Genomic DNA, 52,688 nt, shown 5'->3' with positions numbered 1-52,688 from the left:
GAGTAGGCTGCCCGCAAGGGTGAAACTTTCACAGGTGCTGCATGGCTGTCGTCAGCTCGTGTCGTGAGATGTCGGGTTAAGTCCCATAACGAGCGAAACCCCTGCTGTTAGTTACCATCGCCGCAAGGCGGGGACTCTAACAGGACCGCCGGTGTTAAACCGGAGGAAGGTGGGGATGACGTCAAGTCCTCATGGCCTTTATGCCCAGGGCATCACACGTGCTACAATGGTAACTACAAAGCGACGCAAGACCGTAAGGTGGAGCAAATCGCATAAAAGTTATCTCAGTCCGGATTGAGGGCTGCAATTCGCCCTCATGAAGTTGGAATCGCTAGTAATCGTGAATCAGCTATGTCACGGTGAATGTGTTCCTGAGCCTTGTACACACCGCCCGTCAAGTGATGGGAGCCGGAAATACCCAAAATCGGTTTGTTGACCCGCAAGGGAGACGACTGCCTACGGTAAGTTCGGTGACTGGCACTAAGTCGTAACAAGGTAGCCGTAGGGGAACCTGCGGCTGGATCACCTCCTTTCTAAAGGAAACTTAACCTCCCTCACAAGAGGTTAACAGTCAGGCATTTTCGCTGCCGTGGAACAACTGTTTTCGATATTAAGGCCCTGTCAGTAATGGCAGGGCTTTTTTATTGCGCTATTTTTAGCCACCAAGGCATCCGCCGTCGTCCCTAAGGGACTATGGCGGACAGGCTCCGATACGAAATATTTAATCGGTCAACTGAAGGGGGGGTACAATTTGTACCCCCCACCCTTGTTATGAGCCGGAAGGCAGGGTTTAAAGCTGTTGTTATAAATACTAATTAAGGTGATGTTTACGATTTTTTAAAAGGGTTTGATTTATAAGGATTTAAGCGATAAATAGTTTGTTAGTATTTTGGTATGAGGCAGAAAGTAACTTTTGACAAAAAGATAAAAATGGTAGAAAATGTAAAAGAGAAGATGCCCCGATGAGATCGCTACATAGGAAAACTCACTAGTAAGGAAGGCTTGAGGGAAAATAGAAGAGAGAAAAAAATTAAAGCTTTATATAAAAATATTGTTTAAAAGGAGATTTATATATGCCATTATTTGAAATTACAGGGCAAAAATTAAAAGTTATCGAGAAAACCAATTTTAATCTCGAAAAAGATTTGCAAAATCTTATCGAACGCAATCTTGAGGCAGTTTTCAACTGTCGATTTGTGGCTTCTGAATTTTCTACCGGTCATAGTCATGCTGGCCGAATAGATACTATGGCTCTTTCAGAGGAAAATAATCCCGTAATCATAGAATATAAAAAAATAGAATCATCCGAATTAATTAACCAAAGCTTATTTTATTTGCAATGGATTTATGATCATAAAGGTGATTTTGAAATAGCCGTTCAAAAGCAGTTAGGAAATAATGCCAAGGTAGATTGGTCTGATGTCAGGGTTATTTGTATTGCTCCAAATTTCAGGAAATATGACCTTCATGCTGTGCAGGTTATGGGGGCTAATATTGAACTATGGAGCTATCGATTTTTTGAAAATTCGACACTTTATCTGGAGGAAATTTTCAGGAAATCCTATGAATCCATAGGCATGGGGGAGACCCCTGTGAGCAACAAGGATCCCAAAATGGTAGCAGCGGGCAAAAAAGCCGCTGAAACTCGTGCCACTGGCTCGTATACATTTGAGGAACATTTTAAAGGTGTACCAGAGAAGATAAAAGAGCTTGCTGTGCAAGTTCAGGAATTTGTTTTAGGCTTAGACCCTGCCATTACAGAAAATCCCAAGAAGCTTTATATAGGCTATAAGATTTCTCAAAATATTTTATGTATGGAAATCCAGAATAAAAAAATCATTTTATATATAAAACTTACTCCGAAAAGTTTAACAGATTTGCCGGAAATCTCAAGAGATGTAACTAACATCGGTCATTATGGAACAGGGGATTTAGAAATAAACATTAAGAGTACATTTGATTTTGAGATTGCCAAAAAATATATAGTAATGGCTTATCAGAAGATAGGGGGTTGATTTAAAGTATGGCAAATAAAATATGAGAATCAAAAACACAGACGACCGAGGGCTTGAAAGTTTGAGGTGTTCGAAAAAACCGTACAGTTGAAAGGGTGTGGACAAATTGTACATACCCTTTTCGAGACAAAATTATTTAGAAAGCCCACAGAATAAAAAGCTGCTGAAAGGCAACAAATAGTAAACCTCATTTATGGCCAGAGACTATGTTGGCCCCGAAGCAATTTGCTCCATAATCATTTTCACGACGTTTTGCGATGCGTTTGTGCCTGTAATCGGTTTTATAAGCTCGCTAAGTTCGCCGCTGAGGCTCGACAGTTTATCAGTATTATTCAAATGTTTTTCACAGGCGACCACGATAGGGGCAACCGATGAAAAATACGGCATAAATTCCGGAACAAGCTCCTTCTGCGAAAGAATATTAACAAGCGAAAGATATTTGGTCTTCACAAGTCTTTTGCCGATGAGGTGCCAGAGATATTTATTCGACTGATACATTATCACCATCGGACATGCGGCGGCGGCAACCTGAAGAGTCGCGCTTCCGCTGGCGACGAGAGTAAAATCGACTTTTTTCGCAGTGTCGTAAACCGCGTCAAGGGCGTAATCGCAGCAAAGACTTTTAAACTCACTCTGCCTTAAAGTCTGTTCGACCTGCTTATTGGCCGCGACAACGGTAAACCGAATATGCGGATGACGAGCCTTTAATCTTCTGGCTATGTGCTGCATCGCGGGCCAGAGCGATTTTATCTCGGCTTCTCTCGAGCCGGGCATAAGCGCGATATGGGCGCGCGAAATGGAATAACGGTCGTATTTTTTCGGCGCGATATTTTTGGCGTCGATACTCTCCAATAAAGGATTACCGACAAACTGACAGGCAAGGCCCCGCTGTGCAAACCAATCCGGTTCAAAAGGCAGTATCGCGGCCAGTCCGGCGGTGCAGAGTATTTTAAGTTTTTTAATCCGCCATTCGGCCCAGGCCCATAGCTGCGGAGCGACATAAAAAAGGGTCTTTGTGCCGGCGTTTTTGGCGGCCTTGGCGATATGAAAATTAAAGCTCGGCGAATCACAAACCACCACGAGGTCGGGCTTTGCGGCGACAAAGTGCCTTTGAGCCGTTTTTATGGCTTTGCGGAAGAAAAGGATATGACTGAAAGCGTTGTAAGTCATTGCGGCTCTTTGAGTTGTATTAACAAGGAGCGAACAGCCGGCATCGGCCATATTTTGACCGCCAAAGCCTGTAAATTCGAAGCTATGGCCTGTCTGCTTCAAAGCGGTTATAAGGCCTGCGCAGAGCTTGTCGCCGCTTGGCTCGGCGGCACTTATGAAAATCCGGTATGTTCGGTCTGAATCCTTCATAAGTCCTTAATTAAGATAAAAGTTGTCAAATTTCAAGGAGAAATGAGAGAAAAAGCATACAGATATTTCGCCGGGAATAGTTTTATATTTACTGCGGCGGGTTGCATCTGCTGCAGGGGGTGTAGCCGCGAGCCTTGGCGTCGCTGAGCTTTATGGGAATAGAACTTTTGCTCAGAGAACCGCAAGTCGCAAGATGATATTTTTTGCCCGTCTTTGTTACGTATACAATTATATCATTATTTTCCGCTGAAGTTTTCGGCGATGGTGATAGTGTCGGCGCCACCGGTACTGACGGTGCAGCTGCTGCGATTGATGCTTTCGGCGGCGGAGACGGGGCCGGCTGCGAAATTTTTTCCGGCCGGCTGGCATCCCAAAAACCCTTGCTTCGCTCTTTTGCGAATTTTTCGAGCTGCTGAAATTCGGCTGAATATTTAAATGGCGTTTCTGTGTCCGCCCGGCCGTAACCCTGCCGAATGATTTCAGCGTTTACGAACAAGCCGTCGGGAGCGCGATATACATATTGGGGAAGATAGCCGAATTTGTCCGGCGTTTTCTGGTTCGGGTCATCAATAATATAAACGTTTTCTCCTCTTAAAAGATTTTTAGTAAACGAAGTCATTTCCACGCTGTACTTGTCCGCGGATTTGACACCTGCCAATCTGATTTTCACATCCTGATTGTTCATATCGACAACTATAGTATCGCCATCGATAATCCGAACGACCTGACATAAAGGCGCATTTGAAAATTCGGCCTGTTCAAAGACGGGAATCTCAAAATCGAATTTATACGGCGCGGCAACGCAAAGTAACGATACAGCGCATAAAAGAAAAATATTTTTGTTTTTCATAGTTCTCTCCTGACTTTTAAAAAACAACAATATTACGTCATACCGCGGCTCTGTCCGGTTTGTTATTTCACAAACAGATAATAGAGTCGGCCTTCCTGATAGGTCCTGCCCGCGAGGGTGCCTGCCTTGTCGCCCTGGCCCATATAGATGTCGCATCTGCCGGCAGCCCTGATTGCTCCGCCAGTGTCCTGGTCGAGGGCGAAACCGGTATAAGGCCTTTCCGAAATTACGCCGTCTTTTTCAAAAGGCAGCCTGGTTGAGAAAAATGCCATACAGGCCGGCGGGTAAATGGTCTTGTCCGTCGCGATACTTCTATACGGTATAACCTCTTCGTTTAAACTGCCGCGAGGCTCGCCCTTTTCTATCTGGAAAAATACAAAGCGCGGATTCATCTGGGTGTAGCCGGTGACTTCATTTGGATTTTTCTTGAAGTAATCTATCATCGCCGACAGGCTCATCTGCTGGCCGGTAAGTTTGCCCTGCTCGAGCATCGCCTTTGATACGCTTTTGTACTCATGTCCGTTGCTGGCGGTATAGCCGACACCTGTAAGTTTGCCGTTCGGCAGTTTTATTTTGGCCGAGCCCTGAACATGGGCGATATAAACCTCAAACGGGTCGCCGAGCCAAATCAATTCCGTGCCGGCAAGCATATTGGAACTTTCGATTTCCTGTCTTGACGGATACGGCGCGGTGCCTTGTTTTGTGCGCCTGCCGAGGATTTCGCCCTTGGGGCCTTTTAGAAGGTCGGCCGGCTGTTTATAAAGAGGATAGCAAAAACGCTCGGTGCGGGTCAGGGAGCCGTCAAAAATCGGAGTGTAATAACCCGTAAATAAAACGGTACCAATATCATCGCAGCCGACAGAGATGTAAACGTCGAATTTCTCACGTATCGCTTCGTTCAGCTTTTCGCCGATAAGTTTGGAGTTTAATAATTCATCAAACGCCTTGAGGCTGTCAATTGCCTTGTCATGGGTGATTTCGCCATAAGGATAAAACTGTTTACTGGAAGGTTTCTTTAAATAGTTCAGGCTGTTGGCGACCGCGGCTCTAAGGTTTGCCAGGTCGTAGCAGGCGAATGTAAAATCAGGAATGTCGGAGGGGTTTGTTATTTTCCGCAATGCAAGCTGGCCCGGCGGCAAAGGTTTGTCGTACTGAAGCGGTTTCTTGACCGGCTCAATCTTTTTCGGTTTTTGGCAGCTGGCCGCGAAGAAAGCGATAAGTATAAGTTCTAAAATAAGTACGGTTTTTTTCATAATTTGCCTCAAAGTCCAATAAACGATTAAATATATTTTTTAGAATTGAAAAAATTATACCGACAGGGGCGGAAAAGGCAAATTATCTTTGAAAAACGGTTGTCCGATTGATATAATAGTAGCGGACAAATCACTGCTATTGTTTTTATTATGAGAGAAAAGAGGATGAAACACAGTAGAGTCAGCAGAATCGTCAATATTTTGACCACGCTTCAGTCTGGTCAGAAATATTCGCCCGTGGACCTCGAAAACCTTCTTGGTATAAGCAGACGCACGGTTTTCAGGGATTTAAAAGAGCTGCAGAGCATTGGCGTACCTTACAAATACGACAACAAAACCGGCGGCTACAGTATCGACCCCAAATTTTTCCTGCCTCCCATCGATTTTAATCTTCAGGAGGCCCTTAGCCTTCTAATGCTCGTACACAAGATGAGAAATCATCTGCCGATGCCGTATAAAAATTCAGCGCTGCTGGCGGGGCTGAAAATAGAAAATAATCTTCCGGCTGATATCCGCCAGTATTGCCAGAGTACGCTTGCGAAAATAACCGTTGCTCCGGACCAGCACGCCGCGATAAAGCTGCTCGACGATGTTTACAGTACCGTACAGAAAGCTATCAGGAAAAAGACAATGCTTCGTATCGCTTACTCGTCCCTGTATGAAAACGGCGATATAGACACAACCATTCATCCATATCATCTTCTTTATAAAAAACGCGCATGGTATGTAATAGGCCATTCCAGCCTTCATAAGGCCGTCAGAACCTTTAACCTCGGCAGAATTATACGCGCGGAGGTTCTTGATAAAAAATTTACCGGCGGAGACAACTTCGATGTTCAGGAATATCTCGGCAGGGCGTGGTGCCTGATACCGGAAGGAAAACTTTACGATATCAAACTAAAATTTTCTCCGCTCGTAGCTCATAATGTTACGGAAGTTTTGTGGCATAGTACACAACAAGCTCAATGGAACAAAGACGGCTCGGTAATCCTAAGTTTTCGCGTCGATGGGCTTGGCGAAATCAGTTGGTGGGTGCTCGGATATGGCGACCAGGTACAGGTACTTTCGCCGGTCACACTGCGCACAAAAGTGCTGGAAAAAGCACAAAATTTTGTCGAACTTCATAAAAAATTATAGGTGGCGCCTGTTATATGGCGTGTGTAAAACCTGTGAATTCTCTGCTCTGCCCTGTTAGGTGTTCCGGCAACTATCCCCCAACTCCCCAAGGCCCTATTTCATTAAAGCCCCAGCCCCTTGTACCCAACAAGCAATATAACAAGTTATCCACAATCGCCCTGGGTTTATTTATCACACAAAACCTTTATTTATAAGCAGTTATATAGAAACCTCTGTGTTCTTCTAACATTATAGCAGGCTATATTACTACTACTAATATTTTTAATTAATTAATATAAGTAATAGTAACATCAGGCTGTAACTTTTAACCTAAAACAAAGAGAAGAGTATTATAAAACTCTTTTGCCAAAACCATTTTTTTGGTGTACACTAACAGGCTGGAAATTAGTAAAATCCTTTAGACGATTTAGACAGAGGGACGAAAAATGAAAGTTAAGTTTAACAGAGCAGCACTTGCTGAAGCACTGGGCCTTGTAACAATAGTTGTTCCTTCGCGAACTACCAAGCCTATTCTGCAGGGGCTTAAGATTCAGGCGGGAAAAGACAAAGTTTATATCAGCGCAACTGATTTTGAAATTGGCATAACCTGCCTTATCCCGCAGGCGCAGGTCGAAGAGGAAGGACAAGCGGTCGTTCCGGCCGAGCGGCTGGCGGCAATTGTGCGTGAAAGCGTTGACGAAGTTCTCGCGATGGAAGTGGCGGAAGCGACCTGCCGAGTGCGCGGAGCCGACAGCAACTTTACGATTTTCGGTCATCAGCCGGAGCAGTATCCGGAAGTGCCCGGTTTCGACGGACACGCACAGCTCGAGGCCGACCTTGTTAAATTGCAGGAAGCGGTCGAGCACTGCCTTTTCGCGACGGCCAAAGAAAACACACGATACGCGCTGAGCGGCATTCTATGGGAGCCGGCCGGTAAAAAACTTATACTTGTCGGAACAGACGGCCGAAGACTGGCGAAATATAAACTAAGCCTGAACGCAGAGGCGGACAAGAAAATCGAAGCTGAGAAATTTATCGTACCGGCCAAGACGATGGCGCTTCTCGATAAAGTCGGAGCCGGCGAAAAAGATAAGGTCTCCGTTAAGTTCGTTGACGGCAAGATAATTATCGCCTGCGGCAAAGTTGTAATCAGTTCCAACCTCGTTGAAGGAACTTTTCCGAAATACGAAGATATTATTCCGGCCGATTACAAGAACAAGGTACAGCTTAATACCGCCGCAACGCTGAGCGCCGTGAAGCGGGCTGCGCTTATTACCAATGAAGATTCGAAGGGCGTTAAACTTGCGCTCGGCAAAAAATCTCTCGTGTTTACCAGCAGGGCGCCGGAAATGGGCGACGCTGAAATAGCGATGGAAGTGGACTATAAGGGCGAGCCGATGGAAATAGGGTTTAACCCGCAATTCCTCGTGGATGTGCTGAGAGTAGTCCGTGAAGATTCGTTCGAACTGCAACTGGGCCAGCCTGACCGGCCGGGCCTGATAAAGAGCGGCGCGAATTTTGTTTATATAGTTATGCCGGTAAGTCTTTCTTAGAAAAGAGTATTTCCATGGACGGCGATTTTATACTCGAACAGGCAAACAAAAAAATTGTCGGACACAGACAGCCGGCGAGTTTACCACTGGGAAACGATGTATACGACTATCTCGGCAGGTTCGCAAAGAATACAGATAAAAACATCGAGATATTAAACCTGTTCGAACAAATTGCAGGCCAGGAAATAACCGCACATTGTCAACTGGATTCCATCCGGGCAGGTGTGCTGAAAGTAAAAGTCAAGCCGGGACCATATATGTTTCACCTGCGAAACAGAACTGATGAGATACTTAGACAGCTGCAGGAAACCTGTCCATCGGCGAACATAAGGGAAATCAGGCTTTTGTGCTTGAAATAAATTAGCCAGAGGCGAGTAAAATTTAACAAAAGGACTCAAACGCAAATATGAAAGACCATAGTTACAATGCCAGTAGTATAAAGATTCTCGCCGGCCTTGAAGCGGTTAGAAAAAGGCCGGAGATGTATATAGGCAACCGTCAGCAGGGCGGACTCCATCATCTCGTTTATGAAGTGCTGGACAATTCCATCGATGAAGCGATGGCGGGAAGATGCGATACGATAATCGTGCGAGTTCACGTTGATGGAAGCTGCTCGGTCGAGGATAACGGCGGCGGCATACCTGTGGATATGCACAAGGAAGCCGGTAAAAGCGCTCTCGAAGTTGTGCTTACGACGCTTCACGCCGGCGGAAAGTTCGACCATGACGCTTATAAAGTTTCCGGCGGACTGCATGGCGTGGGCGTCAGCGTTGTTAATGCCCTGAGCGAATGGCTCGAAACAGAGGTTTTTCGCGACGGCAAACAATATCACTTTGTATGCGAAAGAGGCAACGCAAAAGGACCTGTAAAAGAAGTCGGGCCGACAAACAAGCAGGGTACGCTGGTGAAATTCCTGCCCGATGAACAGATATTCGGTGATATAGTCTTCGATTATGAAACGCTTGAGAAAAGGATTCGTGAAGTTGCGTATCTGAATGCGGGCGTGAAAATCACTTTTCAGGACGACAGGAATAATAAAAAGGAAACTTACCATTTTGCAGACGGCCTGAAAGAATTTGTTAAGCACCTCAATGAAGGCAAGGAATCGCTGCATTCAGACGTTATATATTTCTCGAAGGAAGACCCGCAGGCTAAAATGACATGCGAGGTTGCGATGCAGTACAACACCAGTTATATGGAAAATACGCTGGCGTTTGCGAATAACATCAGGAATATCGACGGCGGCACGCATTTGAGCGGCTTTAGAACCGCCCTTACCCGTACGATGAACGCTTACGCCCGCAAGGCGAACCTGCTTAAAAACGGTCAGGCTCCGGGCGGCGAAGACATCCGCGAAGGTCTTACCGCGGTTATATCCGTAAAAGTGCCCGACCCGCATTTTGAAGCGCAGACCAAGGTTAGACTGAGCAATCCTGAAGTAGGAACTTTTGTCGAGACAACCGTCAACGAACAACTCGGTAATTACCTCGAGGAAAATCCTGCGCAGGCCAAAAGAGTTCTTACCAAGGCCATCCAGGCCGCCGCGGCCAGAGAGGCCGCACGAAAGGCACGTGAACTGACACGAAGAAAAGGAGCCTTGAGCAGCGGAGGTCTGCCGGGCAAACTGTGGGACTGCTCGAGCAAGGAAATAGGGTCAACGGAACTTTTCCTTGTCGAGGGCGATTCCGCAGGCGGAAGCGCCAAGGGCGGGCGGGATAGAAATATTCAGGCAATTCTGCCGCTGCGGGGCAAAATTCTTAACGTGGAAAAGGCAAGACTCGACAAAATGCTTGCTCATGAGGAAATACGCACCATAATAAGCGCACTGGGCACGGGTATCGGTTCCGACGATTTCGACTTCAGCAAGTGCCGATACGGGAAAATCGTTCTGATGACCGATGCCGATGTTGACGGTGCGCATATACGAACACTGCTGCTGACGTTTCTTTTCAGGCAGATGCCGGAGCTGTTCGAAAAAGACGCTGTTTATATCGCCCAGCCTCCACTTTACGAGCTTTCCATAAAAGGGCAGAAAAAATCGGAATATATCCTGACCGAACAGGCGATGCGGAAACGTATGGTATCCCGCGGAACTGACGGTACGGAATTGATAATAAATGAGTCTGCCGGAAAAAAGAAGATAAATGGTGCGGAATTAAAGGACCTTATCAAGCTGCTCGGCGACCTCGAACGCAACGTGGCCGTACTTGAAAAACGAGGGGTGCAGCTCAAGCACTTCATAGAAACACACTATAACGGCAAAAAACTGCCGGAATATCATATTCGCTTCGAAGGACAGTCGGAGTTTTATCACGACAGGGACGAATATGAAAAAAGACATGCCGAAATCCAGGCTCTAATCGGTTCCGAAGAGACGGAAGGCGCCGAAAGACTGTTTGCCGAGGAATTGCACGAAGTAACGCGGGCAAATGAGATTAACGCAAAACTGAAAAGCAAATTCGGGCTCGATTTTAAGGATTATCTGCTGAAAGCCGAGCGTAAAGTATCCGGCGAGGCCATCCCGACAAAATTCAGGCTGACAAACGGGCCTGATGAGCATGAAATAGCCTCGATGGACCAGATATGCACTGGAATACGACAAATCGGCGGCAAGGGAGTGGAAATAAAACGGTTTAAAGGCCTGGGCGAAATGAACGCCGAACAGCTATGGCAAACGACTATGGATCCTGACAGGAGAACGCTGCTGAAAGTCACTCTTGACGATGCCGGCGAGGCCGACAGGCTGTTTAGTATCCTGATGGGAGACGACGTTGAAAAACGCCGGACTTATATACAGGAACATGCTCTTGAAGTTCAGAATCTGGATATATAAAATTTAATACTTGAAAATTTTACGGAAGCATTCATACTGTTATTATCTATTGTCTCAGGAAAACTAAATTGGAAAGGATTGAGAGATGAAAATGATTTTCAAAGTCCTGATCATAGCATTGGCTTGTGCGATTATCGGCGGCTGCGGAGAACAGCAGAAAACCGCGACAGGGGAAAAAATCAACGATAAAGAGCTTACCAGCAAGAGCGACATTCAGAAGGAAGCACTACTGAAGCAACTCGACAAAAAATACAGCGATGCCAAGACGCATTACGACCTCGGCAGGATTTATCACAGCGAAGGTCTGTGGGACAAAGCTGAATGGGAATATAACAAGGCTTTGGCGTTCGACCCGGTGCATCACGATGCGCAGGCGTCCATCGTAAAGCTGCTTGTCGATAAGGGCGATAAACAAAGAAGCGAAGTGCTTGCTGAAATGTATATAAGTCAGGCCAGCGTCAGCGCCAAACATTCGCTGCTTTTAGGACGTGCTTTCCAGGAGAGAGGACTCGACGAGTATGCTCTTTCGAGTTATATGAAGGCTCATAACCTGGCTCCGAATTCGGTTGTGATTAATAAACAACTCGGCTTTTTCTATCTGCTCAAAAGAGATAACGCCAATGCGGAAGTTTACCTGAGACGAGCATTCGAGCTTGACCCGTATCAGCCGGAAGTTGCCAGCGAACTCGGCAAGCTCGGCGTACAGGTACAAATTCCCAAAAAACAGCCAAGGGAAGCCAAGAAGATTGATAAAATGAAGGAACAGCCGGGACAGGGTCAGGAAGAGGAGTTAAAGTAAAGAAATTCCTGTTATTTTAATTCTTCAGAGTTGTATCAGGCAGATGCATTTTTGCCGCGATATACAATTACGCCTGTCGGGCATTTTTTCATCGCAGTTTCGAAAGATTCGCCCGGCTGATATTTTGCGTAGTTCAGTTTGGCGAAATTGGTGACCATTTCAAACGCCTCATTTTGTTTTGTGCAAAGTTTACATCCTATACATCCGACTTTACAGAACGCCTTTGTGTCTTTGCCGCTTTCCTGACTTCTGCAGGCAACGGTCATCATCGTCGAATGGGTGAATGGCACCATTTCGATAAGTCCTCTCGGACAAGCTTTCGAACAGGCGGTGCAGCCAGTACATTTTTCATAGTCGATTGTCGCAAGACCATTGACGATAGTAATTGCGCCGAATTTACAGCTTGCCATGCAGTCTCCAAAACCGAGGCAGCCGAATTTACAGGCTTGTACGTTTGAAAGAGCGTTCGCGGCGGTACAGGTCGGTATACCATCATATTGACCTGAAAAAGTTTTATCGTCCTTGTGAGCTCTGCAATGGACTATTGGTCTTACAGTCGCACTGGAACCGCTTACCGAAAGGCTGAGAATTTCAGCTATTTTTTCCGAGCAGTTGCTTCCGCCGGGGGCGCATTTGCCGATGAGAACCGGGTTTGCAACGACAGCTTTGGCATAAGATGAACAGCCGGCAAAGCCGCAGGTGCCGCAGTCGATTCTGGGCAGAGCCAGGTACACCTGTTCAATCTTGGGGTCCAGTTCGACCTTGAATTTCTTGTCGGCGATTAAAAGAACAATCGAAAAACCCAGACCCAAAACGAGCATCGTCAGTCCTGCCGGCCAGGAAGAATTCCAATATGAAAATATGTCAGCTAAAATCATCTGTGATTCCTATTTAATCATTCCGGCAAAGCCCATAAATGCGAGCGTCAGCAGGCCGGCGGTTATCAATGTAATCGGAGCGCCTCGCAGACATTCGGGCACATCGGAAAAGTTAAGCTGTTCACGGATACCGGCCATTATACATATCGCCAGCGTAAAGCCGATACCTGCCCCGAAACTCAGGACGGCGGCTTCAGCAAAATTGTCGATTCCCCATACATTAAGGAAAAGACAAAGGCCCAAAATCGCACAGTTGGTAGTAATGAGCGGCAGAAATATTCCGAAGCTTTCATACAGCGGCGGGAAAAATTTCCGCAGATACATCTCGACAAGCTGCACCGCGCCGGCGATTACGAGTATGTAACAAACGTAACGGGTAATTTCCAGATGCAGAGGCACTAAAACCATATGGTCGATGAGCCAGGTCAAAGAACCGGCCAGAGTTATAACAAATGTTACAGCCATGCCCATACCGAAAGCCATATCTATTCTTCCCGATACGCCCAGGTACGGACAGATGCCGAGAAACTTTGTGAAGACGAGGTTATTGACAACCACTATCGAGATAAAAGCCATTAATAAGATGTAAAATTTATCCATTGCTAAATCTTTCAGGATTTTTTAGCTGTTAAAAGGTTTACAAAGCCGAGCATTAGTCCGAGCGTAATAAAAGCACCGACGGGCAGTCTCATCGCGGCCCATGGCACGAAACTTTTCCACATAATCGGAATATCGAAGATGGTTCCGGTCGCCAGAAGCTCACGAATGGAAGCAAGGATGCAAAGTACAATCGTAAAACCAATACCCATACTAATCGCATCGACGGCACTTACGAAAATGCCGTTTTTGCTGGCGCAAGATTCGGCACGGGCGATGATTATACAGTTTACGATAATCAGCGGAACATACGGGCCGAGCACTTCACTCATTTGAGGAGTAAACGCCCGCAGGAACAAATCGGCGATTGTTACGAATGTGGCGATTGTCAGCGTAAACATCAGGATTCGCAGATGCGGCTTGAGCAGGTCTCTCATAAGACTAACGACAATATTGCTGCATATAAGAACAAACAAAACGCTCAGGCCCATAGTCAAAGCCGGTTTTACCGCCGCGGTTACTGCCAGCGTCGGGCACATGCCGAGGATAAGACGCAGCACCGGCACTTCTGTCCACAGTCCGCCAACGAGGGCGCCTTTAGCTGTCATTGTATTTGCTGCCATTATTTAATAAGTCCTTTTTCAGCAACCTGTTTTTTCATCTGTTCGAGATAATTATTAAAAATATTAACGACCGCGGTGCTGCTTACCGTAGCGCCGCTAATCGCGATGATATCGTTATCGACTTTTGTATTGTCACCTTTTTTCAGAAGGTTCAGCGTTCCGACCGGAGCGCCCATAAATTGTTTGCGGAAATAATCGCCCGTAATCTGGTCGCCGAACCCCGGCGTTTCATTGCTCGCAAGAACGCTGTAGCCGATGATTTTATCGAAAGCGGCATCGACGGCGATGACCAGTTCGATTTTGTCCGCGAAGCCGGTTCCTTCGGCCCTGAAACAAAAGCCCGCGGTATTGCCGTCAGAGGCTGTCGCCTCGTAAATATCGCTCCTGGCGATTTTGCCTTTGCCCAGGTCGATCTCGGCGTCTTTAATGGCAAGTTCGAATTTATTTGCGTCGGTTATAAGAGAGCCCATAAGGCCGTTAAGCTTGTCGATTTTGTTCTGTTCGATTTTGCCGGACCATGCAGTGTTGGTCAGTGCGAGTAAAAGACCGAATACGAAAGCCGAGACTATCAGCAGCCAGCTTTTTTCCATATATTCTTTGATTATCTTAAGCATTGACCATACCTCCGGTTGGTGTGAGTTTTGTGAAACGGTCAATCAGCGGACTTATCGAATTCATCAGCAGTACGGCAAACATAACACCTTCCGGATATTCGCCGACTAATCTTATAAGCATTGTCAGGGCTCCGACACCTGCGCCGAAAATCCACATACCTTTTTTGGTCAGCGGAGCCGTTACCGGGTCTGTCGCGATAAAGAATGCGCCCATTAGAAGTCCGCCGCTTGCCAGATGTATCCACGGCAGAACATAATGATGAGGGTCAATTTCACAGGCTATAAAAGCGCAAATGAAAGCCACTCCGAGAACCGCCGTTGGAATAATCCAGTCGATGGTTCGTTTTATCAGCAGATAAATTCCGCCGATAAGCAAAGCGAGAGCACTTGTTTCGCCAAGACAGCCGCTGGTAGAGCCGATGACCATATTTTTAAATATGCCGTTAACGGCTTTTATTTTCTCGTCCTGCGGGGCCGGTTTATTTTTGAGGATATCTTTTATTAAACCGAGAGGAGTTGCCTGTGTAATCGCGGCCGGTGCCTCGGAAACTGTGCCGACCTGCGGCATTGCCGAATCTATTGTCGCCGGTACTGTCCATACAGTCATCATTGTTCCGAAGCAGGCGGTAAGAAAACATCTGCCGGCCATTGCGGGATTGAAGATATTTGCGCCCAGCCCGCCGAAAACCATTTTGCCGATTATTATCGCAAAACCAGAGCCTATTATACAGACCCAGAACGGAATGCTCGGCGGAAGCGAAAAAGCGAGAATGATGCCGGTTACGACTGCGCTCAAATCGCCAAGCGAGTTCGGTTTTTTCCTGGCGAGATTACAAACGGCTTCGAAAGCTACGCAGGAAATGACGCAGCTTGCCAGAACAATCCCCGCACGCATTCTGAAGAAAACCAGCGAAGCGATTATTGCGGGCACAAGGCCGATGATTACATCGAGCATGACACTCTGCGTAGAATGATGCTTGCTTATATGCGGCGAAGGCGAAATTTTAATATTTTGCAGCATTTATTTATTCCATTTATTTCGGCATTAATTTTTTCTGTCTTGCGACAAGGATTTTTCCGGTCTTGATGAATCCTGACAGTTCTATGTCTGCCGGGCAGATATAACTGCAGCAGCCACACTCAACACAGGCTGACATATAATACTGCTGCGCCGTGTCGAGGAGGTTGTGCTTTACCGCGTGAGCGATAGTCGTAGGCGTCAGGTTCATCGGGCAGACCTCGATACATCTGCCACAGCGGATGCAGGGTGTTTCTTTTCGTTTTACGATATCCTTTGCGGCCAGAACGGTAATCGCGCCGCAGGTTTTTGTTATGGGTATCGATAAATCCGCTACGGCGAAACCCATCATCGGTCCGCCGAGAATTATTTTCTCCGCGTCGTCGGTCAATCCGCCTGCAAGCTCGATAAGTTCGCCTGCGGCCATTCCGACCGGAGCGTAAAAATTGCCCGGAGTCTTTATTCCGCTGCCTGAAACTGTAACCGGCCGATGTGTAAGCGGACCGTCGAAAACTACTGCTTCAGCTATTGCCGCGGCAGTGGCAACGTTTGTTACGAGAACGCCTATCATCGGCGGAATCCCGCCGGCAGGCACATCTTTATTGGTTATCGATTTGATGAGCTGTTTTTCGCCGCCCTGCGGATACTTTGTTTTTACCGCGACTATTTTTATGCCGGATGCGCATGGCATCGTATGTATGGCCTTTTCGAAAACCGCAATCGCGTCAGGTTTGTTATCCTCAATACCTATATAAACATTGCCGCAGTTCAGGGCCCGGCTGATGAGTGAAACGCCGGTTAAAATCTGAATGGTCCATTCGAGCATTATGCGATAATCACAGGTTATAAAAGGCTCGCACTCGCAGCCGTTGATAATTATGGTGTTTATGGGCGATTGAGGATTGGCTTTTATTTTGACGCTTGTCGGGAAGCCCGCGCCGCCCATTCCCACGATACCTGCTTTGCGGACGGAATCGAAAATATGTTCCGGCAAAAAGTGGGCAGGGTCGAAAGTAACGTTGAATTGATCTGCACGCGGCCACTTTTGCTGGTTAGTGTCGTCGGATTCTATAAGAATCGCTTCGGCTCTGCCAAGTACCGGATGAGACTGAAGCGCGATATCCTTAACAGTTCCGTTTACCGGCGAATGAATCGGCGCGGATACGAACGCATCGTTACTGCCGATTACCTGGCCTGCCGTAACATGGTCTTTCTTGTTTACAACAGGTTTGCATATCGCGCCGATATTCTGGGTAAGCATTACTGCAAGCTGCTTCGGCACAGAAACCGCTTCGATAGCGCATTGCGAACTTAAGTCCTTATAGTCGGGCGGATGTACTCCGCCTTTGAAGGTTAATTTGCCGGGCGTATTAATTTTTTCGTCTCCAAATTTTCAGAATCGCAAGATATAAAAACACAACCAGTACAGCCGCTGCGAAAGCAGTAAGATTTTTTCCCGCCTCGCTTTTCAGTTTTTCAGTTAAAAGTCTTTCAGCCGCGGCAAGAGAAAAAATAAAAAGAATCAGCGGCAAAAGAAATGCCTGTATTACTTTTAACAGAACTTTCGGCCCCTTTGACCGACCAAGCTGCTCATAAACTTTTTCACAGCTTTGCCGCTGGCCGCAGTTCTGACATTGCTGCTGGTCCATACTAAACCTATGCCTGAATAGAAAAGGAACTTTATAACTTAAACTGGTACAGTTTTCAAGCCAATTCTGCCTCACCCCAGAACACTTTATTGGGGGATACAATGTGAAAACTTGCCATAATCAAAAACGATGACGGCAAAATATCGAAAAATTACAAGGTCCTATAATTTAAAATTAAATAATTTTATACCTTATAGGGCATTTTTTGTAAAGTATTTATTTATAGGGAGTTATGAAAAAGCAAACGTAACGTCCTATAAAATAATAATAAACAAGAAAAAAACAGGGGAATCTTATTCCCCCCAAAATACCACTTTTGCCTTGATTTACATTATAGGACGCGATAAAATGTATAAAGTTATATAAGGTTAGGAGTTTGGAAGGGCGAGAAAACATAAAAAGTCCCCCAAAGCTCCCTGTATATAGTGTATAGCGTACCGAACAGTGAAATTCCGAGTACGCTGTGAAAAAAGGAGTGTTTTTTTCTGCGCGTATGGTGGAAAGGGCAAAAGAGAAATCTGCGCGAGGGAGCGACTCTGTCAAGGGTGATGCTATGACCACATCCAGGTCTCAGCTTGTGCGCAGCGAGTTCGTCATCGGCACATCGCCGGCATTCAACTCTATTCTCGAAACAATCAATACTGTTGCTTCAAGACAGTGCTCCATGATAATCAGCGGCGAGACCGGCGCAGGCAAGGAGATGGTTGCCCGCCGAATACATACCTGCAGCGACAGGGCGGATAAAATATTCGTGCCGGTTGACTGCACAACATTAACTGGACAATTATTCGAAAGCCAGTTATTCGGCCACGTCAGGGGAGCGTTTACCGGCGCCATAAGTGATACGGTAGGTTTTTTCAGGGCGGCCGATAAGGGAACAATATTCCTCGACGAAATCAGCGAAATCCCTCTCGACCTCCAGGCGAAACTTTTGCGCGTTCTTCAGGAATCGATGGTTGTACCGGTCGGCTCGGTGAAATCATATCCGATAGATGTCCGGGTTATCTGCGCGACGAACCGGAACCTGAAACAACAGGTCGATGACGGAAAGTTCCGCGCGGATTTGTACTACCGGCTTAATGTCGTAACTGTTAATGTGCCACCGCTTAGAGAAAGGCCGGAAGATGTTCTTTGTCTCGCTGAATATTTTCTCGCCCGGCAGGCGGAGTTGTACAGCGAACCTTACAAGGTTCTAAGCGATGAGATTAAAAAACTGCTTGTCAATTATCACTGGCCGGGCAATGTGCGCGAGCTTGCCAATGTAATGGAAAGAGCGTATGTTTTAACTGAGACTGAACAGATTACGCCTGCATCGCTTCCTACTGATATTCTCATAGCGACCCCCACGCGGGATGGCAAAGTTCGTCTGCCGACACTCGATGAGGCTCAGCGGAAAGTTATTATCCAGGCTCTTAATGCTGTAAGCGGCAGGAAAATGGCGGCGGCAAAAATCCTCGGCCTCGAAAGACGAAAACTTAACCGCCTGATGCAAAGATATAATATTTCGCAGCCGCAGGCGGAATAATCTCCAAAATTTTCATTTCAGAATAAATTTTTCCGCGCCGGTGCTTTTTATCAGTGTGTTTTTATTATCGGCAGGGATTAGTATCGCCTCGGTGTTATCCATCTTTTCGATAAGCTCAAGTCCTTTTTGTACCCCCAGTACGCTTACCGCGGTTGAAAGAGCATCGGCTTGTGCGCCATTTGCGGTAATAATCGTAACGCTTGCGAGCCGGTCGACACTTTCTTCCGTTGCAGGATTGAAGATGTGACTGAATTGACGGCCGCCGATTTTATAAAATCTTTCGTAGTTGCCGCTGGTTGAAACAGCCATATCGGGAATAACAAGTTTTGCAGCAGTTTGATTGTTTTCGAGCTTTGCGGGGTTTTGAACGCCTATAATCCATTTTGTGTTTTTTTCTGTTATGCCGAAGCATCCAATTTGGCCGCCGAGGTTAACTAATCCGCCGAGCGTTCCGTGTTTTTTCATTTCGGCCACGGCCTTGTCCGCCGCGAATCCTTTGGCGATGGCGCCCAAATCCAGACTAATACCTTCTGCTGCAAAACGGATTGAAAAATCATTGACATCTAAAATCAATTTGTCGCAGCCGATTCTTTTTTTCACCTCCGCAAGCTGTTTATCTGTTGGCATCGAGTTTGCCTCTGCACATTTTTTCCACAAATCCACCATCGGCCCTACAGTAATATCGAAGGCATTATCGGTTATTTTGCTGTAATGGACGGACATCTGCAGAATATCGAAAAGGTCTTTATCGATTTTGACGGGTTCTTTTGCCGCCAGCCGGTTGACTTTTGAAAGCTGCGAATTCGGGTCGTAACGGTTCATCAGTTTTTCAAGGCGATATATCTCTTTAAAAGCGGCATCTATGCCTGATTGTGCGGTTTTTTCATCTGGCGCGACCGCGATGATATTCGCGATGGTATTCATCACAATCCTGTTGGGGCTTTCGACCGAAACGAGCCTTTGATTTTGTATTCTGGTTGTCAGCAGATACAAAATAAAAATCGCCGCCAGTATAGCCGTCAGGAATTTAATTTTCTGAGATTTCATTTTTTCAATTATAATGTTAGAATGGGCTTAATGAAAAACAAAAAAATTACTATTTTGACTGATTTAGTAGAGCAGCAGCTCCTGCCGTTTGTCAGAATGCCTTCGCGCTATATTGGCGGCGAAGTCAACCAGATAAAGAAAGACCTCGACAAATGCGATTTGAAAATCGCACTGTGTTTTCCCGATGTTTATGAAATCGGGATGAGCCATACGGGTATGGCGATTGTCTATGAAGTTCTGAACCGATTGCCGAACGTCGCCGCCGAGCGGGTTTTTCTGCCCTGGCTCGATGCGCAGGAGGTAATGAAACAAAAAAATATTCCGCTCTACAGTCTCGAATCAAAAGCAGCGGTTAAGGATTTCGATGTTCTGGGGTTCAGCCTGACCAATGAACTATGTTATACGAATGTCTTAAATGCTCTCGACCTTGCCGGGATTCCATTCAGAAGCAAAGACAGGGATGAAGCATATCCGTTAATATTGGGCGGGGCTGGAATGGCAAACTGCTGCGAACCGATTGCGGACTTTTTCGATATGTTCCTGCTCGGTCAGGCCGAGGAGGCTGTCGCTGAGCTTGCAAAATTTCTGATTGAAAACAAAAACACGGCAAGGAAAGCTGTTTTAGCGAAAGCCGCTGAAAAATTTCCATTTATTTATGTGCCGTCGCTTTATAACGAAAAGTCTTCACGGATTTCCGACGCTGTTGTTGACGACCTTAATACTTCCATTGTGCCTGAAAAGCCGATTGTGCCTTTTACGCAGGCGATTCACGAGCGGATAAGTATCGAGGTTATGCGGGGCTGTCCCGGCAGATGTAATTTCTGCCAGGCAAGTTTCTGCCGCAGACCCATGCGGTTTCGCAGTCCGCAGAGAATTTTTGAAATCGCAAAAAAAGCTTACGAAGCGACCGCCTTCGATACAATCAGCCTTTTAAGTCTTTCGACCGCGGATTATCCTTATCTCGAAGAGACAGTTGCGATGCTCAACGAATATTTTGAACCGCGCAAGGTTGGAATTTCTCTGCCGAGCCTTCGTGTCGATGTGCAGCTCAAACTTTTGCCGAAACTCGCATCGTCGGTTCGCAAAAGCGGCCTGACAATCGCTGTTGAAGCCTCAAGTGAGAGACTTCGTAAAATCGTCAATAAACCTATAACGAATGAAAATCTTTTTGCCGCCGTCGAAGAAGCGTATAAGCAGGGCTTCGAAAGTGTAAAACTTTATTTTATGGTTGGCCTGCCCGGCGAGACAGAGGAGGACATAAAAGGTATTGTAAAACTTTCCCTCGAGCTTGCGGTATTGCGAAAAAAGGTTTGCAACAGGGTGGCCAATATAAACGCCGCGATAAGCTGGTTTGTGCCCAAGACCCATACGCCTTTTGGCTGGCAGGGGCAGCAAAACGAGGAATATTTCAGGAAGGCAAAGGATATAATTTTCGAGGAGAAACGAAAACTCGGCGCAAGATTTTTAAATTTCAAATTCCATAATATCCAGAGAAGTCTTTTGGAATCAGCCATCGGCAGGGGCGACAGGAAACTGGCTGATGTGATTGAATTTGTTTATAAGAGCGGTGCAAAATTCGATTTGTGGGACGAATGTTTCAATTTTTATTTGTGGCAAACGGCTTTTGAAAAATTCGGACTCGATTTGAACAAGCTTGCGGCCAGAAAATTTGAGACTGATAAAATTCTGCCGTGGGAGCATCTCGGCGGCCCGGATAAAGAGTATCTGCTGAAATATTTGCAGGATTAGACTGCTTATTTTTGACAGGGTTTCTGGAATTTTTTCAGGCCGCTCGGTTCCTGCAGCCCGCCTTTCTTGCCGGATTTCTGGAAATCTATAATCGCTTTGGCGGCCATTTCAGGGTCATCGCAAACGGAAAAGACATCCATATCCTGCGGTTCGATATAATTATGTTTGCCGAGCATTTCTTTTTTCATCCAGTCTACCAGCCCCGACCAGTATTCACTGCCCATAAGAATCACAGGGAAATACGCCTGTTTGAATGTTTGTATCAGTACAAGGGCTTCGGTGAATTCATCCATTGTGCCGAACCCGCCTGGAAAAACAATGAAACCGTTGGCGTATTTCAGGAACATTACTTTTCTGCAGAAGAAATACCTGAAATGCAGCGACATATTCTGATGTTCGTTCGGCATCTGTTCATGCGACAGCTCTATATTCAGGCCGACGCTTTTTCCGCCGACCTGAGCGGCGCCTTTGTTTGCGGCTTCCATTATTCCGCCGCCTCCGCCGGTGATAATCGCATAGCCTGCCCCGGCCAGAATCGCCGCCGTTTCTTCCGCGAGCCTGTAATATTTATCGTCCGGCTTTGTCCTTGCCGAGCCGAAAAACGAAACAGCGGGCCCGATTGTCGCAAGCTCTTCGAATCCTTCGACGAACTCAGCCATTATTCTGAATACCCGCCAGGTTTCTTCGGTCGCTACGCCAAATCTCGCAATTTTTTCGCTCATTTTATTACCTTTCTTTTTAGCCGCTAAGACACCAAGGCACAAAGTTTTTGTATTTATATCATTTTTTTAGTGTCTTAGTGCCTTTGTGGCTATTTTCCTTTACCAGAGTTCCGGATTATCCGCTGCCGGGCAGTGTTTTGCAATCGGGCAGATATCGCATTTCGGTTTTCGTGCCTGGCATATATTTCTGCCGTGAAAAACAATCAAATGACTGAAAAGCGTCCAGTTTTTCTTCGGCACAATTTCCATCAGGTCGAATTCGAGCTTCACAGGATCGCTGTTTGCCGAAAGCGCAAGCCTTCCGCTCAACCTGATTACGTGCGTATCGCATACGATACCCTGTATGTCGAATGCATTGCCGAGAACAACGTTGGCGGTTTTTCTGCCGACGCCGTTGAGCTTCAGCAGCTCGTCCATTGTATCAGGAACTTTACCGCTGTAATCGTTAATTATTTTTTGGCAGGCGTTTTTTATATTAAAAGCTTTGTTTCGATAAAAGCCCGTGCTTTTTATATCCTGCTCGATTTGTTCAATCGGCGCATCGGCCCAGTCTTTTACAGTTTTGTATTTTTTGAAAAGAGTTTTTGTAACGATATTTACCCTTACATCGGTACATTGTGCCGAGAGAATCGTCGCGATAAGAAGCTCGAGAGGATTGTTATGCTCCAGTGCGCATTTGGCCTGCGGATATGTTTTTTTTAGTATCGGCCAAATCGCTTTTATTCGTTCAGTCGCTTTTTGTTTGTCTATTTTTTGTTTAGCCATAACATAAATCTTTCGTACCGAATAAAATGTATATCGATTTTCTGCGATGTTTAATTTTTATCCGGCAGAGTTTGCAGATATTCCCTTAATTTCCCGCCTATCAGATTTCCTCGGAGCTTAACCGGCGTATCTTTTCCGGGCAGCAGTAAAACCGTAACCGGCACAGCCGGCTCGTTATAAATTTCCTTCAGAGCCGCCGTCGCGGGATAATCGAACTGCGTCGTATCGGCTTTGATTGCGAACACGCCTTTTTGTTTTATCAAATCAGCGATATCGCGTTTCGAATAAACTGTTTTGTCGAGAATTTTGCACGAGAAGCACCAGTCAGCGGTAAATTTTATCAGTATAGGTTTCTGCTCCTGCTGCGCGGCAGAGATAATTTTTTCATCGTAATTCTGCCAGTTTATAAGTTCCTTTTTTGGTTCAGCCAGGAAGATAAAACCGGATATAACCGCCAGCGCGATTGCGGCCAGTCTTATCAGCCATTTTTTTGCCCTGGGTGTGTTATACTCGACCCATACGCCCCACATCCATACGCATACCGCAAGTATGACGGCATAATAGAGGATATTTATAATTCTTTCCGGCGGTATCGCTTCGAGCAGCTTTACGCCGATAGCGAGCAGAATGAAACCAGTGGCGTGTTTGAAAAGTTCCATCCACCTTCCCGGCTTTGGAATTTTTTCGAGCAATTTCGGGATGCTTGTCAATATCACATACGGCAGAGCCATACCGAGGCCGATAAGCAGTATTGTAATTGTGGCGAATGTTATCGGCTGAGTTTGCGCCCAGGCAAGGACGAATGTCAGTATCGCGAAACTGCACGGCGTGCTGAGAACCGCCGCCAGAAATCCCATACCGACCGAGCCTGCAAAGCCTCCGTTTTGTTTACCGGTGCCGCTGACCGATGCGGGTATGCCGAATGTAAACAGGCCGAACATATACAGCGCCAGCACGACCATCAAAAGCACCATCGCCGCGACGAAAGCCGGATTTCTGAACTGGTCTCCCCACTGGAAAACCATACCGAAACCGAGCTTGAGAACAATATTAACAACCGCCAGTACCGCAAAGAAAAGAATTATTCCTATGGCGAAAGCGATGCCCAGCATAATGCTTTTTGCCCTGCTTTTTTCCGCCCCACTGACAAGCCGCATCACGATAATCGGCAGAATCGGCCAGACGCACGGCATAACGTTAAGCAATAGTCCGGCTAATATCGCAAGCGGTAAAACGATATGCGTAGCCGTTGCGGCGGCGTGGTTGGCTCCGCCAATATTACAATCCCCCTTGCGGGGACTTTGGCGGGGTTCAACTGGCACTGAAAACGCAGGCGCATTCATCCCGGCGGATGCCGAGATATCGAGTTTCTTCGCAAGCTCATAGGATATCGGCTTGCATAACTGTTCCGAGCAGGACAGGCCGGTTATAACGACCTTAACTTCGGTATTGGCGCTGTTTGCCTCCGCGGTAAAAGGAATGAAAACACTGAAGTTTCCGCTGTAAACCTCAAGCTTTTTTCCGGTAAACTTATCGAAGTACGAATGACTCTTCGGCCAAACAGGTTCGGAGAAAATCAGCCCCTGTCCTCTGGCGACAATCTTCAGGCTCATATCCTGCGGTGCGGTTTTTTCATCAGCGTAAAAATGCCAGTCTTTGGCGAGGTTGAATGTTATCTGGATGGAACTGTTTGTCTCGGGGGCGACGGATTCGTGCTGGAAGCCGATTTTTACCTCGGCGAAGTTAGCATCCTTGATTTGGTCGCTCGCCGCGGCAGGAAATGAAATCGCAGTCATTACAGTAACTGCCAATAGTAACAAATACGTTTTGCTCACTTTTCCCTCACCAGACAACTATACCGGTTTTTACTCAAAATTTCATTTGTCGCAGGTTTCCTGAAAACAAATAAATGTTCATGCATAATCAAATAAAATTTGATTTCTATCGCTTTATTTTTCCATCGGCCTGTTGCTGAACAATTATGCTGAACCTTTATTATATCTTCTTTTAGAACAAAACCAACTTTTAAAAACCGCTGCATAACATTAAATGCCAACGGCACAAAGTGCCTGCTCTTGCGTGTATCGCCTATGAGTATTGCACCGTATTTATCCGGTTTTAATACCCTATAAAGTTCTTTTGCCACCTTTTCAATTTCATCACAAAACATTGGCATACTACCGATATTGGAAAGATCGCCGTCAACTTGACCGTCTGAATATTTAATAATATTCAGATAAGGCGGATGCGTAAGAATTAAATCAATACTGTCGTCTTTGATAAACGATAAGTCTCTTGCGTCGCCGGTTTTAACAATCTGGTTACTTGCAGGATGATGATTGAATTTTAAGGCCTCTTTTGTAATTTCTATTGCTTTGGGGTTAATATCAAGACCGATTGCATTTCTGACAAGCAGTTTTGATTCAATAAGCGTTGTCCCGCCACCAACCATTGGATCCAAGATGGTATCGCCTCTTTTAGAGTACATCTCGATAATGTTCCTTGCAATCTGCGGTGCAAAGTTCCCTCGATATGTTGGCTTATGCGTCGCCCAATTCCCTCGCTCCGGAAATGACCAAACTGTGGTAAATTCAATACCACAACGGATTTGTTTAAATCTGTCTTTCTCTAAAACCGCCGTTGACATAACACAACTCCTTTATTTATACGACTTTAAAAATAGATCAAAAAGATCGCCAATATTTTGGCGGATCGTAGATCGATTTTAGGAAATGATCAAGGGAAAAATTTAAAATTTGTAATGGCAAGAGATATTTAATAGGTTGGTTCAAATTTTAATTTTTGCCGCATAAGTTTGTGAATGCTGATTAGAAAGCTCGTCATAACTTAAAAATTCAACATATTTGCGGACATCTTTGAAGGCAGTCATATCAACACTTTTTTTAAATTCATCTTGACGGGCATCGTCAGCAACAATAAACATCTTTGTTCTGAAATCCTGAAGTTCCACGAATTTCAGTAGAGAATTTTTGATATTTGTTGAGTGTTCAATTTCGAAAAGTGAGTACGGCATTTTTCTTTCATTAAACCAGATAACATCAACCGTCTTTGCCTGTGAGATAAATACATCATAGCTGAATTTATAAATTTCATTAATTGAGGCAATTTTGCCGAGTTTTGTTTTTCCAAGAAACATTTTGTTTTTGTCTTGATTTGGTACAAATGTTTCAAAATTATTTAGTTTGCCGAGTTCCAGCAGAAGACCTTGATAATATGTATGGCTATATGTGTCCTTTGCATGTTTGGAAGCTTGCGGTTTCAATTCTACCGGAAGTTGGTCTTTGTATTCTTTTAACGCCCAAAGTCCAGGCCTAATTTTAAAAATTTCCGGTCTAGTTTGAACAATGCGCCGCATTGAAGCAAAAGGCGTTTTCGTTTCCCAGTCCACGTTTGGAATTTTCAAAACATTCTGATATAAATGCCCTAGCGTCGCGAATCCGCCATTAGTTTTCATAACTTTTATGACAGCTTCATATTGTTTCATTTCGTCATGGCTTCCAATATTAGTTTTTTTAATCTTCCATTTTTCTATAGTTGTTATCATTGTTAAAAACTTTTATTAACCGCCAACCGGTTAATTTGTTTTTTCCTGTTCGGCCTTGAGTAAGTCGCCTACGGTCGGTTTGTTTAAACTTCCACCGTCAAGTATGGTTTTTACCTCGACAGCATCGAGCGTTTCATATTTCAAAAGCGCCTCGGCTATCGCCTGCAGTTTATCGCGATTAGCCTGAAGCAGTTCCTTACTCGAATTGTATGCCTGGTCTATAAGTTTTTTCACTTCCGCGTCGATAGTTTCCGTGGTTTTTTGAGAATGTTCCTGCCCCGGCAATCCGAAGTATGTTTCCTGATTCTGTATGCTGTAATCAATCGGACCGACGGCATCGCTCATTCCCCATGTCTGCACCATTTCCCTGGCGATTGCCGTTGCCGTCTGTATATCCGCCTGCGCTCCGCTCGATATATCGTCACAAAAAAGTTCTTCCGCCAGCCGGCCGCCGAAACACACCTGCAGTTGTGCCATACAGTATTTTTTCGTATAGTACGTCCTGTCTTTTTCCGGCAGTGAAAAAGTCGCTCCGCCCATCGGCCCCCGCGGGATAATACTTACCTTGTGCAGCGGGTCGGCATCCTTAATCACCGACTGTATCAAAGTATGGCCTGCTTCGTGATATGCGACCATTTTTCTTTCCACCAGGTCGATTGCTCTGCTGCGTTTCTTTCGGCCCCAGCGGACTTTGTCTCTGGCCTCTTCGAGGTCTTCCATCTCGACGAAATCCTTATTATTCATTGTCGCCGATATCGCGGCTTCATTTATAATAGCCTCAAGGTCTGCACCGCTGAACATCGGCGTTCCGCGGGCTACTCTTTCAAGTTCGACATCCGGTCCCATTTTTATTTTTCGTGAGTGAATCCTGAGTATCTCAGTTCTGCCTTTAACATCCGGCAGGGGGATATAAACCTGTCTGTCGAATCTGCCCGGCCTCGTCAGTGCCTTGTCGAGTATATCGCCGCGGTTCGTTGCGGCCATTACTATAACCTGGTCGTTCGTATCGAAACCGTCCATCTCAACGAGGATGGCGTTTAATGTCTGTTCCCTTTCATCGTGTCCGCCGCTGACGAATCCCGGCCCGCGTTTTTTGCCGATAGCGTCAATCTCGTCGAGGAATATGATACAGGGTGAATTGTCTTTTGCGGATTTGAACAGGTCGCGCACCCGTGAAGCGCCGACGCCGACGAACATTTCGACGAAATCACTGCCCGATATACTAAAGAAAGGCACATTGGCCTGTCCGGCGATTGCCTTTGCCAGCAGTGTTTTGCCGCAGCCGGGCGGGCCTACGAGTAATACTCCGCGGGGTATTCTTCCGCCGATTTTATGAAATTTTTTCGGATGTTTCAAAAACTCGATAATCTCGGCGACTTCTTCCTTTGCTTCGTCAATACCGGCCACGTCGTCGAATGTTACCTTCATTTGTTCTTTGCCGTGCATTTTGTGTTTGCTTCTGCCGAAATTCATCAGCATTCCGCCGGGACCGTTGCGGGCGTTTCTTATAAAAATAAAATAGACGAACGCGAACATCAGAATCAGCGGCACCAGCCAGCTCAGCAGCGGCAGTAATATCTGCGGTTCGGCGAAAGTCCATTTAACCGGCGTCGGAGCCGTCTGAATCTTCGCGATTAAATCTGTAAATGCCTCCGAGCGATAACCTGTTTTGAATGTCTTCAGCGCCTTTTGCGGCCGCGAACTTATACCCGCTGCGTTGAATTTGCCGGTTATTTCGGTGTCCCCGATTTCAATACTTTCTATTTTGCCTTCGGCCAGGTATTTCTCGAACTCGTAGTTTTCGATTTTTTCCTGCATGGAATAACGGCTGAACATCGACGCGAGAGCGAAAACGGCCAGTATCATCAAAAGCCAGTTTAACGGCTTATTGCGCTGAATACCGGCAGGACCGTTCAGCGGACTCAATGGTTTTTTTGTATTTGGTTTCTTTTTCTGGTCCATCCCGTTAGAAATCTTTCTTTATTATCTTAAATCTTATTTTACCCCGTTAGAAATGTTTTTTCCATTTATGATTTCTAACAGGATCCATATTTTTCGTATTTCTTTTATCGATTGCGCGGTTCGTTTTATACAGCGTTGTACGGCTGCGTTTATTACCATTCTTTCTGCATTTGTTCTACGATTCTCTCGGCGAGTTTGTTTGCGGCAATTTTTGTGCCATACTTAAAGTCCTGCTGCTGGAAATCGGAATAACTTGCCGTTGCCGCTGCCGTCGAATTTTGAATCAGGTACTGGCCGGTTTTAAGATTTTTCCAACTGAATTGGACGGAAACTTCGGTCTGGCTTTCCAGTGCTCTGCCGCTCGACCGTTCAAGCGTAAGCGCCGCGTTATTTATACCGGTAATTTTGCCGCTCAATACCGTATCGGCCCTGCTTTTATCTGAAACTATCCTGTATGGTGTTTCAGCATCGATACGTTTGGCAATCGCATCGGTAAGGTCGTATTCAAGGTCTCTCTGAAAAGTCGCATTGTCGAACATCTCGACATAAATACTTTGCACATCGTCAGGATATAAAGACTGATTGGTATATCCGCCGCAGCCGGCCAGGAATAGAATAAAGAACATAGAACACAGAACACAGAGTACAGAATTCTGAGTCTTGAGTCCTGATTTCTGATTTCTAATCATAATAACAGTCCTTTCCAGTTTATTTTCTTCTTTTTGGCAGACTGTAGTTGAGTTTGTCTTTCCAGTTCTTTTTTAATTTCAGGCAGTTTCTGCTCAGCCGTCTTTGTTGCACTGCTGGCGGGCCATTCGTCTATTATTCGCTGATAATATAAATTCGCGGCGGTGTAACTGCCGGTTCGGTTATAATAAGCGGCAATTGCCAGTTCCTTTTGAGCGATTTTTTCATCAAGCTCATTCAATTTTTCATTCAGCTTAAGCGGCTGGGCCGATTCAGGATATCTCTTGATATATTCAGAGTAATAACTTTTTGAACTTATCAAGACCTTCCCGTCAAAATTGGGGCCCCTGTAATCTTTTTCGAGACTTCTCGCCATTCCCATCAGCGACTCTTTGCCGATATCGCCTGTCGGCCAGCGGTTGGCCGCATCGGACCAGGCCAGATAAGCCTCATCGTAAGCGCCTCTTTTTTCTCTGGTCTGGGCCAATGTCTCCAGCGCCCTTTTGGCGATAGGTGAATTGCCCGCTCTGTCGACGATTTTGTTCATTATCTCGCTGCCTTCTTCATACGCATACAGCTTGAACACCTTTAACACAGGTCTTTTCTGGCCATTAAGAAAAGCCGTCGCTATCTGATATTGCCTTTCCATCGCAGACTGACGAAGGGGGCTTTGCGGAAATTGCTCGATAAAATTATCATAAGCCTTTGCCGCATCGGAGAATTTGCGATTGGCATACAGCAATTCGGCTTTCACATAAGCATCGAAATCGTCACCGGCAAGTTCCGGAAACTGTTTCTTGAGGTCGCTAAAAGCCTTTTTAGCTTTTACCGCCTTGCCGGTCGAAACGAATTGCTTTGCCTGCGTTGCGGCGGACACAAAAGCGCTGTCGCCCTGTTCGTTTACAGGCTGCCAATCCTGATTACTTCCCAGCCGCCATGTCTCGGCAAAGCCGATAACAGCTAAACCCAATACTGCTAATAGAATAACTCCCTTTTTTTTCATATATTTAGACTCCGAATCCATTAGCCTGACATTATATCCAAACCCATCAGACTTGCAAATCTTAAACCTTGTCCCTTCAGGAGTTTGTCTAATCCCCAAATAAGAAAATACCCCGAAAAAACAGCGGCAGCAGCCCCGACATTATCTTGTGGCAACCCCTTTCCTAAACCCATAATTGTTAGATATTTATAAAATATTTATAAAAATTAACAGAAATTGCTTGATTTTTCAGCGTTTTATGGTAAAATACCCATAAGTCAGGTTAAAAGTGAATATTTAACCCCGATTAGATAAGTCTCGCCTATGGGCAGAATATCACGGGGCAGACACATGCCGGCCTCAATAGGTGCGGGCCGAATACACCATTTCTCAAACCCCAAACTCCCAATTTCATCATTTCATCAAACCCAAATTAATTTTAAGGAAATCAATATGAAAAATGTACCATTAGACAACCTGCGTCGCCAAAAAATCAGTAATCGAACGGCGGACATTCCGAAAAAATACCGCAAAATTTACAAACAAGCGGTCGAGACAAATAACAAATCGGCGGCAATCAAGGCTTTTTGCCTCGAATGCGTCGGCTGGCAAAAAAAGGAGGTAATAAATTGTTCCTGTTTGGCATGCCCATTGTTCGGCTTAAGACCCTTTATGGAATCTCGCCAACTCCTGAAAAAAAATACCAATTGTAATTAAATCCGAAGCACTAAATCCTAAATTCGAAACAAATTCAAAACTCGAATTTTCAAAGGTTCAAAACGTCAAATTCGCAAGTTTTGTTCATTTGAATTTTGGTAATTTGGATTTGTTTAGAATTTCGATATTCGGATTTTTGACTCTGTGACAGAATTTTTTCGGAGGCTTAAAAAAATGAATAAGAATAAAACACCAAAACAGGAAAACACTTATCGTACGTTTGAAATCGGCGGCCAAACAATAATAGTCGATGATTTCATTTACCGCAAATTATTCAAGGACCCGGATATTATGCCCCGGCGGAAATATACATTTATAAGAGGTTTTAATTTAAGTAACTGCCCGCATATCATTTTAAAAACAAAAAAAAATAAATCGGTTCCGCTTCCTCATTACATTATACACGCCGGCAAAGGTGAACTCGTTGACCATATAAACAGAAACCCGCTCGATAACCGCAGGTGTAATTTACGAGTCGTAACCGCCAGACAAAACTCTCTAAATCGAAAAATGAAAAACAACACAGGCCTGGTAAGCGTTTCGATATGCAGGAGTAAAAAAGGTTCTTGTGTCAGAACGCAGTTTAATACTGAAGAAGGTAAGGTATTAAGTTTTAGCTGTCCCGTTACGCCGTTTAATATAATTTTAACGGCACTGGCTCACGATAAATTTGTTTTGCAACAGGGCGATGAGGAATATGCGCCGTTGAATTTCCCCTGCTGGAAATTCGAACCACTGCGAAGTATCCTCCTGAAGGAAGATTTGGCGAAATATAAGGAAAGAAGTGATAATTTATTCATTCACAACCTTAGTTAAAACAATAAGTTGGATAAAAAATAATTTTTTTGGATTTTTTACTTGACTTAATATCGCAAAATTGCGATATTATATACAGATAGTCTATCAGGAGGAATAGAAGATGATTTTTGAAAGGGCGATGGAATGCCTGAAACACAAATCGTTATTTTTAAGGAATCTGACAGTTCCGTTCCTCTGCTGGATTGGATGAACTCAATTCCGCAAAAGGCCAGGGAAAAGTGTATCGTTAAAGTTGACCGGTTGAAATTGTTTGGAAATGAACTTCGTCGGCCTGACTGCGATATGCTTAGTGATGGAATTCGTGAATTAAGGGCACGTTATAATAACGTACATTATAGGATTTTATATGCTTTTTGCGGTAAAAACGTCGTTCTGCTTTCACATGGCTGCACAAAGATAGACAAAGTGCCGCCGAAGGAAATCAGAAAAGCTTTTGAAAACCTTAAAAAGTATGTGAAAAATCGCATAGCGCACACCTATGCTGAGGGACTTTAGAACGTACAGTTCTAATACATGATAGGTAGAGAATGGAAAGGGATACCACTATGAAGACCAGAAAAACTACAGATGCTTCAAAGATTCTGCGCAACTGGTACATAAAGGACGACCCTGCCAGGATAGCTTCTCTCCAGAAAGAGCACATCAATGCTGAGGTAGCCGCCCAAATCTACAGTCACAGAATAAAGGCAGGACTCAGTCAGAAACAACTGGCAGAACTTATCGGGACAACGCAATCTGTTATTAGTCGGCTTGAAGATGCAAATTATACCGGCCATAGTCTTGATATGCTTAGTCGTATTGCAACCGCTTTGCATTCCCATCTTCAGGTAAAACTTGTTCCTGATAAAAGGACTTATGCTATAGGCTGAAAAAGTTTTCAATCGCCTCAACTGACACTAATTTTTCACCACGAAACTCACGAAGAGTACGAAGGAAATTAGCCACAGAGCGGCTGTGTTAAATTTCAAAGATTTTTTTGAGATATTCTATATGTTAATGAATACTCTATTTTCCTTGTCGTTACTAATTTGCCAGGAATAAAATTAACGTCATTGTATTTTTTCGAGAATTTAAGAGTTCCTTCATGGCTTCCTTTTAAATTAATAGACGGTTCGTCACACGGAATCTCTTCACTATTAACGTACAAACGCGCAGAAATAGACGTTTCTTTAAAATCCTTGTTGAATTTAGATAAGTTTACCTCAACAGAATTCCCTTCCTTGAGATGGATTGGGTCCTCCGTATTATATATAATTTTTTTACCAGAAAATAACTGTATATTGACGTCATCACCTTTTGAGTCATTTTGGCAATCTATTGCTTTAAGGGAGAGAAATTCTATTGTATAGCCACCTGATATCCTTGGCAACTGGTTAGGAAGCCATGCTTTTATTTCTTTACTGTCGCATAATAAAGTTGTAATTGCGGCTAAAAATACTACTGCTCCAGTAATATAGGGCCACACTTTTTTATACAAAGGCTTATTTTCTTTTTCAGTGATTTTTTGAGATATATTTTTATTTCCGATAATAATGTCACCACCAGCAATAATGTCGCCTCCGGCCTTGATATATGGTGAACCTTGCTTTGTTGGCTTGTGAGTATCGTCTGTTTTCTGTTCGGTTAGCGTTTTTTGTGTTTTTACACCATTCACACCGTATATAAGATCGAACAGATATGCTCCAACATACGGTAAATGCTTGATTGTTGCTTTTATAAAATTATTTTCAAAATAGTGGTTCATTGGAGGTATTCCTTGTTGTGTTTGGGGCTTTATGGAACTCTGGTTTTTATTGTTCACTGCACGTTTGTATTCATCATGCAATTTATAAAGCAAACTTTGAGACTCACGATGAATGTCAGCCATACTCGGCCAAACATCCGGCTTAGGTATCTCATGAGCAAGTAGTTCTTCAATAGTTCGTTTCTGCCATTCTTCAAAAATAAGATTTGGATTGGGGCAAACAATTAAATTATCATATGAAGTGACTCCATGAAATGCACGTTCATTACGAGCTGCCGCTACACCAGTGTTAATCATTCGAGCGAATTTAATGGCTATCTCTAAAGCATTTTGCCCAGCTAACCAAGCAAAGGTTATTCCTGGATTTGAAGGCCAACTCTCAAATAGAATTATTATATTTGGATAAGTATCGACTCGTTTAACATATTCAAATAATCTTACTTGTCTGGCAATAAACTGATCTACCGCCCAAGGTTCTTTGCTACGGGTCATTTTTGCAAGATCCACTGCATAATTCAATGCTTTAGCTACATAACTATATAATAGGAAAATCTCTCTATCCGGATTTTGTGCGGCATCATCGGCTAATTTATCAGCTTCCTCAACAGCTAATTCCTGCTGTGCTTTGTATGACCCGCTTTGAGGTTTATCATTTTTATTAACCATTGAAAAAATCTACGCTATAAACTATTTCAAATTTTACACGGTCATTTTGCATTTTGATTTATTTCGTCTCCTGTGTTCTGAATTCTATATTCTCTCAATATTATATACCCTTAAACTTGGCAAAAACAGTGTTAATCCGTGTCGATTCGTCGGAGCCGCAACGGAGATCCTGACGCATCGGGATGGCTAAAAAAATGCGCCCCCTCCAAATTTTGCTTCAAGGTCCCACAAGGGGATTGAAATGAAAAATTCAGATACGGGGGTTTCCGCTGCGCTCCAACATAAAAAAACCCCTCAATACAGGTAGTATCGAGGGGTTTTTTATTAAAAAGCCTTATTTTTTGCTGTTAGGCTCGTTTTTATCGGGACTACTGGTCCGTACAGGTGCTGCGGGCTTTGGCATATCCAAATCGAAGTTGTCCGCCGGATTGGTGAACTTCAGGTCCGCCTCCTGCTTTAATTGTTGTATGTAACTTATGACGATTCCTTCTTTCTGCTTGTTGGTCAAAAGCTGCACAATCTGGCCTTTGGCCTTTTCGAGACTTATGGTATTGGCATCGGCGTGTTCGACCAGTTTTATGATATGAAAGCCGAATTCGGTTTCTACAATGTCGCTCATCTGGCCGGGCTGAAGTGCATAAGCGGCCTTTTCAAACTCCGGTACGAATGTGCCTCTTGGCTGCAGACCGCCGAGGTCGCCGCCATTTTTGGCGGAGGGGCATGATGAATTCGCTTTCGCGAGGTCATTAAAATCTGCGCCGGCCTTTAATTGTTTCAGAAGGTCCTCTGCCTTTGCCTTGGCGGCTGCTTTGGCATTATTCGGGTCGTTGGACTCGGCAGGTGTTATAAGTATATGTTTTGCATGAATTCTTTCCGGTGCGCTGAACTGCTGAGCATTTTCGTCATAATATGCTTTAATCTGCTCGTCTGTGGGGTTGACAATTTTTCCGGCGAATTCGCCTTCTATCAGTTTCTCGAACATTAATTTCTTACGCATATTTGCTTCGAATTCGCTGTAAGTTGTGCCGTAGGCCTTGAGCAGCGACTTGAATTCATCGATTGTTAAATTTTGAGCCTCCATCTGCTTGTTAACCTGCTCGTTTACATCTGCCTGGGTGACGGCGATATTCTTCGCCCTTTCCTTCTGGGCCAGGAGCTCTTCGATTACCAATTGCTCTACGATGCGTTTTCTCAACTGCTGGCTGTATTGGTCTTTCATATTCGGAGGAATCCTGCTTGCCAGTTGTTCCATTCTCGCATTCAGCATTTTTGTTATCTGCCCTTCGGCAATTTTCGTACCATTAACACTTATCGCGGTAACATCTGACATATTTGCATCCTTAACAGGGGTTGCTTCGGCGGCGGGAGCTTGCTTTGATTCAGTAACAGGAGGTTTTGGTGTTTCAGCGGCAACAGCTTTTGACTCGGCAGGAGCGTTAACTTCGACTGCTTTGTCTTTTTTCTTTTTGTCTTTCTTCTTTGCGGCCTCGGCAACGCCTACGGTTAGAGAAAGAAGGACTATGGCTATTGAAATCTTTTTAAAACTATTCATAAATTTCCTTTCTTAAAAGTATTTCTGCACAAATTTAACAGGCGTAACAGTATATCTATTGCAGTCTCGAAATAAAAGATAAATCCCGTGATATTTACTTAAAAGCGGAGCGATTAAAGGGTGTTTGTTACAGACGGCCTGCCGGCCATAAGACGCTTTAAGCAAAGCAAATAGGTGCGGGGTTGACAATCTTGTTTTAAGTCCTTACTATAGCTGGAGCAAAAATTTATGGAAAGGTATAAAATGGCGGAAATTATCCTTCAAACCAATATTCCGGGTACAAATGCCAAACATGGCAAAGTTCGCGATATTTACGACCTCGGAGATAAATTGCTTATAGCCGCCTCCGACAGGATAAGTGCGTTTGATGTGATTATGACCAATGGAATCCCGTATAAGGGTATCGTTCTTACGCAGATTTCAAAATTCTGGTTCGAATTTTTGACAGGTGTAGTGGAAACTCATTTAATAAGCGATAGTGTCGGCGATTTTCCAAAACCTTTCTGTGATTACGCCGGGCAACTCGCCGGCAGGAGTATGCTTGTCAAAAAGACAAAAGTTATGCCGGTCGAGTGCGTTATTCGCGGCTATCTTGCAGGCAGCGGCTGGACAGCATATAAACAGAATCAGACGGTATGCGGGCATAAACTGCCTGCCGGCCTGAAACAGTGCGTCAAACTTGCTGAACCGATTTTCACCCCTGCGACCAAAGAAGAACTTGGCGCTCACGATGAAAATATCGACTTCGACAGATGCGTCAAAATAATAGGCAGGCAAAACGCCGAATATGTCCGTGATAAGAGTATTGAAATATTTAAAAAAGCATCTGCTTATGCCGAGACAAAAGGCATCATCCTTGCCGACACGAAATTCGAATGGGGCCAAATCGACGGCAAGATTATTTTGATTGATGAAGCGCTTACGCCTGATTCGTCGAGGTTCTGGCCCGCGGATAAATACCAGGTGGGAAGAGACCAGGAAAGTTATGACAAGCAGTTTGTGCGGAATTACCTTGAGAGCATAAACTTCGACAAGTCCGGCAAAGGCATAGAATTGCCGGATGATGTTTGTCAAAAAACAAGCGCGAAATATATCGAGGCATACGAACAGCTTACAGGCAAAAAATTCTCATTCAAGAGTTAAAAAATGCCCGAACAAAACCACAGATACCACTCTTTACTGATAAGTATCTGTCTTACTGCCGCGATTATCGCGGTATATTGGCCGGTGTATAAATATGATTTCATCAAATACGACGATGACACTTACATAACCAATAATATAAATATACAGTCAGGCCTGAACTTTAAAAGTATCCGCTGGGCATTTGCCACCATAAGCCACTCCGGGCACTACTGGCATCCTGTAACGTGGCTGTCTCATACGCTTGATTATCAGCTTTTTGGTAATTGGGCAGGCGGGCACCATTTAATAAACGTTCTATTTCATATCTTAAACACTCTTATTTTATTCTACGTTTTTGTTAGAATGACCGGCGCAATGTGGCCCAGCGCATTTGTCTCCGCGGCTTTTGCTTTGCATCCTCTGCATGTCGAATCCGTCGCATGGATTGCCGAGCGAAAAGATGTATTGAGCACTTTCTTCTGGCTCCTGACAATGCTTACGTATGTACAATATGTGCTAAAAATGAAAACCGCTCCATTACTGTCGCGGCTCTGTAATAGATATTATTTATTGTCGATTGCCTTTTTTGTTTTTGGTCTTATGTCAAAACCTATGCTTGTTACGGTCCCATTTGTTTTGCTGCTTCTTGATTATTGGCCGCTTGAAAGAAAAATGTCACGGCTGCTGCTGATTGAAAAGATACCGTTTTTTATAGGTTCATTTGCCTGTTGTATAATAACGTTTATTGCCCAGCAAAATAGCGCTTTAGTTAGTTTGGAGACTTTTGGGTTCAGTACCCGGGTGACCAATACAATAGTTTCTTATGTTGCGTACATTGCAAAAATGATTTGGCCGAACCGACTGGCGCTGCTTTATCCGCATCCGGAGAATTCGTTACCTGCGATTAAGGTTGTAATCTGTGTTTTACTGCTTATTTCAATTTCGGTATTTTTTATTTATATGGGCAGGAAACACAAATTTTTTATAGTCGGCTGGTTTTGGTATCTCGGCACACTCGTGCCTGTAATCGGCCTGGTTCAGGTCGGCGCCCAGGCGATGGCTGACAGATATACTTATATGACTTTGACTGGTTTATTTATAATTATCGCCTGGAGCGCAAAAGAATTTGTTCCTGTGAAACGTTTTAGAACGCCGGCTTTGTTCGCTTCCGCAGTTTTATTTATATTGTTCCTGACGGCATCGCGGCAGTTGAGTTACTGGCAAAACAGTCAAATGCTGTTCGGACGCACTATAGAACTTACTAAAAATAATTATATGATTCTCGATAATCTGGGAAGCGTTTTTGTCGAACAAGGCAAATTCGACGATGCCATCAGGTGTTTTAGAGAATCGCTGCGAATTTATCCCGATTCTCCTGTAGGCAATAATAATCTTGGCGGCGTGCTTCAGGATGCCGGCAGGAATCAGGAAGCGATAGAGTATTTCAAATTATCGTTAAAATATAATCCTGATTTTTTACCGGCCAATCTCAATCTCGCCAATACTCTCAGGAAGGAAGGGCATCTGCAGGAAGCCGTCGAGTATTTCAATAAGGCATTGCGAATCGCACCAAATAATCCGGATGCACTTTTTAAACTCGGCATTACTCTGGTCGGACTGCAAAAGTACGAACAGGCTGTTGACGCTTTTAGTAAAGTGATTGAACTTGAGCCGGATAATGTGACTGCTCATGGTCATCGCAGTCTTGCTTTGGCTGCAATCGGCAAAACAGATGAGGCGATAAAAGATGTTTGTTTTGTTTTAAGAGCTAAACCTGATGATGTTATGATGTATCGAAATTTAGGTATTTTCCTTGAGAGAAAGGGTGATATCGCAGGTGCGATAGAAGCATACCGCGCCGGTTTGCGAATAGATCCGGACAATGAAAATTTGCGTCAGCTTCTTGAGGAAGATTTGAAAAGCCAAACTGTTCCTTAGCAAATATGAAACAGAACACTAAAAAGATGAACGGGCAATTTTCCAGATACCGCTCCTTGCTGATAAGTATCTGTCTTGCCGCGGCGATTATCGCGGTATATTGGCCGGTGTATAAATATGATTTTGTCAAATACGATGACGATACTTATGTAACCAATAATATAAATATACAGTCGGGCCTGAACTTCAAAAGTTTGCACTGGGCCTTTACTTCGGGCTACGCAAGCAACTGGCACCCTGTTACGTGGATTTCTCATATACTCGATTACCAAATATTTAAAAATTGGGCAGGCGGCCATCATATAACAAATATTTTATTTCACATTCTAAACACGCTTATTTTATTTTATGTTTTTGTTAGAATGACCGGTGCGATTTGGCCCAGTGCGTTTATCGCCGCGGCTTTTGCCATTCATCCTCTGCATGTCGAATCAGTCGCCTGGATAGCCGAGCGAAAAGATGTATTGAGCACTTTCTTCTGGCTCCTGACAATGCTTACGTATGTACAATATGTGCTAAAAATGGAAACCGCTCCATTACTGTCGCGGCTCTGTAATAGATATTATTTATTGTCGATTGCCTTTTTTGTTTTTGGTCTTATGTCAAAACCTATGCTTGTTACGGTCCCATTTGTTTTGCTGCTGCTGGATTATTGGCCGCTCGAAAGAAAAATATCACGGCTGCTGCTGATTGAAAAGATACCGTTTTTTGTCTGTTCGTTCGCTTCCTGCATTATAACGTTCCTGGTACAGCGCAAAGGCGGCGCGGTAGTGGCCTTCGAATCTTTCGGGCCGGCAATCAGAATTAATAACGCCGTAGTTTCTTACGTTATGTATATCATAAAAATGATTTGGCCGGACCGATTGGCTGTTCTTTATCCGTATGACACAACAGGCTTATCGACTGGAAAAGTCATAATCGGCGGATTTGTGCTTTTGCTGATTTCGATATGTTTTATTTATCTTGCTCGGCGCCGCAGATTTTTTGCGGTCGGATGGCTTTGGTATCTCGGTACGCTCGTGCCGGTAATCGGCCTGGTTCAGGTCGGCGCCCAGTCTATGGCAAACAGATATACCTATATTACATTAACAGGCTTATTTGTTATCATTACCTTCGGCGCAAAAGAATATCTTCCAAAATGGAAAAATAAAAATTTAAATTTTACTTTATTAGCCTGCTTTATTTTAGCCGCCTGGGCCCTGACCGCCTCGCGGCAGGTAAAATGCTGGAAAAACAGCCTGACACTATTTGAGCATACTCTTCAGGTTACTGAAAACAATTCCCTTATTCTCAGCAACTATGCGACCTATCTTGGCGAACTGGGCAGGTTCGATGAATCCATCGAAAAGTCGAACAAATTTCTAAAAATTAAACCTGACTCTGCTGAAGCTCATAATAATCTTGGCAGTACGCTGCTGAAGATTGACAGGACTGACGAGGCCATTGGGCACTTCAGGGCCGCCATAAAATATAATCCTAATCTTCCGCAGGCGTCTTTCAATCTTGCTGTTGCCCTGCAGAAAAAGGGCAAGCTTGAGGAAGCTGTTTATTATTATAAGCAGGCATTGAAAATCAAACCGAACTATGTTGACGCTTATCTGAATCTTGCCATAACTTTAAATGAACTGGAAAAATATGACCAGGCGGTTGAATTTTTCAATAAAGCACTTGAGTTTGACCGAAACAATATATTTGCCCATGGCTATCGCGGTATGGCATTGGCTGCTGCCGGCGAAACCGACAAGGCGATAGAAGAAATTCGTTTCGTTTTGACTATCAGACCTAATGATGTTGAAATGTACAGGAATTTGGGTATCCTTCTTGAGAGAAGGGGTCGAACTGCCGAAGCGATAGAAGCATATCGTAAAGCACTTCAAATCGACCCCAGTGACAAAAATACGAAACAGTTTCTTGAAGAGGCTTTGGGAAAATGACTATGAATCAAAAAGAGAACATCTCTTATAATTATAAACTCGGCATCTTTTCTTGGTTTGGCTGGCGGCTGCATATCAGCAGAAGGGCCGAGCTTATAAAAAATGCGGGCTTCGATACCACCTGTCTTTGGTGGGCTGAAGACGAAAGAGCAAATACAGGCTCGCTGGACGATTTGCCGAAAATTGTCCGCAATGCAGGCCTTGAAATTGATAATGTTCATGTTCCATTTGTCCAGTCTCATCTGCTTTCTTCTGAAGACCTGACAGAACGCGGAAAAATGGTTGACCTGCATAAAAAATGGATTGAAGATTGTGCAAGACACAACATACCGAAAATTATATTTCATGTTTGTCCATCCTGCGAAAATCCACCTGCGCCGGTCCCGATACTGCTGGACAGCGTTACTGAAATAGTCCGGTTTGCGGAAACCGCTAAAATAGTTCTCGCAGCCGAAAATACCCGCAGAAGCGATTATACGGATTTTGTCTTCGAAAATATTGACTCTGAATATTTGCGGTTCTGTTACGACAGCGGCCATGATTTTATCTGGAGCGATGAGCACGTTGCCGTTTTGAAAAAATGGGGCCATAAACTTGTTATGACACATCTGCATGACAACAAAGGCAGTAATGACGACCATATGATTCCGTTTACCGGCAAAATCGACTGGCGGAAAGTAATTGCCGCCTGGCCGAAGGACTACAACGGCCCGCTTATGCTCGAAGTCGTCGGCAATCCAGAGACTCAATCTCCGGAGGATTTTCTTAAAAAGGCTTTTGAAAACTTAATAAAGTTAAAGAATTTTAAGATATGAGCGAAAATAAAAATATTATTCTTATCGGTATGCCAGCCGTCGGCAAAAGTACTATCGGCGTACTGCTTGCCAAAAGGCTCGGCAGATATTTTCTCGATACGGATGTATATATCCAGGCCCTTGTCAGCAGAACGCTTCAGCAGATTATCGATTCCGACGGGCTGGAAAAATTTTGTGAACTTGAGGCGGAACATATCTGCTGTATCGATAAAACAGATTGCGTAATAGCCACCGGCGGAAGCGCAGTTTACAGCGATGTGGCGATGAATCATTTAAAATCCAACGGCGTAATTGTTTATCTTGACCTGCCTCTTGAGATGATTAAAAAGAGACTGACGGATCTCAATATTCGAGGTGTTGTGATGAGCAGGGGCCAAACCCTCGACGATTTACACAAAAAGAGAGCGCCTCTTTATGAAAAATGGGCAGATATAACAATTTATTGTTTCAATCTTACTCACGAACAAGTGATTGAAAAAATTATCGAAAAGCTAAAAATTATTTAAATTTTCAATTTTCAATCTTCATTTTGCAATTTAGGTTAGTTTCCACGCCCTTGCGAATGCCTTGAAACTTCTGTCATAAGTTTTTTCGATATCGGGCGGGAAGCAGCAGCCGGGGAGTTGTTTCGACGCCAAATGATATTGAATGCACTGGCAGCAGATACCTTTATTATCACAGCCGGGATATGAGCAGTTGCAAAAACTCATATTTTCTTTTTTCTTACATTCCATTTTTAACCTCCAGTTTATACAAACAAACGCTCAGCGGTGAAATATCGAAAGTGCCGGATATTCCCGAAAGTTTTTTCTCAGCGATTGCGACTACAGGCTCTTTGCCGGGGTCGTTGAAAGCCATAGGGTCAGAATGTGAAATTATCCAAACCTGTCCTTTGCCTGTTAATTTAGCATTTTTTAATTTCATTGCGAACGAATAATTTTTTGCAGTTGGGTTTACGATAGCGATAGTTAACGCTTTATGATTTTTTGTCAGGGCCGCGGTTACATCGAGGGAATTTGTATCGCCGGTAATTTCAACAGGTATCGTACCGAACTGGTTTCGATAGAGTTGGAGCACCAGTCCCGTCGTTTCAATCTCCGCTGCGGTTTTATTGGTTTTGATGGCGCCGATGACGTTTACGGTCTGGGCGTAATTGGCCATCTCGATTAAATCGGAGTTCCTGAACATCTCGTGCAGCCCTTCGGCGATACCGAGCGCATCTTTGAGATAATATCTTGTGCCAAGCTCGCCGAATATATGGTCGCCGTACCAGTAATTCCATTCGTCAAGAGCGATGCGGATGTCTTTGCCTTTTAGCGATTTGAGATTTTTGCGATATTCACGATGAGCGGCGGTTTTTTTGCCGATGGCCTGCGGCACCTGTTCGGCGTGTTCGGTTACATTTTCTTTTTCTTCCATACAGTAAAAATGCTCGCTGATAAGGTCCATATTTTCAACGCAGTTTTTCAGCATTTCTTCCGACCATGGCCCGGCCTCGCCGACAGCGATTAGCTTTATCGACGGGTCAACTTCGCGCATCTTCCGGGCAAAAAGATTGTGTTTAACAATATATTGTTCCAGCGGCATATGCCCTAACTGCCACTTTCCATACATTTCATTTCCGACTCCCCACCATTTTACGTTATATTTTTTCTTGATATTGATATATCTGACTTCTTCCGCTGCGCTGTTGGCGTCTCCGAATCCGGTATTGACCACGATTAACGGCTCGGTTTTAATTTCTTTACAGAAGACCATAAACTCATCGATACCAAAATCATTAAGCTCGATACCTTTCCACGCAGGATTTTTTTTCGGCGGGCGTTTGTCCCTGTCGCCTATTCCATCACGCCAATCGTATCCGCTGACGAAATTTCCGCCCGGCCAGCGATAAATCGGAGCGTTTAATTCTTTCAGCAGCTTTAATGTGTCGGCTCTCATTCCTTTTACATTGTCACCGGGCATCAGCGAGACAGCATTGATGCGAACCTTATTATGGTATGCAATCTCGAATTTGCCGTCGTTGGTATCGACTGTGGACTTGAATTTAAAATTAAATGTTCCGAAATCGCAGTTTTTTACATCAAAGGTTTTTGTCTGTCGCTGTTCATTACAGATTAAACTGATTTGAATTTTAGTTTTATTTTTCGCAGAGACGGCGATTCTTCCGACATAGGTTTTTCCCCTGATAAGGCCGAGGCCGCCTTGCTGAATAATGTTCGGCTTGATTATTTGCCACGGAGAATCTTTTGTTCCCGGCTGGTAGAAGAATTTTCTGTCTTCGAGCATCTCCGCCCAAATACCGCCGTAAATGCATCTGCCCATTTGCTCTATGAATTGGCCGTAAATATATTTCGGAATCGGCTCGCCTGTTTTTTGGGCGTTAATCGTTACCGCAATTTTTTTACCGGTCATATCGGAGTTTCCTTTCTGTTCCTGCGAATAAACAATCTTTCCGAAAGCAGGAATCGAAATTATCAGCCATATCAGGCTAAATGCAATTCTATTATATCTTTGTCGCATAAAATATGTGTCTTGTGTACATTCTGTCCGTCATGAACGCCACTGCCCCAGCATCGGGCATTTTTAAATTTTTCCGCGAGCTCCCTGTGTATGTATTGCGCCAAATCTATTACCGTCGAACCTTTGGGCAGAATAAACGGTTCGGTCATATCGGGTTCATGGCCGGGCTTTTTCGCGTAAATCCTGACTATATCGAACATCCTGAAAATCTCGGCAAGCATTTTATCAAGACTTGACCGTTTGTTTACGGATATTGCCGTAATCTCATAAGGTTTTGTTAACGTTTTTTTTAATTCGTCAATTTTCTCTGGCGATGATATATCAGTTTTTGTCGCGATGATAAAGCATTTTCTCCCCAGGGGATTCGCTCCTTCGTTAAGCAGCAGCCTTTTTTCTTCGAGAAAATCAAAGCAGACTTTAACCTGCTCGGCTATATTGCCGCTCAAATCTATACAGACCCCGATAAGGTCGCAGTTGCGATATGCGTTGATAATTCCCGCGGGAGCGAAATCGGCAGTTATCGGCGGCATATCTACTATCTCTATTTTTATATCCTCAAATTGTGCTATTCCGGGCAGCGGAATACTCGTAGCGAACGGGAAATCGGCAACGTGCGCTTTGGCGTGAGTAGTAGATGCGACAATTGAACTTTTTCCGCTGTTGGGCAGTCCTAAAAGCACGACTTGTCCCGCTCCGGTTTTTGGAATATAAAAAATATCGAAGCCGTGCGAAGTTTTTTTCTTTTTTTCAATGGATTCTTTAAGATTACTTAATTTTTTTTTCAGGTCCGCCTGGATATGCTCCGTGCCCTTGTGTTTGGGAATGACCCGCATCATCTCTTCAAGGGCAAGAATTTTCTCCTCGTCAGTGGCCGCTTCCCTAAACCACTTGTCAGCCTTTAAATAATCCGGTGTCAGATTTGCTGGCATGATAATAAAAATAAAAAATCAAAATTAATGAATCCCGCACCTGAACAAACAGGTGCGGGACGATTATTTTTTATTTATTCAGCTACTTTTTCAGCAACAAGGTCGCCGACCTGGCTTGTGGAATGACCCATTTTGCCTGCGGCCATACTCTTCATCTTGTTTGCGGTTACAAATTTAACAGCATCTTCGATTTTTTTTGCCGCTTTTTCTTCGCCGAGAGTTTCGAGCATCATTTGAGCCGCGCAGATTGCCGCCAGCGGATTGATTACGCCCATACCGGTATATTTCGGTGCGCTTCCGCCGATAGGTTCGAACATTGAAACGCCGTTCGGATTGATATTTCCGCCTGCCGCGATACCCATTCCGCCCTGTGTTATTGCGCCAAGGTCGGTGATGATATCGCCGAACAGATTGCCGGTAACAAGAACGTCGAACCATTCGGGGCTCTTGACCATCCACATACATGTCGCGTCAACGTGATAATAATCTCTACGGATATCAGGATATTCTTTCTTTCCCATTTCGTGGAAAGCTCTTTCCCAAAGGTCATATACAAACGTAAGAACATTTGTCTTGCCGACGAGACCGAGCGTGTTTTCCGGCCCGACTCCGCGGGCTTTTTTGCCGTGCTTTTTCGCGTATTCAAAAGCGTACTTCAGACATCTGTCAACCTGGAATCGATTATAAACCATTGATTGAACCGCTACTTCGTTCGGCGTTCCTTTAAGCGTGATGCCGCCGGTGCCTGTGTATGCGTCGCCGGAATTTTCACGGACAACGACATAATCTATTTCTTTCGGCCCTTTGCCTTTCAACGGTGTCTCAACGCCGGGGAACAATCTTACAGGCCTTAAATTTATATACTGGTCAAGGTCGAAACGGGCTTTCAGTAAAATTCCTTTTTCGAGAATTCCCGGCTTTACATCGGGATGACCGATAGCGCCGAGCAGAATAGCGTCGAATTTGCGGAATTCTTCAACTGCGCTGTCCGGCAGTGTTTCGCCTGTTCTTTTATATCTTTCGCCGCCGAAATCGAAATCGGTCAAATCGGTTTTGAAACCGAATTTGGCTTCTGCGGCCTTTAAAACTTTTACGGCCTCTGCGGTAACTTCCGGCCCTGTGCCGTCACCGCCCATAACTGCGATATTATAACTTTTCATTAATTTTGTCCTTTCTTTTTTTAACCGCGGATTAACGCGGATTTTCACGGATTTTTCTTAATTATTTTTCTGTTTTTATCATATTTATAAGTAATTTTCGATTAATTCTTTTGTGCCAGCTATAAGTTTTCCTACATCTGAGATGTCAAATTTATCCCATTCCGCATGTAGTGCGTGGTTTCTGAATCCAGCGTATGCCTTAAAATGTTTGGCTTTTACAGGTGTAAATATATTTGCCCTTACTAACTCGTCAATAATAGGATCGAGAGTTTTCCCTTTCGTATCTACGCCATTTTTCTGGCCGATTTTTTTAATTGTGTCTTCTAATACAGCACTAACCAAAACGGCAGCCTCCATTTTTTTGTTCCCTTTGTGATATAAGGAAGCATGATCCAAAAAATCATCAAAAGTTACACCTGCTACTATATATTCAATTCTTCCAAGCAAACCATGTTCCCAATCATCTCCCGCTCCTTTTAATAAACCAAGCATGTAAACAATTGTTTTTGAAGGAATCCCTTTTTCCAAATCTTCGTTCGCCATAAGATGGTCGCATTGCTCAATAAGAGGTGTATCAGATAGAGATATAAAATGTATAAGACTTGATGCTGAAGTTAGCCAAGCTAGGAAATCAGGAATTCTAACTTGGGGAACCCAGTAGTTGTAACTATCCATATCCACTTTTTTGGACCCATCTCGTTTTATACCAACAAGTTGAGGGCCAAGTGTTCCAAGCAATTCTTCACCCTTCTTAATTAGCACATCAAACCTTTTAGTTATTTCTTCTTTGGTTTCCATACGTCAATCATTCACTATTATTTCATTTTATTTTCAATCAGCGTTAATCCCGTGTTAATCTGCGGTTTTTTTGTAATATAAATCTCTTGTACTTTAGAGACTGTTCACCAAAATTTATTAACAGTCCAACTTCAATTCCTGTTGCCTTCATATAGTTCAGAATTTGTGCTTCTTCAACACCTGTTATGGTTTTGAGAGCTTTAAGTTCGACCAATACTTTTCCTCCGACAAGTAAATCACAGATAAACTGCTTTGCTAAGTATCCTTTGTAAAAAACATCAATACCTTTCTGTCGTTCGTAAGGCACTTTACGAAAGTCGAGCTCTATTGCCAAAGCTTCTTCATATACATTCTCAAGAAATCCGCTGCCGAGTATCTTATGCGCTTCCATTGCAGCACCGATAATTTCTTTTGTTAACTCATTATGCAATAAATTAGTTTCAGCCACTTTTTACTCTTCAAAAATCCGTGAAAATCCGCGTTAATCCGCGGTTCCTTTTTTTATATGTTCAAGCAGTCCGCCGTCATTGATAATTTCAATCGCGAAATCCGGCAGCGGCTTAAACTTAATTTCTTTCTTCTGTGTTTTATTATTTATTACGCCTTTTTTGTAATCGATTTCAATTTCGTCGCCGTCATTAATTTTTTCAGTCGCTCCGTCGAGCTCAATCGGATAAAAACCGCAGTTAATGCAGTTGCGATAAAAAATTCTCGCAAAGTTTTTTGCGATAACCGCGCCGACCTTGGCGCCCTGAAGCGCCCAGACCGCGTGTTCGCGACTCGAGCCGCAGCCGAAATCGTCGCCTGCGACAATGCAGTCGCCGGCTTTGCATTTTTTGACAAAACCTGTGTCAAGGTCTTCCATACAGTGCGTCGCCAGTTCGGCCACGTTGTCAGTATTGAGATACCTTGCCGGTATAATTTCATCAGTATTGATATGGTCTCTTTTATAAACATGTGCTTTCGCCATAAAAACTCCTTTTGGGGTTTAGGGTATAGGGTTTAGGGGATAGAACTATACCCTATACCCTGTCCCCTGTACCCTTTATAAATATTTTCTTGGGTCAGTTAATTTTCCTTCGATAGCACTTGCCGCAGCAGTTGCCGGACTCGCAAGATAGACTTCACTTTTCGGGCTTCCCATTCTGCCGACAAAGTTTCTATTGGTCGTGCTTACACATTTTTCGCCTGCGGCGAGGATTCCCATAAATCCGCCCAGACAGGCTCCGCAGGTCGGCGCGCTGATTACGCAGCCGGCCGCGTAGAAGATATCGAACAGTTTTTCGTCCATCGCCTGTTTCCATATTTCAGGCGTGGCAGGAACTATGATTGTCCGTATCGCGACTTTTTTGCCTTTCATTATCGAAGCGGCAATTCTTAAATCTTCGATTCGTCCGTTTGTGCAGCTTCCGATATAAGACTGGTCCATCTTCATTCCGGCGCAGTTGTTTATCGGCTGTCCGCCGCTTGGCAGATGCGGCAGGGCGACTATCGGCTCAAGTTTCGAGCAATCGATTTCGATTACCTGCTCGTACTTGGCATCCGGGTCGGATTCATAAACTTTATATACTTTTTTGTCTTTCAGATGTTCATCGAGATATTTCTTTGTTATCTCGTCAAAGCCGATAATGCCGTTCTTGGCGCCTGCTTCGATAGCCATATTCGTAATGGTCATTCGTGCTTCCATCGACATTTCTTTAAGAGTCGCCCCGACGAATTCCATCGCCTTATAGAGCGCACCGTCCGTGCCGATTTTCGCTATGCAGGCTAAAATCACATCTTTGCTGTAAACGCCTTTTGAAAGTTTGCCGTTAAGAACAAACTTCATCGATGCGGGAACTCTGAACCACAGTGTCCCTGTGGCGATAGCAGCGGCCAAATCGGTTGAACCGATACCTGTCGAAAAAGCCGCGAATGCTCCATAAGTGCACGTATGGCTGTCTCCGCCGATAATTACCTCGCCGGGCCTGATGTGTCCCTGTTCAGGCAGCAAGGCGTGGCATACGCCTGCCTTGCCGAGCAGATAGTAATTTTTTATTTTCTTTTCCCTTGCCCAGCCGTCGAGCCTTTTGTGCAGCTCTGCGCTTTTGATATCCTTTGCCGGCTGGAAATGGTCTGGGGTAACGACAATTTTTTCATTATCGAAAACCTTATCGATTCCTTTTTCCTTCAGCATTGAAATCGCCGCCGGCGTTGTTACATCGTGGCACATTATGCAGTCGATTTTCGCGTCGATTAAATCGCCGGGTTCTAAGTTTTTTTTACCTGCCGAGGCGGCAAGTATCTTTTCTGTTATTGTCATTGACATAAAATTCTTCCTTTAGGGTGTAGGGTTTAGGGGATAGGGCATAGTAAACCTCAGGCACACCTTTTTTCATCATTTTGTATCGGATTCATTATACGGTACGACATACCACCGACTTCTTTTACCAAACCATCGATAGTATTACTTCTTTTTGCATATCCCAAATCAATAGAAAGCATATATTGAGTTTCAAGTTCCAAAAGAGAACCATAGGCTATCGATAAAAACCTATGATAATCAGTTTTGCTTTTTCTGCCATATCCTTCTGCGATATTAGAAGGGATTGATACTGCAGCCCTTCTGATTTGCTGAACTAAACCATAGGTTTCAGTTTTGGGGAAATTACAGGTGAATTTATAAATTTCCAAAACAAGTTTATATGCCTTTTGCCAGACTATAAGTTCTTTATAGCTTTTTAACTTTTTTGTTTCCATATCATAATCCTTAATAAACATTTCTCATCTATCCATGCACACTCTTTCTGTACCCTACACCCTGTCCCCTGTACCCTGTGCCATCATTCTGTTTATCGCATCGACATACGCTTTTGCCGATGCCTCTATTATATCCGTCGAGACACCTCTGCCGGCAAATCTTACGCCTTTCTTATCGATAACCTTTACGGTCGCTTCGCCCAGCGCCTCTTTTCCGCCGGTAACAGCCTTTATCGAGTAGAGGTCGAGTTTCGGCGACTGTCCCGTAGCGATTCTTATCGCTTCATAAGCGGCGTCAACCGGCCCGTCTCCGCAGGCCGCCGCGATTACAGGTGCATCTTTTCCTTTAGTTTTAACTTTTACGCTCGCCGTCGGCAGAGTTCCTGTTCCGCAGGCGACATGAAGATACTGAAGTTCGAAAACCTGCTCGATAGCTCTTCTTTCGTCGCCGACAAGAGCGGCTATATCTTCATCGAAGACTTCTGTCTTCTTGTCCGCCACATCGAGGAATCTCTGGTACAGCGGCTCAAGTTCCGCTTCCGATACTTTGTATCCGAGTTCGGCGAGTCGATGCTTAAGTCCGTGCCTTCCCGTTCTTGCGGTAAGTACGACGGCGCTTTTCGGCGAGCCGACATCTTCCGGTCGTATAATCTCATAAGTCAGCGGATTTTTCAGGAAACCGTCAACGTGTATTCCGCTGCTGTGAGCGAACGCGTTTGCGCCGATAATAGCCTTATTCGGCGGAACAAATATTCCGAGCATCTCAGAAGCCATTCTGCTTGTCTTGTAAAGCTCTTTCGCGTTTATTTTCGTATCGAGCCCGAAGAAATCCTTTCGGGTTCTTATCGCCATTACAGATTCTTCGAGCGAAGCGTTTCCGGCCCGTTCTCCGACGCCGTTGATAGTGCACTCGATCTGCCTTGCGCCGTTGGCTACGCCGGCCAGTGTATTTGCCACCGACATTCCGAGGTCATCGTGACAATGTACGCTTATCACAGCCTTTTTTGCGTTCGGCACTTTTTTAATAATATTGGCAATTAACTCTCCGAACTGCTGCGGTATCGCGTAGCCGGTAGTATCGGGAATATTTACCGTAGTAGCGCCGGCGGCGATAACCGCTTCGACGACTTTATACAGATATTCTTTGTCCGCTCTGCCGGAGTCTTCACAGTAGAATTCGACATCGTCTGTATATTGTTTGGCGCGTTTAACGGCCTTGACACCCATATCGAGAGCTTTTGCTTTTTTCTCTTCGAGCGTTTTGCCGTATTTGTCATCCTTGAACTTGCTTGCGATATGAATATCGCTGATTCCAAGGCCGGTATGTATTCTCGCTTTCTTGGCTTTTTTCAGAGCGGCACCTGCCGAATCAATATCTTTATCGACTGCTCTTGAAAGTCCGCAGATAGTCGGACCGGTTACGTGCTGGGCGATTAACTGCACAGCCTCGAAATCCTGCGGCGAGGAAATTGGAAAGCCCGCTTCGATAACATCGACGCCAAGTCTCGCCAGTTGCGTCGCCAGTTCGAGTTTTTCCCGAACGCCTAACCTTGTACCGGCAGCCTGTTCGCCGTCTCGCAGCGTCGTATCGAAAACTATCACTTTTTCTTCAGCAGACATAACTTGTCTCCTTTAATTATTCTGGAACAGAAATTATGCAATAAAATGCTTCAAATTTCTACAATAAACAAAAAACAATATGGGAGATAGGAGGGGATCTTTATTGCGCCTACTGGCGCAAAATAAGAGCGAGTCCGCAGAGGGATTGCCACAGATTAATTGCTGCTGATACTGATTCAAATTTTCTGGTCTGTTTAACCATAAGCTCTGTATTCTATAGACATTTTCGGGAAAAGACAACAAAAAAATGGGTTTTCCCCCGCTTTTAGAGGTCTTTCCTTGACTTTATCCGCTGAAATTATTAGTATGTTCCGGCTTTTAAACGATTTAAGGAGTTAAGCAAAGTGGCAAAAAATGTAGCTATCGCAGGCGTTACCGGTGCCGTAGGGCAGGAATTTATCAAAATTCTCGAACAGCGTGATTTTCCCGTTAAATCCATAAAGATGCTCGCTTCGTCGCGTTCTGTCGGTAAAACACAAAAATTCAAAGGTAAGGATTATCCGGTCGAGGAATTGACTGAAAATAGTTTCAAAGGCGTAGAAATTGCCCTTTTCAGCGCAGGCGCTTCGCGCAGCAGGCAGTTTGCCGCCGCCGCCGTAAAAACCGGCGCTGTAGTTGTCGATAATTCGAGTGCTTTCAGAATGGACCCTGAAATTCCGCTGGTAATTCCTGAAGTCAATCCTGAAGACATAAAAAAACACAATGGCATTATCGCCAATCCGAACTGTTCGACGATTATCGCCAACGTTCCGATATGGCCGCTGCACAAAGCCAATCCTATTAAAAGGATGGTTGTCAGTACTTATCAGGCCGTCAGCGGGGCGGGCCAGGCCGGTATGACCGAGCTTTTCAATCAGACGAAAGAAATTCTCGAAGGCAAAAAACCGACGATGAACAAATTTAAATATCAGATTGCCTTTAACATTTTCAGTCACGATTCGGCTATCGGGGCCAACGGCTATAACGAAGAAGAGATGAAAATGGTAAAAGAGACAAGGAAGATTTTCCATTGTCCTGAAATCGCGATTACCTGCACCTGTATCAGGATTGGTGTTCCTCGCTGCCATTGCGAAAGCATCAATCTTGAATTCAAGGATTCGATTACTCCCGATGAAGTTCGTCAGCTTCTCGAACACGCCCCCGGCGTTTCGATAATCGATGATGCCAAAAACAATCGTTTCCCGATGCCGCTTGACGCTGCCGATAATGACGATGTTTATGTCGGCCGAATCCGTCAGGATGAATCTTTGCCGGACAACAAGGGAATTAATCTTTGGGTCTCCGGCGACCAGATTCGCAAAGGCGCAGCTTTAAACGCGGTTCAGATAGCAGAGAAACTTCTGTAAGCGAATTGTCATCTCTGAAAGCGTGCTTCCAGTCAAATATATTTTTCTATTATTTTTAAATCGTTTATCGAACCGCTTTTATGGTTTTCAACCAAGTCATCT

At 44.5% G+C, this 52,688-nt stretch carries 49 protein-coding genes and 1 rRNA gene; 19 read left to right on the top strand and 31 right to left on the bottom strand.

All coding sequences use genetic code 11. From position 1 onward, the window contains the following. Together WC496_12125 and WC496_12120 are read left to right on the top strand one after the other, a co-directional pair. A 16S ribosomal RNA gene (locus WC496_12125) occupies positions 1-533 on the top strand; the annotation flags it as partial. A 540-nt stretch (positions 534-1,073) separates the two neighbouring features. Further along, positions 1,074-2,015 (top strand): DUF5655 domain-containing protein, encoded by a 942-nt coding sequence (locus WC496_12120; GenBank protein ID MFA5293762.1) that lies wholly within the window; start codon positions 1,074-1,076, stop codon positions 2,013-2,015. 204 nt (positions 2,016-2,219) lie between these two features. Here WC496_12120 and lpxB read toward each other — a convergent pair whose 3' ends face one another. The 3 genes from lpxB to WC496_12105 form a co-directional block, all read right to left on the bottom strand. Continuing rightward, positions 2,220-3,374 carry a lipid-A-disaccharide synthase gene (lpxB, locus tag WC496_12115; GenBank protein MFA5293761.1) on the bottom strand — a complete coding sequence of 385 codons (1,155 nt, stop codon included), beginning with the start codon at positions 3,372-3,374 and terminating at the stop codon, positions 2,220-2,222. An 88-nt stretch (positions 3,375-3,462) separates the two neighbouring features. After that, a complete protein-coding gene (locus tag WC496_12110) occupies positions 3,463-4,224 on the bottom strand; it encodes a thermonuclease family protein (GenBank protein ID MFA5293760.1) in 762 nt (253 codons plus the stop codon). A gap of 62 nt (positions 4,225-4,286) precedes the next feature. Beyond that, the gene (locus WC496_12105) at positions 4,287-5,477 is read right to left on the bottom strand and encodes an MltA domain-containing protein (protein ID MFA5293759.1); all 1,191 of its coding nucleotides are present in this window, start codon (positions 5,475-5,477) and stop codon (positions 4,287-4,289) included. Between the two features lie 165 nt (positions 5,478-5,642). On the opposite strand from WC496_12105, the gene WC496_12100 reads away from it, so the two are divergent. From WC496_12100 to WC496_12080, 5 genes are all read left to right on the top strand, one after another. Further along, a complete protein-coding gene (locus WC496_12100; GenBank protein ID MFA5293758.1) occupies positions 5,643-6,614 on the top strand; it encodes a WYL domain-containing transcriptional regulator in 972 nt (323 codons plus the stop codon). A 425-nt stretch (positions 6,615-7,039) separates the two neighbouring features. Beyond that, a complete protein-coding gene (gene dnaN / locus WC496_12095; protein ID MFA5293757.1) occupies positions 7,040-8,146 on the top strand; it encodes a DNA polymerase III subunit beta in 1,107 nt (368 codons plus the stop codon). A gap of 14 nt (positions 8,147-8,160) precedes the next feature. Further along, a complete protein-coding gene (locus WC496_12090; protein ID MFA5293756.1) occupies positions 8,161-8,505 on the top strand; it encodes a DUF721 domain-containing protein in 345 nt (114 codons plus the stop codon). 47 nt (positions 8,506-8,552) lie between these two features. Then, positions 8,553-10,979: a DNA topoisomerase (ATP-hydrolyzing) subunit B gene (gyrB, locus tag WC496_12085; GenBank protein ID MFA5293755.1), complete on the top strand. Its 2,427-nt coding sequence runs from the start codon at positions 8,553-8,555 to the stop codon at positions 10,977-10,979. An 85-nt stretch (positions 10,980-11,064) separates the two neighbouring features. Next, complete coding sequence (locus WC496_12080) at positions 11,065-11,778, top strand: hypothetical protein (GenBank protein MFA5293754.1); 714 nt, start codon at positions 11,065-11,067, stop codon at positions 11,776-11,778. Between the two features lie 35 nt (positions 11,779-11,813). On the opposite strand, the gene WC496_12075 is transcribed toward WC496_12080, so the two are convergent. Genes WC496_12075 through WC496_12045 form a run of 7 tightly spaced genes read right to left on the bottom strand, consistent with a single transcriptional unit; the run spans position 11,814 to position 17,157 of the window. Next, a complete protein-coding gene (locus WC496_12075; protein MFA5293753.1) occupies positions 11,814-12,656 on the bottom strand; it encodes an RnfABCDGE type electron transport complex subunit B in 843 nt (280 codons plus the stop codon). A gap of 9 nt (positions 12,657-12,665) precedes the next feature. Continuing rightward, a complete protein-coding gene (locus WC496_12070) occupies positions 12,666-13,256 on the bottom strand; it encodes an RnfABCDGE type electron transport complex subunit A (protein ID MFA5293752.1) in 591 nt (196 codons plus the stop codon). A gap of 11 nt (positions 13,257-13,267) precedes the next feature. Continuing rightward, on the bottom strand, positions 13,268-13,876 hold the full coding sequence (gene rsxE / locus WC496_12065) for an electron transport complex subunit RsxE (protein ID MFA5293751.1): 609 nt from the start codon (positions 13,874-13,876) through the stop codon (positions 13,268-13,270). Then, a complete protein-coding gene (locus WC496_12060) occupies positions 13,876-14,490 on the bottom strand; it encodes an FMN-binding protein (protein MFA5293750.1) in 615 nt (204 codons plus the stop codon). Before WC496_12060 ends, rsxE begins: the two co-directional genes overlap by 1 nt. Then, positions 14,483-15,511, bottom strand: coding sequence for an RnfABCDGE type electron transport complex subunit D (locus tag WC496_12055; protein ID MFA5293749.1), 1,029 nt, complete (start codon positions 15,509-15,511; stop codon positions 14,483-14,485). The genes WC496_12060 and WC496_12055 overlap by 8 nt, the downstream gene beginning before the upstream one ends. Before the next feature lie 13 nt (positions 15,512-15,524). After that, positions 15,525-16,883 (bottom strand): electron transport complex subunit RsxC, encoded by a 1,359-nt coding sequence (gene rsxC / locus WC496_12050; GenBank protein MFA5293748.1) that lies wholly within the window; start codon positions 16,881-16,883, stop codon positions 15,525-15,527. Then, positions 16,879-17,157, bottom strand: coding sequence for a SoxR reducing system RseC family protein (locus tag WC496_12045; protein ID MFA5293747.1), 279 nt, complete (start codon positions 17,155-17,157; stop codon positions 16,879-16,881). The genes rsxC and WC496_12045 overlap by 5 nt, the downstream gene beginning before the upstream one ends. A 553-nt stretch (positions 17,158-17,710) precedes the next feature. Here WC496_12045 and WC496_12040 point away from each other — a divergent pair. After that, positions 17,711-18,682 (top strand): sigma-54 dependent transcriptional regulator, encoded by a 972-nt coding sequence (locus WC496_12040; protein ID MFA5293746.1) that lies wholly within the window; start codon positions 17,711-17,713, stop codon positions 18,680-18,682. Between the two features lie 12 nt (positions 18,683-18,694). Here WC496_12040 and WC496_12035 read toward each other — a convergent pair whose 3' ends face one another. Beyond that, a complete protein-coding gene (locus WC496_12035; protein ID MFA5293745.1) occupies positions 18,695-19,729 on the bottom strand; it encodes an FAD:protein FMN transferase in 1,035 nt (344 codons plus the stop codon). 30 nt (positions 19,730-19,759) lie between these two features. Between WC496_12035 and WC496_12030 the strand changes: the two genes are divergently transcribed. Next, positions 19,760-21,478, top strand: coding sequence for a TIGR03960 family B12-binding radical SAM protein (locus tag WC496_12030; GenBank protein ID MFA5293744.1), 1,719 nt, complete (start codon positions 19,760-19,762; stop codon positions 21,476-21,478). Positions 21,479-21,483: 5 nt separating this feature from the next. Here the strand turns inward: WC496_12030 and WC496_12025 are convergent, their stop codons facing one another. The 8 genes from WC496_12025 to bamD form a co-directional block, all read right to left on the bottom strand. Then, complete coding sequence (locus WC496_12025) at positions 21,484-22,200, bottom strand: TIGR00730 family Rossman fold protein (protein MFA5293743.1); 717 nt, start codon at positions 22,198-22,200, stop codon at positions 21,484-21,486. A gap of 99 nt (positions 22,201-22,299) precedes the next feature. Continuing rightward, a complete protein-coding gene (gene nth / locus WC496_12020; GenBank protein MFA5293742.1) occupies positions 22,300-22,965 on the bottom strand; it encodes an endonuclease III in 666 nt (221 codons plus the stop codon). Between the two features lie 50 nt (positions 22,966-23,015). Continuing rightward, on the bottom strand, positions 23,016-24,800 hold the full coding sequence (locus WC496_12015) for a cytochrome c biogenesis protein CcdA (GenBank protein MFA5293741.1): 1,785 nt from the start codon (positions 24,798-24,800) through the stop codon (positions 23,016-23,018). Beyond that, a complete protein-coding gene (locus WC496_12010) occupies positions 24,797-25,612 on the bottom strand; it encodes a DNA methyltransferase (protein ID MFA5293740.1) in 816 nt (271 codons plus the stop codon). Before WC496_12010 ends, WC496_12015 begins: the two co-directional genes overlap by 4 nt. Positions 25,613-25,753: 141 nt before the next feature. Continuing rightward, entirely contained in the window at positions 25,754-26,530 is a 777-nt protein-coding gene (locus tag WC496_12005) for a hypothetical protein (protein ID MFA5293739.1), read from the bottom strand. A 30-nt stretch (positions 26,531-26,560) separates the two neighbouring features. Beyond that, complete coding sequence (gene ftsH, locus WC496_12000) at positions 26,561-28,492, bottom strand: ATP-dependent zinc metalloprotease FtsH (protein MFA5293738.1); 1,932 nt, start codon at positions 28,490-28,492, stop codon at positions 26,561-26,563. Between the two features lie 152 nt (positions 28,493-28,644). After that, positions 28,645-29,181, bottom strand: a complete 537-nt coding sequence (locus WC496_11995) for an LptE family protein (GenBank protein ID MFA5293737.1) — start codon at positions 29,179-29,181, stop codon at positions 28,645-28,647. Then, entirely contained in the window at positions 29,178-30,182 is a 1,005-nt protein-coding gene (bamD, locus tag WC496_11990) for an outer membrane protein assembly factor BamD (GenBank protein MFA5293736.1), read from the bottom strand. The genes WC496_11995 and bamD overlap by 4 nt, the downstream gene beginning before the upstream one ends. A 432-nt stretch (positions 30,183-30,614) precedes the next feature. Between bamD and WC496_11985 the strand changes: the two genes are divergently transcribed. The 4 genes from WC496_11985 (at position 30,615) to WC496_11970 (ending at position 32,566) form a co-directional block, all read left to right on the top strand. Next, complete coding sequence (locus WC496_11985) at positions 30,615-30,878, top strand: hypothetical protein (protein ID MFA5293735.1); 264 nt, start codon at positions 30,615-30,617, stop codon at positions 30,876-30,878. Positions 30,879-31,052: 174 nt separating this feature from the next. Next, positions 31,053-31,694 carry an HNH endonuclease gene (locus WC496_11980; GenBank protein ID MFA5293734.1) on the top strand — a complete coding sequence of 214 codons (642 nt, stop codon included), beginning with the start codon at positions 31,053-31,055 and terminating at the stop codon, positions 31,692-31,694. A gap of 126 nt (positions 31,695-31,820) precedes the next feature. Next, the gene (locus WC496_11975) at positions 31,821-32,192 is read left to right on the top strand and encodes a type II toxin-antitoxin system RelE/ParE family toxin (GenBank protein ID MFA5293733.1); all 372 of its coding nucleotides are present in this window, start codon (positions 31,821-31,823) and stop codon (positions 32,190-32,192) included. A gap of 50 nt (positions 32,193-32,242) precedes the next feature. After that, positions 32,243-32,566, top strand: coding sequence for a helix-turn-helix transcriptional regulator (locus WC496_11970; protein ID MFA5293732.1), 324 nt, complete (start codon positions 32,243-32,245; stop codon positions 32,564-32,566). 95 nt (positions 32,567-32,661) lie between these two features. Here the strand turns inward: WC496_11970 and WC496_11965 are convergent, their stop codons facing one another. Beyond that, positions 32,662-34,107, bottom strand: coding sequence for a hypothetical protein (locus tag WC496_11965; protein ID MFA5293731.1), 1,446 nt, complete (start codon positions 34,105-34,107; stop codon positions 32,662-32,664). A gap of 334 nt (positions 34,108-34,441) precedes the next feature. Then, positions 34,442-35,659, bottom strand: a complete 1,218-nt coding sequence (locus WC496_11960; protein MFA5293730.1) for a peptidylprolyl isomerase — start codon at positions 35,657-35,659, stop codon at positions 34,442-34,444. Positions 35,660-35,902: 243 nt separating this feature from the next. On the opposite strand from WC496_11960, the gene WC496_11955 reads away from it, so the two are divergent. From WC496_11955 to WC496_11935, 5 genes are read left to right on the top strand one after another with little or no spacing between them, the layout of a single operon-like run. Next, entirely contained in the window at positions 35,903-36,802 is a 900-nt protein-coding gene (locus tag WC496_11955; GenBank protein MFA5293729.1) for a phosphoribosylaminoimidazolesuccinocarboxamide synthase, read from the top strand. A 3-nt stretch (positions 36,803-36,805) separates the two neighbouring features. Next, positions 36,806-38,722 (top strand): tetratricopeptide repeat protein, encoded by a 1,917-nt coding sequence (locus WC496_11950; protein ID MFA5293728.1) that lies wholly within the window; start codon positions 36,806-36,808, stop codon positions 38,720-38,722. Between the two features lie 5 nt (positions 38,723-38,727). Then, positions 38,728-40,656 carry a tetratricopeptide repeat protein gene (locus tag WC496_11945; protein ID MFA5293727.1) on the top strand — a complete coding sequence of 643 codons (1,929 nt, stop codon included), beginning with the start codon at positions 38,728-38,730 and terminating at the stop codon, positions 40,654-40,656. Next, positions 40,653-41,471, top strand: a complete 819-nt coding sequence (locus WC496_11940) for a sugar phosphate isomerase/epimerase (GenBank protein MFA5293726.1) — start codon at positions 40,653-40,655, stop codon at positions 41,469-41,471. Before WC496_11945 ends, WC496_11940 begins: the two co-directional genes overlap by 4 nt. Next, entirely contained in the window at positions 41,468-41,977 is a 510-nt protein-coding gene (locus tag WC496_11935) for a shikimate kinase (GenBank protein ID MFA5293725.1), read from the top strand. The genes WC496_11940 and WC496_11935 overlap by 4 nt, the downstream gene beginning before the upstream one ends. Positions 41,978-42,007: 30 nt before the next feature. On the opposite strand, the gene WC496_11930 is transcribed toward WC496_11935, so the two are convergent. The 10 genes from WC496_11930 to WC496_11885 form a co-directional block, all read right to left on the bottom strand. Then, on the bottom strand, positions 42,008-42,205 hold the full coding sequence (locus WC496_11930) for a DUF6485 family protein (GenBank protein MFA5293724.1): 198 nt from the start codon (positions 42,203-42,205) through the stop codon (positions 42,008-42,010). After that, the gene (locus tag WC496_11925; GenBank protein MFA5293723.1) at positions 42,195-43,886 is read right to left on the bottom strand and encodes an alpha-L-arabinofuranosidase C-terminal domain-containing protein; all 1,692 of its coding nucleotides are present in this window, start codon (positions 43,884-43,886) and stop codon (positions 42,195-42,197) included. The genes WC496_11930 and WC496_11925 overlap by 11 nt, the downstream gene beginning before the upstream one ends. Positions 43,887-43,957: 71 nt before the next feature. Further along, entirely contained in the window at positions 43,958-44,923 is a 966-nt protein-coding gene (locus WC496_11920; protein ID MFA5293722.1) for a GTPase, read from the bottom strand. A 74-nt stretch (positions 44,924-44,997) separates the two neighbouring features. Continuing rightward, positions 44,998-46,083, bottom strand: a complete 1,086-nt coding sequence (locus tag WC496_11915) for a 3-isopropylmalate dehydrogenase (GenBank protein MFA5293721.1) — start codon at positions 46,081-46,083, stop codon at positions 44,998-45,000. Between the two features lie 84 nt (positions 46,084-46,167). Next, positions 46,168-46,881, bottom strand: coding sequence for a hypothetical protein (locus WC496_11910; protein ID MFA5293720.1), 714 nt, complete (start codon positions 46,879-46,881; stop codon positions 46,168-46,170). Positions 46,882-46,924: 43 nt separating this feature from the next. Beyond that, positions 46,925-47,329, bottom strand: coding sequence for a GxxExxY protein (locus WC496_11905; protein MFA5293719.1), 405 nt, complete (start codon positions 47,327-47,329; stop codon positions 46,925-46,927). Between the two features lie 33 nt (positions 47,330-47,362). Then, a complete protein-coding gene (locus WC496_11900) occupies positions 47,363-47,851 on the bottom strand; it encodes a 3-isopropylmalate dehydratase small subunit (protein MFA5293718.1) in 489 nt (162 codons plus the stop codon). Between the two features lie 75 nt (positions 47,852-47,926). After that, complete coding sequence (locus WC496_11895; GenBank protein MFA5293717.1) at positions 47,927-49,189, bottom strand: 3-isopropylmalate dehydratase large subunit; 1,263 nt, start codon at positions 49,187-49,189, stop codon at positions 47,927-47,929. 50 nt (positions 49,190-49,239) lie between these two features. After that, on the bottom strand, positions 49,240-49,620 hold the full coding sequence (locus WC496_11890; protein ID MFA5293716.1) for a four helix bundle protein: 381 nt from the start codon (positions 49,618-49,620) through the stop codon (positions 49,240-49,242). A 54-nt stretch (positions 49,621-49,674) separates the two neighbouring features. Beyond that, positions 49,675-51,240: a 2-isopropylmalate synthase gene (locus WC496_11885; GenBank protein MFA5293715.1), complete on the bottom strand. Its 1,566-nt coding sequence runs from the start codon at positions 51,238-51,240 to the stop codon at positions 49,675-49,677. Positions 51,241-51,584: 344 nt separating this feature from the next. Here WC496_11885 and WC496_11880 point away from each other — a divergent pair, with 344 nt between their 5' ends. After that, on the top strand, positions 51,585-52,586 hold the full coding sequence (locus WC496_11880) for an aspartate-semialdehyde dehydrogenase (protein MFA5293714.1): 1,002 nt from the start codon (positions 51,585-51,587) through the stop codon (positions 52,584-52,586). Positions 52,587-52,688: the final 102 nt, after the last annotated feature.

The sequence above is a fragment of the Phycisphaerae bacterium genome (assembly GCA_041652575.1).
Classification (GTDB): Bacteria; Planctomycetota; Phycisphaerae; order Sedimentisphaerales; family UBA12454; genus UBA12454.
Note: the sequence above shows the minus strand (reverse complement) of the source record. Positions and strands in the feature narration are given on the sequence as shown.

Bases quoted from the DNA above. Each gene is read 5' to 3' on its own strand.
- WC496_12055 (MFA5293749.1), bottom strand. From the start codon at position 15,511: ATGCTGCAAAATATTAAAATTTCGCCTTCGCCGCATATAAGCAAGCAT.
- WC496_11965 (MFA5293731.1), bottom strand. From the start codon at position 34,107: ATGGTTAATAAAAATGATAAACCTCAAAGCGGGTCATACAAAGCACAG.
- WC496_11920 (MFA5293722.1), bottom strand. From the start codon at position 44,923: ATGCCAGCAAATCTGACACCGGATTATTTAAAGGCTGACAAGTGGTTT.
- WC496_11960 (MFA5293730.1), bottom strand. From the start codon at position 35,659: ATGAATAGTTTTAAAAAGATTTCAATAGCCATAGTCCTTCTTTCTCTA.
- WC496_11915 (MFA5293721.1), bottom strand. From the start codon at position 46,083: ATGAAAAGTTATAATATCGCAGTTATGGGCGGTGACGGCACAGGGCCG.
- WC496_12070 (MFA5293752.1), bottom strand. From the start codon at position 13,256: ATGGATAAATTTTACATCTTATTAATGGCTTTTATCTCGATAGTGGTT.
- dnaN (MFA5293757.1), top strand. From the start codon at position 7,040: ATGAAAGTTAAGTTTAACAGAGCAGCACTTGCTGAAGCACTGGGCCTT.
- WC496_11955 (MFA5293729.1), top strand. From the start codon at position 35,903: ATGGCGGAAATTATCCTTCAAACCAATATTCCGGGTACAAATGCCAAA.
- gyrB (MFA5293755.1), top strand. From the start codon at position 8,553: ATGAAAGACCATAGTTACAATGCCAGTAGTATAAAGATTCTCGCCGGC.
- WC496_12025 (MFA5293743.1), bottom strand. From the start codon at position 22,200: ATGAGCGAAAAAATTGCGAGATTTGGCGTAGCGACCGAAGAAACCTGG.
- nth (MFA5293742.1), bottom strand. From the start codon at position 22,965: ATGGCTAAACAAAAAATAGACAAACAAAAAGCGACTGAACGAATAAAA.
- WC496_12040 (MFA5293746.1), top strand. From the start codon at position 17,711: ATGACCACATCCAGGTCTCAGCTTGTGCGCAGCGAGTTCGTCATCGGC.
- WC496_11970 (MFA5293732.1), top strand. From the start codon at position 32,243: ATGAAGACCAGAAAAACTACAGATGCTTCAAAGATTCTGCGCAACTGG.
- bamD (MFA5293736.1), bottom strand. From the start codon at position 30,182: ATGAAAAAAAAGGGAGTTATTCTATTAGCAGTATTGGGTTTAGCTGTT.
- WC496_12060 (MFA5293750.1), bottom strand. From the start codon at position 14,490: ATGCTTAAGATAATCAAAGAATATATGGAAAAAAGCTGGCTGCTGATA.
- WC496_12120 (MFA5293762.1), top strand. From the start codon at position 1,074: ATGCCATTATTTGAAATTACAGGGCAAAAATTAAAAGTTATCGAGAAA.
- WC496_11925 (MFA5293723.1), bottom strand. From the start codon at position 43,886: ATGACCGGTAAAAAAATTGCGGTAACGATTAACGCCCAAAAAACAGGC.
- WC496_11930 (MFA5293724.1), bottom strand. From the start codon at position 42,205: ATGGAATGTAAGAAAAAAGAAAATATGAGTTTTTGCAACTGCTCATAT.
- ftsH (MFA5293738.1), bottom strand. From the start codon at position 28,492: ATGGACCAGAAAAAGAAACCAAATACAAAAAAACCATTGAGTCCGCTG.
- WC496_11935 (MFA5293725.1), top strand. From the start codon at position 41,468: ATGAGCGAAAATAAAAATATTATTCTTATCGGTATGCCAGCCGTCGGC.
- WC496_12035 (MFA5293745.1), bottom strand. From the start codon at position 19,729: ATGAAATCTCAGAAAATTAAATTCCTGACGGCTATACTGGCGGCGATT.
- WC496_11975 (MFA5293733.1), top strand. From the start codon at position 31,821: ATGCCTGAAACACAAATCGTTATTTTTAAGGAATCTGACAGTTCCGTT.
- WC496_11910 (MFA5293720.1), bottom strand. From the start codon at position 46,881: ATGGAAACCAAAGAAGAAATAACTAAAAGGTTTGATGTGCTAATTAAG.
- WC496_11895 (MFA5293717.1), bottom strand. From the start codon at position 49,189: ATGTCAATGACAATAACAGAAAAGATACTTGCCGCCTCGGCAGGTAAA.
- WC496_11885 (MFA5293715.1), bottom strand. From the start codon at position 51,240: ATGTCTGCTGAAGAAAAAGTGATAGTTTTCGATACGACGCTGCGAGAC.
- WC496_12110 (MFA5293760.1), bottom strand. From the start codon at position 4,224: ATGAAAAACAAAAATATTTTTCTTTTATGCGCTGTATCGTTACTTTGC.
- rsxE (MFA5293751.1), bottom strand. From the start codon at position 13,876: ATGGCAGCAAATACAATGACAGCTAAAGGCGCCCTCGTTGGCGGACTG.
- WC496_12005 (MFA5293739.1), bottom strand. From the start codon at position 26,530: ATGATAACAACTATAGAAAAATGGAAGATTAAAAAAACTAATATTGGA.
- WC496_11980 (MFA5293734.1), top strand. From the start codon at position 31,053: ATGAATAAGAATAAAACACCAAAACAGGAAAACACTTATCGTACGTTT.
- WC496_12080 (MFA5293754.1), top strand. From the start codon at position 11,065: ATGAAAATGATTTTCAAAGTCCTGATCATAGCATTGGCTTGTGCGATT.
- WC496_11995 (MFA5293737.1), bottom strand. From the start codon at position 29,181: ATGATTAGAAATCAGAAATCAGGACTCAAGACTCAGAATTCTGTACTC.
- lpxB (MFA5293761.1), bottom strand. From the start codon at position 3,374: ATGAAGGATTCAGACCGAACATACCGGATTTTCATAAGTGCCGCCGAG.
- WC496_11900 (MFA5293718.1), bottom strand. From the start codon at position 47,851: ATGGCGAAAGCACATGTTTATAAAAGAGACCATATCAATACTGATGAA.
- WC496_12030 (MFA5293744.1), top strand. From the start codon at position 19,760: ATGAAAAACAAAAAAATTACTATTTTGACTGATTTAGTAGAGCAGCAG.
- WC496_12075 (MFA5293753.1), bottom strand. From the start codon at position 12,656: ATGATTTTAGCTGACATATTTTCATATTGGAATTCTTCCTGGCCGGCA.
- WC496_11945 (MFA5293727.1), top strand. From the start codon at position 38,728: ATGAAACAGAACACTAAAAAGATGAACGGGCAATTTTCCAGATACCGC.
- WC496_12010 (MFA5293740.1), bottom strand. From the start codon at position 25,612: ATGTCAACGGCGGTTTTAGAGAAAGACAGATTTAAACAAATCCGTTGT.
- WC496_11985 (MFA5293735.1), top strand. From the start codon at position 30,615: ATGAAAAATGTACCATTAGACAACCTGCGTCGCCAAAAAATCAGTAAT.
- WC496_12090 (MFA5293756.1), top strand. From the start codon at position 8,161: ATGGACGGCGATTTTATACTCGAACAGGCAAACAAAAAAATTGTCGGA.
- WC496_12100 (MFA5293758.1), top strand. From the start codon at position 5,643: ATGAAACACAGTAGAGTCAGCAGAATCGTCAATATTTTGACCACGCTT.
- WC496_11940 (MFA5293726.1), top strand. From the start codon at position 40,653: ATGACTATGAATCAAAAAGAGAACATCTCTTATAATTATAAACTCGGC.
- WC496_11890 (MFA5293716.1), bottom strand. From the start codon at position 49,620: ATGGAAACAAAAAAGTTAAAAAGCTATAAAGAACTTATAGTCTGGCAA.
- WC496_12105 (MFA5293759.1), bottom strand. From the start codon at position 5,477: ATGAAAAAAACCGTACTTATTTTAGAACTTATACTTATCGCTTTCTTC.
- WC496_12045 (MFA5293747.1), bottom strand. From the start codon at position 17,157: ATGGACCAGCAGCAATGTCAGAACTGCGGCCAGCGGCAAAGCTGTGAA.
- WC496_11950 (MFA5293728.1), top strand. From the start codon at position 36,806: ATGCCCGAACAAAACCACAGATACCACTCTTTACTGATAAGTATCTGT.